Origin of the sequence: Pseudomonas serbiensis (assembly GCF_030580745.1) — a bacterium.
GTDB classification, from domain to species: Bacteria; Pseudomonadota; Gammaproteobacteria; order Pseudomonadales; family Pseudomonadaceae; genus Aquipseudomonas; species Aquipseudomonas serbiensis.
Genome location: NZ_JAUQOO010000003.1, coordinates 229112 through 285427, shown reverse-complemented (window position 1 = coordinate 285427; position 56316 = coordinate 229112). Strand labels below are relative to the sequence as shown.

The window sequence follows — 56316 nt, the reverse complement described above, 5'->3', positions numbered from 1 at the left end:
CGGCAAGAACCTGATCGACGGTACTGCCAGCACCATGACCTTCCAGGTCGGCTCCAACACTGGCGCTTCGAACCAGATCACTCTGACTCTGAGCTCCAGCTTTGATGCGAGCACCCTGGGTGTTGGTTCGACTATCAGCATCGCCGGTTCCGACAGCGCTGATGCAGAGTTGAAATTCTCTGCTGCAATGGACGCTATCGACTCCGCTCTGTCGACCATCAACGCCACTCGTGCTGACCTCGGTGCTGCACAAAACCGTCTGACCAGCACCATCTCCAACCTGCAGAACATCAACGAAAACGCCAGTGCTGCACTGGGTCGTGTACAAGATACCGACTTCGCTGCTGAAACTGCACAGCTGACCAAGCAACAGACCCTGCAACAGGCTTCCACCTCTGTTCTGGCTCAGGCTAACCAGCTGCCTTCCGCTGTACTGAAACTGCTTCAGTAATATCGGAATGAGTTTGGCGGGGGAGTGCTTAACAGTGCTCTCTCGCTTTTTTACTTTCGGAGGTGATGGTCATGGATATGAGTGTAAAGCTGAACGTGTCTTATCCACCCGCTCAACCGGCAAGTCCTGTTGTAGCAACGGATAAGCCAGTTGATAAGCCTTCCGTCGAGCGAGTGGCTCCGACGTCCGAAAGTAAGGGTTCCGACTTGCAAAAGGACGACTCACAGGATGAGGAGAAGGTGAAAGCTGCGGCGGAAGACATTCAGAAGTTCTTTCAGTCGTTCAAGCGTAACCTCGAATTTTCGATTGACGAAGATTCTGGAAAAGTCATTGTCAAAGTGATTGCGAGTGACTCCGGTGAGGTGGTTCGACAGATTCCCAATGCGGAAATCCTGAAACTGGCCGATAGCTTGAACAACGCGCATAGCTTGTTGTTTCACGTCAAGGCCTGACTACTGGCACGAAACTTGTTGCAGGTTTTCCGATTCCTTGGAAAGGGTCAAAAGATCGGCGACATTCTTGAGGGGTAAGCATCATGGCTACAATTACAGCAAGTACAGGCATCAACTCTGGTCTGAATATCAAAGATATCGTTGATGGTCTGGTTGGGGTCGAGAAGGCTGCCAAGCAAAACCAGATCACCAGGCAGACAAGTGTCAATACTGCGGCTTCTGGTGGTGTCGATCAGCTGACTGCTGCATTGAGTGCCTTCCAGACGGCGATGACCGCTCTCAAGAGCACCACAACACCTGCCTTTCAGGGTTTTGCCGCCACTTCGGCCAATGAGTCTGTGGTCAAGGCAACTGCGGGTAATACGGCTGTCAGTGGTACTTATTCTCTTAACGTGAGCCAGTTGGCGACCAGCTCCAAGGTTGCGACGGCTGCACTCAATTCGTCTCAAATCAGTGCTATTCCGAGTGGTACCCTGAAAATCACTCAAAATGGCACTCCTTACGAAGTCAAGATTACTTCGACTTCTACGCTGCAGCAGGTGCGTGACACGATCAACTCCACGCTCCAGGGTAAGGGTATTACGGCGAACATCATTACCGACAGCAACGGCTCTCGGTTGGTGTATAGCTCGACGACTACCGGCAAGGGCAGTGATATTTCAGTGGATGGTGGTACAGACCTCAGCATGCTGAGTGTTGATGGCACCAAGTTGATGAGCACCACCAGTACCTCGAACGACGCCAATGGCAATCCTATTCCAGGCGCCGGCGCGATTTCGGCCTTGGCCATGGATGCCGAGTTCACTATCGACGGGCTGAAGATTACCAGTGCGACCAATACGGTCAGCAACGCTGTATCCGGTCTGACGTTCGAGCTGGTGGCCAAGAGCGTCGACGCCAACACGAACACTGCGATCACGGTCGCGACCAACACTGAGGGTTTGAAAACCTCGCTGCAGACTTTTGTCGACTCCTACAACACCTTGGCCAAGCTTGTAACGACGCTGACCAAAGGCACTGTATCTGCCGATGGGAAAAGCTTCACTGCAGCTGCCATGACGGGTGATTCGACGCCTCGTGCCTTGCTCGCGGTTGTTCGTAACCAGATTGCTACGGCGACCTCCAGCAGTGGTCTTGGGTCTCTGGCTCAGTTGGGTATCACGACTCAGCAAAACGACGGTACGCTGTTTTTGAATACCACTGAATTTACTGCTGCTCTGAATGAAAAGAAGTTTGGCGGTGATATTCAGCAGTTATTCACCGGTAGTGGTGGCTTGATCGAGCGTATGGAAAAAGCCCTCGAACCCTACACGAGGTCGGGAGGGGTTCTTGCTTCCAAGAAAACCATGCTGACTCAGGTTCAGACTCGACTCACTGCTGAGCAAGAGGCTCTTGATCGTCGTATTGATACGCTGACTGATACGCTGACCAAAAAGTACAACGCGATGGACTTGGCGGTAGGTAAGCTCAAGGCAACGGCCAGTAGTATCACCTCGATTTTCGAGGCGATGAATGCACAGAAAAACGCTTCGTAAATTAAAGATGATGCCAAGAACCCGACCCCGTGTCGGGTTTTTGCTTTTGGGCTAAAGTTTTTTGACCGTACGTCGATAGCTTGGGTATACGTAATATGGATCTGCTACGAGGCCCCCTATGAACCCGATGTTAGCACTGCGTCAGTATCAGAAGATTGGCTCCCAGGCACAGACCTCTGAAGCCAGCCCTCACCGTCTGGTTCAGATGTTGATGGAGGGTGGCCTTGACCGCATCGCCCAGGCCAAGGGCGCCATGGCGCGTAAGGATATCCCCAATAAATGTGTTTTCATCGGCAAGGCCATTGGCATTGTGGGTGGGTTGCGTGAAGGTCTGGATCTTGAAAGTGACCCGACGCTGGTCCGCCAGGACAGCCTTTATCACTACATGATGAAGCGTCTGGCTGAAGCCAATGCCAAGAACGATGAAAAAATGCTCGATGAAGTCGCTGGTCTGCTGATTACCGTCAAGGAAGGCTGGGATGCAATCGGCGCTGTACAACAATAAGTTCGCTGTCTTCTGGAGAAAAACACCATGAGTGCTGCGCTCAAGCGTATCGAAGAAACCCGTGAAGCGTTGGTCGGGGCCTTGGCCGAGCGTGACTGGGAAGCAATCGTCAAGCTTGATCTGGCGTGCCGTGAATGTGTTGAAGCAGTTGTCAGCGAAGCGCCTGCCGATGAGCCGGGTTTGCGTAGCAATCTCGAAGAGCTGCTGGGTGTATATCGACAATTGATTGACGTTGCTACAGATGAGCGTCAGGCAATCGCCGATGAAATGACACAAATCCGCAATGCCAAAAATGCCGCGAAGGTATACCATCTGTTTGGCTAGCTTTTAATTGTCGGTTTGATTGTTCGACAATAGTTTCGCCATAAATTTGACTGTGTATGTTTTTTTGACTTAACTAGTGATGTTCACTATTTTCTGGCGTCTTATCGGATATTACGGCTGAGATGCCAAGCTGCCCCCGATCTCGGGCATTGAGTTGACTAGGGAAGTTGCTATTGCATGTGGCGTGAAATCAAGATTCTGCTAATCGATGACGATAGCCAGCGCCGCCGGGATCTGGCGGTTATCCTGAATTTTCTGGGCGAAGAAAATTTATCCTGTTCCAGCCAGGACTGGCAGCAGGTTGTCGGTTCATTGGCCTCCACTCGCGAAGTTCTCTGCGTCCTCGTGGGGAGTGTGAGCGCTCCAGGTAGCCTGCAAGGACTCCTTAAGACAGTCGCTGCATGGGATGAGTTCCTTCCCGTTCTGTTGATGGGCGAAAATTCTGCTGTCGACCTTCCCGAAGACCTGCGTCGGCGTGTGCTTTCCACCCTCGAAATGCCTCCCAGCTACAGCAAGCTGCTGGATGCTCTGCATCGTGCCCAGGTTTATCGTGAAATGTACGATCAGGCCCGCGAGCGTGGTCGGCATCGCGAGCCCAATCTGTTCCGCAGCCTGGTAGGTACCAGCCGTGCCATTCAGCACGTGCGGCAGATGATGCAGCAGGTTGCCGATACTGATGCCAGCGTGCTGATTCTGGGTGAGTCGGGTACGGGCAAGGAAGTGGTCGCTCGCAACCTGCACTATCACTCCAAGCGTCGCGACGCGCCTTTTGTTCCGGTGAACTGCGGGGCGATTCCGGCCGAGTTGCTGGAAAGCGAATTGTTCGGTCATGAGAAGGGCGCATTTACCGGGGCGATCACCAGTCGTGCCGGGCGCTTTGAACTGGCTAATGGCGGTACTCTGTTCCTCGATGAGATCGGTGACATGCCGTTGCCGATGCAGGTCAAGCTGCTGCGTGTCCTGCAGGAGCGCACTTTCGAGCGGGTCGGCAGCAACAAGACTCAAAGTATCGATGTGCGAATCATTGCTGCGACTCACAAGAATCTCGAAAACATGATCGAGATCGGCAGTTTCCGTGAAGACCTCTATTACCGTCTGAACGTTTTCCCGATCGAGATGGCACCGCTGCGTGAGCGCGTCGAAGACATTCCGTTGCTGATGAACGAGCTTATCTCGCGCATGGAGCACGAAAAGCGCGGTTCGATCCGTTTCAATTCGGCCGCCATCATGTCGCTGTGTCGCCATGCCTGGCCGGGTAACGTTCGCGAGCTGGCCAACCTTGTGGAGCGCATGGCGATCATGCATCCATATGGTGTTATCGGTGTTGCGGAACTGCCGAAGAAATTCCGCTATGTCGACGATGAAGACGAGCAGATGGTCGACAGCCTGCGCAGTGATCTGGAAGAGCGTGTGGCTATCAATGGCCATACGCCGAACTTCGCTTCCGGCGCTGTGCTCCCACCGGAAGGTCTGGACCTCAAGGACTACCTGGGTGGTCTGGAGCAAGGTCTGATTCAGCAGGCGCTGGATGATGCAAACGGCATCGTGGCCCGTGCTGCAGAACGTTTGCGGATTCGTCGTACAACGCTTGTGGAAAAGATGCGCAAATATGGCATGAGTCGCCGGGAAGGTGATGATCAGGCGGATGATTGACGCTTCTTCCGGGTGCCAAAAATCAAACCTCTGAATTTTCAGGGGTTTTTTTTAGGCACGAGGATTGCTAAGTCACTCTCAACATACCGTTTAATGACGGTTCGCCATGCGAGAGATGATTTATGTCCAAGGCCGCCCAAATGTCTTCTGACTTGCCCAGCCAAGCTCAACCTTCCCTGGAATTGGAAAGTCGCCAGGGGCTTGAGCAGGCGTTCTCGTTGTTTAACCAGATGTCAGCACAACTGTCTGATTCCTACGGCCTGCTGGAAACTCGCGTCGCGGAGTTGAAAGGAGAGCTGGCCGAGGCTGGTGTTCAGCGTATGCAGGAGTTGGCAGAGAAAGAGCGCCTGGCCAACCGTTTGCAGAATCTTCTGGACCTGCTGCCCGGTGGCGTGATCGTCATAGACGGCATGGGGGTTGTGCGCGAGGCTAATCCGGCGGCCATCGAAATGTTGGGTCAGCCTTTGCTGGGCATGTTGTGGCGTCACGTTATCAGTCGCTGCTTTGCCCCTCGTGAAGATGACGGGCACGAAATCTCTCTGCGGGACGGGCGTCGTCTGTCCATTGCCACTCGCTCGCTGGATGCAGAGCCAGGGCAACTGGTATTGCTCAACGATCTGACTGAAACCCGTCATCTTCAGGAGCAACTGGCGCGCCATGAGCGTTTGTCTTCTCTGGGGCGAATGGTCGCTTCTCTGGCGCATCAGATCCGCACACCTCTGTCGGCAGCCATGATCTATGCCAGTCATTTGACCGAGCAGGAGTTGCCGGTCGAAACCCAGCAGCGTTTTGCTTCGCGGCTCAAGGAGCGCTTGCATGAGCTTGAGCATCAAGTGCGCGACATGCTGGTCTTTGCGCGTGGCGAACTGCCGTTGACCGATCGCCTGACGCCGGGCGAGTTGTTCCAGGCTTTGCAGTCTGCGGCGCAGACTCATGTCCAGGATGTGGCGGTGCGCTGGCAGTGCGATTCGATTGATGGTGAGTTGCTGTGCAATCGCGACACGCTGGTGGGTGCGTTGCTCAATCTGGTGGAAAACGCAGTGCAGGCCAGTGTGGGCAGGACCCGCCTGAAAATTCATGCCTACAGCCGTGGCAATACCTTGCGCCTGTGCTTCAGTGATAACGGCGGCGGCATGGACAAGTCAGCGCTATCGCGTATTGGTGAGCCGTTTTTCACTACCAAGACGACCGGCACCGGCCTTGGTCTTGCGGTGGTCACGGCGGTAACACGGGCTCACCAGGGTGGTGTGCAGTACCGTTCCACTGTCAATCGCGGGACTTGTGCAATCGTCAGTTTGCCGTTGATTCCGGTCTGCGCCTCAGTGAGTAATAGCTGATGTCGATCAAGGTGCTGTTGGTCGAAGACGACCGTTCATTGCGCGAGGCGCTGGGTGAGACTCTTGAGTTGGCCGGATACGGCTACCGTGCGGTGGGTTCGGCTGAAGATGCCTTGCTCGCGGTGGATCAGGAGCCGTTCAGTCTGGTCATCAGTGATGTGAACATGCCGGGCATGGATGGGCATCAATTGCTGGCGCTGTTGCGCACTCGCCATCCGCAATTGCCTGTTCTGCTGATGACCGCTCATGGGGCTGTCGAGCGTGCCGTCGATGCCATGCGTCAGGGGGCGGCGGATTATCTGGTCAAGCCGTTCGAGCCGCGAGCCTTGCTGGCGTTGGTTGCCAGGCATGCGCTTGGGCGCCTGGGGCCTGTTGAAAGCGATGGGCCAATTGCTGTGGAGCCCGCCAGTATTCAGCTTCTTAATCTGGCAAGCCGGGTGGCGAAAAGCGATTCCACCGTGCTGATTTCAGGCGAGTCCGGGACCGGCAAAGAAGTATTGGCGCGATTCATTCATCAAAATTCTCCGCGTGCCGATAAGCCTTTTATCGCGATCAACTGCGCGGCGATTCCGGACAACATGCTGGAAGCGACGCTGTTCGGTCATGAGAAGGGCTCGTTTACCGGCGCCATTGCGGCGCAGGCAGGCAAGTTCGAGCAGGCTGATGGCGGTACGATCCTGCTTGATGAGATTTCTGAGATGCCCATGGGCTTGCAAGCCAAACTGTTGCGAGTGCTTCAGGAGCGGGAAGTAGAGCGTGTGGGTGCCCGTAAACCGATCAGTCTGGATATTCGGGTGCTGGCGACCACCAACCGTGATCTGGCGGGTGAAGTGTCGGCAGGGCGGTTTCGTGAGGATCTGTTTTATCGGTTATCGGTATTTCCATTGGCATGGCAGGCGCTGCGTCAAAGGACTGCCGATATTCTGCCGTTGGCTGAGCGTCTGTTGGCCAAGCACGTCAATAAAATGAAGCATGCGCCTGTGCGGTTGTCTGCCCAGGCGCAGGCGTGTCTGGTGGGATATTCGTGGCCGGGCAACGTGCGGGAACTGGATAATGCCGTGCAGCGGGCCTTGATCCTGCAGCAGGGCGGCGTGATCGAGGCCGAGGATTTCTGTCTGGCGGGACCTGTCACGGGGGCCGTGCAGTCTGTAGCTTCGCTGCCGTCGGCGCCTGTGGCTGCGGTCGACGCTGTGCAGGCAGGCGCGAGTGCCGAGTCGGCTGGTGCGCTGGGGGATGATCTCAGGCGTCGTGAGTTTCAAGTGATTATTGACACGCTGCGTACTGAGCGTGGGCGTCGAAAGGAGGCGGCCGAGCGATTGGGGATCAGCCCAAGGACTTTGCGCTACAAGCTGGCGCAGATGCGTGATGCGGGCATGGATGTCGAGGGTTATCTGTTCGCGACTTGAGTGGTTCAGGCGGGTCGGGGAGGGTGATCCTTTCTTTTGGCTTTGTCGTATGAATGATGTAATTCAATGGCATATTGACGTCATTGGTGCAAGGGAAGGGGTTCACCCAGAAGGTCTGGGTCGCGGGTGAGAGCAGGGCGAAACGAGATGTCGTTATCTATTTGGCACTCTTGTTGCTATGTCTTAACTATCCGCTGAATCAGTGTCAAAAAATTGCGGGCCTTACGAGAGAAAATGTCCATGAGCCAAGGTGTTGAATTTAATCGCTTGATGTTGGATATGCGGGCCATGCAGATGGATGCCATGGCGGCCTCCAAACCAGTGACCGCTACGCCGGAAGTCGGCACCAGCAGCTTTGCCGATATGCTTGGCCAGGCCGTCAACAAGGTTTCCGAAACCCAGCAGGCTGCAGGTCAGTTGGCTAACGCATTTGAAATCGGCAAGAGTGGTGTCGATTTGACTGACGTCATGATTTCCTCACAAAAAGCCAGCGTCTCGTTTCAGGCTTTGACCCAGGTTCGTAACAAGCTGGTTCAAGCCTATCAAGACATCATGCAGATGCCGGTTTAAAGGACGTACTGAGTCATGGCCGAAGCAACAGCCGAAACCGTTCCGGCAAGAGCGGGCTCTCCAGACAAGAAGCCATTGTTTGGTCTGTCTTTTCTGGAAAATCTTTCTGAAATGACCATGCTGCGTCAGATTGGCCTCATGGTCGGTCTGGCTGCCAGCGTGGCCATTGGCTTTGCCGTGGTGCTCTGGTCCCAGCAACCCGATTACCGGCCGCTTTACGGCAGCCTGGCGGGGATGGACAGCAAGCAGATCATGGAAACCCTGACTGCCGCGAACATCTCCTATACCGTCGAGCCCAACTCCGGTGCCTTGCTGGTGAAGGCCGATGACGTGCAGCGTGCGCGTATCCAGCTGGCTCAGGCAGGTGTGGTACAGAACGACTCCAACATCGGTTTCGAGATTCTGGACAAGGACCAGGGCCTGGGTACCAGCCAGTTCATGGAAGCCACACGCTACCGTCGTGGCCTGGAAGGTGAGCTGGCTCGCACCATTTCGTCCTTGAACAACGTCAAGGCTGCGCGTGTGCATCTGGCGATTCCAAAGAGTTCGGTCTTTGTACGCGACGATCGCAAGCCAAGTGCTTCGGTTCTGGTCGAGTTGTACGCCGGGCGCACTCTGGAGCCAAGTCAGGTCGTGGCTATCGTGAACCTGGTTGCGACCAGTGTTCCCGAACTGAGCAAATCGCAGATCACGGTTGTTGATCAGAAGGGCCACCTGCTTTCCGATCAGGCCGAAAACTCCGAGCTGACCATGGCTGGCAAGCAGTTCGACTACAGCCGTCGTATGGAAGGCATGCTGACCCAGCGCGTGCAGAATATCCTGCAACCTATTCTGGGCAGTGACCGCTACAAGGCCGAAGTCTCGGCAGTGGTGGATTTCAGCGCCGTCGAATCGACAGCCGAAAGCTTCAATCCTGACCAGCCTGCTCTGCGCAGCGAGCAGTCGGTCAATGAGCAGCGCTCCAGCAGTTCCGGCCCGCAAGGTGTGCCGGGTGCCTTGAGCAACCAGCCTCCAGGCCCTGCGACCGCACCTCAGACTGCCGGTGGCGGTGCTGCCGGTGCCGCAGCGGCTATCGCGCCCGGCCAGCCGCTGCTCGATGCCAATGGCCAGCAGATCATGGACCCGGCCACTGGTCAGCCAGCTCTGGCTCCGTACCCGGCCGACAAGCGTGTGCAGTCGACCAAGAACTTCGAGCTGGATCGCTCTATCAGCCACACCAAGCAACAGCAGGGTCGTCTGACTCGTCTGTCGGTGGCGGTGGTCGTCGATGACATGGTCAAGACCAACCCGGCCAATGGCGAAGTGACCCGTGCGCCATGGAGTGCTACTGATCTGGCCCGCTTCACGCGCCTGGTTCAGGATGCCGTCGGTTTCGATGCCAGCCGTGGTGACAGTGTCAGTGTGATCAACGTGCCGTTCTCTACTGAGCGCGGTGAAGTGATTCCGGAAATTCCGTTCTACTCGCAGCCATGGTTCTGGGACATTCTCAAGCAGGCCGTGGGTGTGATCTTCATCCTGATTCTGGTTTTCGGTGTTCTGCGTCCAGTGCTGAACAACATCACCAGCGGCAAGGGCAAGGAGCTGGGCGGGTTCGGCGACTCGGAGCTGGGTGGCTTCGGTGGTATGGGCGGCGGTGGCATGGATGGCGAACTGTCCAATGACCGCGTCAGCCTGGGTGGTCCGCAAAGTATCCTGCTGCCTAGCCCGACCGAGGGTTATGACGCACAGTTGAATGCAATCAAGAGTTTGGTGGCCGAAGACCCGGGTCGTGTGGCCCAGGTTGTGAAAGAGTGGATTAACACTGATGAATGATCGAGCCGTCGTAGCCAAACTGAGCAGGGTGGAGAAGGCAGCCGTGCTGCTGCTTTCTCTGGGTGAAACCGATGCGGCCCAGGTGCTTCGGCACATGGGACCAAAGGAAGTCCAGAAAGTGGGTGTGGCCATGGCTCAGATGCGCAACGTGCATCGCGAGCAGGTCGAAGAGGTCATGAGCGAGTTCGTCGATATCGTCGGCGACCAGACCAGCCTTGGCGTTGGTTCCGATGGCTATATCCGCAAGATGCTCACCCAGGCCCTGGGCGAAGACAAGGCCAACGGCCTGATCGACCGTATTCTGCTGGGTGGCAACACCAGCGGCCTGGACAGCCTCAAGTGGATGGAGCCGCGTGCGGTCGCCGATGTGATCCGTTTCGAGCACCCGCAGATCCAGGCGATTGTGGTGGCGTATCTGGATGCCGACCAGGCGGGTGAAGTGCTTGGGCATTTCGACCATAAGGTGCGTCTGGACATCATCCTGCGCGTTTCATCGCTCAATACCGTACAACCGGCAGCTCTCAAGGAGCTCAACCAGATTCTCGAGAAGCAGTTCTCCGGCAACGCAAACACTTCGCGTACTACCCTGGGTGGTATCAAGCGCGCTGCCGACATCATGAACTTCCTCGACAGCTCTATCGAAGGCGCGCTCATGGATTCGATCCGCGAGGTCGATGAAGACCTGTCGGTGCAGATCGAAGACCTCATGTTCGTGTTCAACAACCTGTCCGACGTGGACGACCGTGGTATCCAGGCGCTGCTGCGCGAAGTGTCTTCGGACGTACTGGTGCTTGCGCTCAAGGGGTCGGACGAGGCGATCAAGGAAAAGATCTTCAAGAACATGTCCAAGCGTGCTGCCGAACTGTTGCGCGACGACCTGGAAGCCAAGGGTCCGGTGCGTGTCAGCGACGTGGAAACCGCACAGAAAGAAATCCTCACCATTGCACGTCGTATGGCCGAGGCCGGCGAGATCGTGCTCGGTGGCAAAGGTGGCGAGGAAATGATCTAAGGATTGCCCTGACTCATGTCCAGCTCCAGTAAAGAATCGGTTAGCGATCTTATTCGCGCCAAGGATGTCGTTGGTTTCGACATGTGGTCATTGCCCAGCTTTGACCCACATAAAGAACCTGAGCCGGAACCCGAGCCGGAGCCAGTGGAGGAAGAACCTGCCGAAATGGAAGAAGTTCCATTGGAGGAGGTTCAGCCGCTGACCCTGGAAGAGCTGGAAAGCATTCGCCAGGAAGCCTGGAACGAAGGGTTCGCCACGGGCGAAAAAGAAGGCTTTCACAGCACACAACTCAAGGTTCGTCAGGAAGCGGAAGTGGCGCTGGCGGCCAAGATCGCCAGCCTTGAGCAGTTGATGCTCAATCTGCTGGAGCCGGTTGCCGAGCAGGACACGCAGATCGAAAAGGCGGTTATCCACCTTGTCGAGCACATTGCCCGGCAGGTGATTCAGCGCGAGTTGCAGACTGACTCGCAGCAGATCGCCCATGTCTTGCGTGACTCCTTGAAACTGCTGCCGATGGGCGCGCAGAACCTGCGCATCTTTATCAATCCGCAAGACTTCGGGCTCGTCAAGGCGTTGCGTGAGCGCCATGAGGAAAGCTGGAAAATCCTTGAGGACGATAGCCTGTTGCCCGGCGGCTGCCGGATCGAAACCGAACATAGTCGTATCGATGCCAGTGTCGAGACGCGCATTTCCCTGGCCATCTCCAAAATGTACGACCAATTGCATGAGCAGGTCGCACACCCCGGCGCAGCCGATCTGAATATCGAACTGACCGGCACTCCTGCCAGTGCAGTCGATATCGAGAAAAACGATGCGCCTTGATCGCACCAGCTTCGGCAAGCGCCTGGGCTCGTATGCCGACTCCATCACCTTGCCTGCCCAGCCGGTGGTGGAAGGGCGCCTGCTGCGCATGGTCGGCCTGACCCTCGAAGCCGAAGGGTTGCGTGCAGCCATGGGCAGTCGCTGTGTGGTGATCAACGATGACAGCCATCATCCGGTCGAAGTCGATGCCGAGGTGATGGGCTTTTCGGGTAACAAGGTATTCCTGATGCCTGTGGGCAGTGTGGCGGGTATCGCGCCGGGTGCGCGGGTTGTACCGCTTGCCGATACCGGACGCCTGCCGATGGGCATGAGCATGCTGGGTCGTGTACTCGATGGTGCCGGTCGACCGCTGGACGGACGTCCGCCCATCAAGGCCGAAGACTGGGTACCCATGGACGGCCCGGCCATCAACCCGCTCAAGCGTGACCCCATCAGCCAGCCGCTGGATGTGGGGATTCGCTGTATCAACGGATTATTGACGGTCGGTCGCGGCCAGCGTCTCGGCCTGTTTGCCGGTACTGGCGTGGGCAAGAGTGTGCTCCTGGGCATGATGACGCGCTTTACCGAGGCGGACATTATTATCGTCGGCCTGATCGGTGAGCGGGGTCGTGAGGTCAAGGAGTTCATCGAGCATATCCTCGGAGAAGAGGGGCTCAAACGCTCTGTCGTCGTGGCTTCGCCTGCTGACGATGCACCACTCATGCGTCTGCGCGCTGCCATGTATTGCACGCGCATTGCCGAGTATTTCCGTGACCGGGGCAAGAATGTTCTGCTGCTGATGGACTCTCTGACCCGTTTTGCCCAGGCCCAGCGGGAAATCGCCCTGGCCATCGGTGAGCCGCCTGCAACCAAGGGTTATCCGCCTTCGGTATTTGCCCGTTTGCCCAAGCTGGTCGAGCGTGCCGGTAATGCCGAGGCCGGTGGCGGTTCCATCACCGCGTTCTATACGGTGCTGTCCGAAGGTGACGATCAACAGGACCCGATTGCCGACTCCGCGCGGGGTGTGCTTGACGGTCATATCGTGTTGTCCCGGCGTCTGGCCGAGGAGGGGCATTACCCGGCCATCGATATTGAAGCTTCCATCAGCCGGGTCATGCCGGCGGTTGTCAGCCCTGATCACATGGGGCGTGCGCAGTTCTTCAAACAGCTGTGGTCCCGTTATCAGCAGAGTCGCGATTTGATCAGCGTGGGTGCCTATGTGGCAGGTGGCGACCGGGAAACCGACACGGCCATTGCCCTGCAACCCGCCCTTGCGCGTTACCTGCGCCAGGGTTTGCGCGACAACGAAAGCATGCAGGCCAGCAGCGATGCACTGGCGGCCGTGTTCGCTCCGGCTCCTGGCGGCTGATAGATCATGGCCCAGAGTCGTGCGGCGCGTCTGGCGCCCGTGGTCGAGATGGCAGAGGCCGCCGAGCGTACGGCGGCCCAGCGTCTGGGGCACTTTCAGGGGCAGGTCAACCTGGCCTACAGCAAGCTTGAAGAGCTGGAGCGGTTCCGCCTGAGTTATCAGGAACAATGGATCAACCAGGGCAGTAACGGTGTGTCCGGCCAATGGCTGACCAACTACCAGCGCTTTCTCAATCAGTTGGAGACTGCCGTCGGCCAGCAGAACAAGAGCCTGGAGTGGCACAAGGTCAACCTCGAAAAGGCTCGTGGTGCCTGGCAGGAGTGTTATGCGCGAGTCGAGGGGCTGCGCAAGCTGGTGCAGCGCTATATCGACGAAGCGCGTCAACTTGAAGACAAGCGCGAGCAGAAGCTGCTCGATGAGTTGTCCCAGCGCCTGCCGCGCCATGAGCAGTATTGATATGTCGATTCTCTCGGCTACGCTTGCGAGAGGTGTGATGGCGTACTTCAGGAATCCTTATGGCGAAGATCACTTCCGGGCTTTCTCAAGACGGTCAGCAACTGACCGTATTCATTGAGGGGCGTTTCGATTTTTCCACTCATCAAGATTTTCGCGGTGCTTATGAAGGGCATGCTGGCAGCCTGAGTTACGTGGTGGATCTGGGGGGAACTCACTATCTGGACAGTTCGGCACTGGGCATGCTGTTGCTGCTGCGTGATCACGCCGGCGGTGATGATGCCGTGGTGCGGCTGGCCAATTGCACACCCGATATCGTCAAGATTCTCACCATTTCCAATTTCTCGAAGCTGTTCCAGCTGAGTTGACGCCCTTGTCCTCGGCATTCAGGGGGGTGTGCATACTGATCGCCGATGACAGCGCCAGTGATCGTCTGCTGCTGTCGACCATCATCGGGCGGCTGGGCCATAGAGTCCTGAGTGCGGCCAATGGCATCGAAGCATTGGCGATATTCGAGACCGAGCGGCCGCAGTTGATCCTGATGGACGCGATGATGCCGGTCATGGATGGTTTCGAGGCGGCGCGGCGTATCAAGAGCCTGTCCGGCGAGTCGCTGGTCCCGATCATCTTTCTGACGTCTCTCACTGAAGGCGAAGCCTTGGCGCGCTGCCTGGATGCCGGTGGTGATGACTTCATTTCCAAGCCCTATAACCCGCTGGTTCTGGCTGCCAAGATCAATGCCATGAACCGGCTGAGGCTGTTGCAGGAAACCGTCCTGCATCAGCGCGACCTGATCGCCAGGCATCATGACTACCTGCTCAACGAACAGCGCGTCGCCAAGGCCGTATTCGATCAGGTAGCGCATTCGGGGTGTCTGGGGGCGGACAATATCCGCTATCTGCAATCGCCTTACGCGCTGTTCAATGGCGACCTGATGCTTGCTGCCTACACGCCGGCCGGGAATATGCATGTATTGCTCGGTGATTTCACCGGCCATGGCCTGCCTGCGGCAGTGGGAGCGATGCCCTTGGCCGAAGTGTTTTACGGCATGACCGCCAAGGGCTACGGCGTGTCTGAAATGCTTCGGGAAATGAATGCCAAGCTCAAGCGCATCCTGCCGGTGGACATGTTCTGCTGTGCAGCGCTGCTCTCGGTCGATCTCAAGCAGCAACAAGTCGAGATATGGAATGGCGGGTTGCCGGATGCTTATCTGTTGCGAGTGACCGATGGCAGTCACTTGCCGATGGTGTCGCGGCATTTGCCGCTTGGGATACTGAGTGCCAGTTCTTTCGATGACCGGACGGAGGTTTATCCGCTGTCGACGGGGGATCGCATTTTTCTGCTGTCCGATGGCGTGCTGGATACCAGCAACAATCGCGAAGAGTTGTTTGGTGTGCAGCGCCTGCGTGAAGTCCTGACGGCAAACCGTCAGCCGCCCTTGTTGATTGAGGAGATTCTTCAGGCGCTGAACGATTTTGGCGGACGTGCCCGTGATGACGTCAGCATGCTGGAAATCAGTATCATCGATGAGGCGCAGGACACACCGGCGGTATCGAATTATTTCGAGAGTGCGGCGTCGCGCCCTCTGGACTGGTCGGTCAGCTTCGAGTTTCGGGCTTCGACTCTGCGCCGATTCAATCCTTTGCCCTATCTGATGCAGTTATTGCTTGAGGTGCCAGCGCTTCAGGCGCAGAGTGCTGCGCTGCATAGCGTTCTCACCGAGCTGTACAGCAATGCGCTGGAGCATGGTGTGTTGGGGCTGGATTCGGCACTCAAGCAGGATGCCACCGGATTTGCCCGCTATTATAAAGAGCGGACGGAGCGTCTGGAGGCGTTGCAGTCGGGCTTCATTCGCGTGCATCTGCAGGTCGAGCCTGTAGAGCAGGGTGGTCGGCTGACTGTTCGTGTCGAAGACAGTGGCCAGGGGTTCGATGTGCAGGAGGTGCTTGCCATGCCGCCTTCGCTGGATGGGCTGCATGGTCGTGGTCTGAAGTTGATTCGTGAGTTGAGCCAGCAGGCGCAATGGTCTAAGGACGGCCGGGTTGCTTGCGTGGAATTTTTCTGGAGAGCAATGGCATAATCGCCTGCAGAGTCTTGATCAAGGAGTGAGCAAGTGTCGATTCATCTGGATTACAGCGTGTTAAGCGTTTTGCAGGAAGTCATGGAAGACGAATATCCAACGTTGCTCGATGTTTTCCTCAAGGATTCCGAGCAGCGCGTGACTCAATTGCGTCGGGCTGTCGATACCGAGATGCTGGACCTGCAGGAGTTGAGCCTGACGGCTCATAGCTTCAAGGGCAGCAGCAGCAATATGGGCGCCTTGCTCTTGTCGGATCTGTGTCGCCAGCTTGAAGAGCGTGCTCGTCAGCAGCAGCGCGCAGGCCTCGAAGAGCTGATTGGCAGGATCGACAGCGAGTACCTGACCATCCGCCGGTTATTCGACGCCGAGCGCCAATTGTTCATCGGACAAACCTGATTTCCCCTGTCTCCGCTTTCTGGCAAAACTGGCCCGTATCTTGCTGTCATTCGGGTAACCAGCTGCTTATGTGCGGAGATCGAAATGCCCCTTGCCCCTAACGTGCTTCTTCAGGCCAATGTGACTGCGGCGTCAAAGTCCAGTGCGGCCAATAATGCGATCAAGTCTGCTGACAGCGGCAAGGGCGATGCTTCCAGCTTTTCCAATGTCTACGCCAAGCAGGCCAAGGACAAGGTCGCTGATCGCAACGATACTGCGGTCAAGCCTGCGCGTGACAAGTCCGTTCCTGAAAAGGACAAGACGGTCGCTGGCAAGGACAAGACCGACACTGACACGGCAACTGCCGCTGATGACTCGACCGTTGCCGAAAGCGGCAAGGGCTTGCCTGCCGACTCGGCCAGTGCCAGCACCGATGACAAGTCTCATGCCGAGGGTGAAGCGGTCGCCGAGGTGGTGACGCCTGTGGTCACCGATCCCGCGCTTGATCCGGCATTGCAGCTCGCTGCTGCCCAGACGCCTGTTACTTCGGCGGCAAAGGCTGACGTCGATGCGGTCCAGGCATTGCCGGTCGTGGCGGCGTTGTCCGTGGCGGCGCCTGTTGCTGAAGATGATTCGTTCGACCCTGAGGCCGATCCGCTGGACGGCTTGCATGCGGTGCAGCTTGCGCTGGAAAACGCCAACTCCAAGGCGCAGGCGGCGCAACAGGCTCATGCGTCGGGTCGGACAAACAATGCCGATAATGACCCGAGTCAAAATGTTGCCAATAACCTGGCGGCCTTGAGCGAGCAGTTGCCGTCGGACGAGAGCAGCACCGAAAGCAGCGACAAGTCGTTCAGCAACCTGATCAGCGACGGCCTGAAAGACACCAAGAGCGTCACTGGCGATACGCGGGTCGATAACTTCGCCGAGCGTCTGGCGGCCTTGAGTCAGGCTGCGCAGCCTGCCAGGACTGCGGCTTCGCCTGCGCCTCTGATCAACCAGCCTCTGGCCATGAACCAGAGCGGCTGGAGCGAAGGGATCGTTGATCGCGTGATGTACCTGTCGAGCCAGAACCTGAAGTCGGCTGAAATCAAGCTGGAACCTGCCGAGCTTGGTCGTCTGGACATTCGCGTCAATATGGCGCCGGAGCAACAGACCCAGGTGACCTTCATGAGCGCCCATATGGGTGTGCGCGAAGCGCTGGAAAGCCAGATGTCACGCTTGCGTGAGTCGTTTGTGCAGCAGGGGCTTGGTCAGGTGGATGTCAACGTATCCGACCAGTCTCAGCAGCAAGCCCAGCAGCAGGCGCAGGAACAGGCCAGTCGCGCACAGCGCGGTGGCCGTAGCGGTGGTTCGGGTTCCGGTGACGGGCAGGACGATACCGCTGTTGCCGATGCCGCCACTCCGGTCAGCCAGCCAGCGGCTCGCGTGATCGGCTCCAGCGAGATCGATTTCTACGCTTGATTGATCTTTTCTCAAATGAATTCGCTCCTGCGCCCGCAGGAGCGAATTCATTCGCGATAAACCTCCGCATATGTAACGAATTCATTCACGCTCACGCCTTCCTCTTCGCAACTCTGGCATAACACTTGCTCTGCCTCTCTCACGCATCAGCGAACCCCTTGAATAGTGACGGATTATTGGCATGGCGAAGAGCGAAGAAGTTAAAGACCCCGCTTCCAAAGGCAAACTCAAGCTCATCATCGTCGCAGTCGTGGCTTTATTGCTTGCTGTAGGCCTCTCGGTAGGCGCGACCTGGTTCATCATGCACAAGTCTGCGAGCGCGCCTGATCCGGCGGCGGTAGCGGCGGCAGCCAACGTCAAGCCAGTGGCAGTCTTTGAAGCCCTGACTCCGGCGTTCGTGGTCAACTTCAATTCCAATGGTCGTCAGCGTTACATGCAGGTCAGCATCACCATGCTGGCGCGCAATGCTGCGGACATGGAGGCCTTGAAGGTTCATATGCCGGTCATTCGCAACAATCTGGTGATGTTGTTCGCTGCGATTCCTTTCGAGTCGCTGGCCACGCCAATCGGCCAGGAAATGCTGCGTCAGAAAGCGACTGCCAGCATTCAGGAAGTGGCACAGAAAGAGCTCGGCAAGACCGTGATCGAACAGTTGCTCTTCACTAACTTCGTATTGCAGTAGGACTCTGACATGGCCGTTCAAGACCTGCTGTCCCAGGACGAAATCGATGCGCTGCTGCATGGCGTTGACGATGGGATGGTCCAGACCGAAAGTAACAATGAGCCTGGCAGCATCAAGAGTTACGACCTGACCAGCCAGGACCGGATCGTGCGGGGTCGGATGCCGACCCTGGAAATGATCAACGAACGTTTTGCCCGTTACACCCGCATCAGCATGTTCAACCTGTTGCGTCGCTCGGCTGATGTGGCGGTGGGCGGTGTCCAGGTCATGAAGTTCGGTGAGTATGTTCACTCGCTGTACGTGCCGACCAGTCTCAACCTGGCCAAGATCAAGCCGCTGCGTGGTACGGCCCTGTTCATCCTCGATGCCAAGCTGGTGTTCAAGCTGGTGTTCAAGCTGGTGGACAACTTCTTTGGTGGTGACGGTCGTCACGCCAAGATCGAAGGGCGCGAATTCACGCCGACCGAACTGCGCGTGGTGCGTATCGTTCTGGATCAGGCGTTCATCGACCTCAAGGAAGCCTGGCAGGCGATCATGGAGGTGAACTTCGAGTACATCAACTCGGAAGTGAACCCGGCCATGGCCAACATTGTCGGCCCGAGCGAGGCGGTAGTGATTTCCACTTTCCACATCGAACTCGATGGTGGTGGCGGTGATTTGCACGTGACCATGCCGTATTCGATGATCGAGCCGATCCGCGAAATGCTCGACGCCGGTTTCCAGTCGGACCTCGACGATCAGGACGAGCGCTGGATCAAGGCGCTCAAGGAAGACGTTCTCGACGTCAATGTTCCGCTGAGCACGACCATCGTTCAGCGTCAGCTGTTGCTGCGCGACATCCTGCACATGCAGCCTGGCGATGTGATTCCGGTCGAGTTGCCCGAAACGCTGGTCATGCGTGCCAATGGCGTGCCTTCTTTCAAGGTCAAGCTCGGCTCGCACAAGGGCAACCTTGCCCTGCAAGTAATCGAACCCATAGAGCGGCGTTGATCTGTCAGGTCGATGCCGGAATTGTTGCGTAACTGAATAAATGCCCGCTGAGGACAACCGATGGCTGATGAAAACGAAATGACGTCTGCTGAAGATCAGGCGTTGGCCGATGAATGGGCCGCGGCACTGGGTGAAGCCGGTGAGGGAGGGCAGGCTGATATCGACGCATTGTTGGCGGCCGATGAAGGCAATTCTTCGTCGCGCATGGCGATGGAAGAGTTCGGCAGCGTACCCAAGAGCAATGCGCCCGTCACTCTGGACGGTCCTAACCTGGATGTGATTCTGGATATTCCGGTGTCGATTTCCATGGAAGTGGGCAGCACGGATATCAACATCCGTAACCTGTTGCAGCTCAACCAGGGTTCGGTGATCGAGTTGGATCGTCTGGCTGGCGAGCCGCTGGACGTGTTGGTCAACGGCACCTTGATTGCTCATGGCGAGGTGGTGGTGGTCAACGAGAAGTTCGGCATTCGTCTGACGGATGTCATTAGTCCGAGTGAACGCATCAAGAAGTTGCGCTAAGTGAGGCGCTTGCTGGGTGTTCTGCTGACGCTGCCTTCGCTGGCGTGGGCGGCCGAGCCTGTGGCTCAGGCTGCTGCCGCCCCGCAGGTCGCCAACACGGTTTCTGGCGGAATGGGCGGGCAAGTGTTGCAACTGCTGCTCGGTCTGCTGGTAGTGGTCGGCCTGATTTTCGTTCTGGCCTGGGTCATGCGTCGTGTCCAGAGCGTTGGGCCAAACAGTGGTCAGGTGATCGAACTGCTTGGCTCCCGGGCGCTCGGGACACGTGATCGCCTGTTGCTGGTTCAGGTGGGTAACGAGCAGATTCTGCTGGGTGTCACGCCGGGGCATATCACGCCTTTGCATGTGCTCAAGGAGCCGGTGCAGGTTCCGGTTCGCGAGCAGGCAACCCCTGAGTTCGCCCAGCGGCTTCTGGAGTTGATGGGCAAGGATAAGGACAAGAAGTGATGGGTGCCTTGCGTTTCCTGATATTGCTGCTGTTGACGATGGCAGCACCTGTCGCGTTCGCTGCCGATCCGTTGTCGATACCGGCGATCACACTGTCCAACAATCCTGCCGGTCAGCAGGAGTATTCGGTCAGCCTGCAAATACTGCTGATCATGACGGCGCTGAGTTTCATCCCGGCGTTCGTCATGCTGATGACCAGCTTTACGCGGATCATCATCGTCTTCTCTATCCTGCGTCAGGCCCTTGGCTTGCAGCAGACACCGTCCAACCAGATTCTGACCGGCATGGCGCTGTTTCTGACCATGTTCATCATGGCGCCGGTGTTCGATCGGGTGAATCAGGATGCCTTGCAGCCTTATCTGGCAGAAACGCTCAGTGCGCAGGACGCAGTGGCCAAGGCGCAGGTGCCGATCAAGGACTTCATGCTGGCCCAGACCCGCACCAGCGATCTGGACCTGTTCATGCGCCTGTCCAAGCGTACCGATATTCAGACGCCTGACGCTGCACCCTTGACCATTCTGGTCCCGGCCTTCGTTATTTCCGAACTCAAGACGGCCTTCCAGATCGGCTTCATGATCTTTATCCCGTTCCTGATCATCGACCTGGTCGTCGCCAGTGTGCTGATGGCCATGGGTATGATGATGCTGTCGCCGCTGATCATTTCCTTGCCGTTCAAGATCATGCTGTTCGTGCTGGTGGATGGCTGGGCGTTGATCGTCGGTACGCTGGCGGGAAGTTTTGGTGGTGTATGAGTCGTTTTGACGAGGAGGCTGCCCAATGACGCCAGAAGTAGCGGTCGATCTGTTTCGTGAAGCGTTGTGGCTGACCACTGTGCTGGTTGCGATTCTGGTGGTGCCGAGCCTGATCTGCGGCCTTCTGGTTGCTATGTTCCAGGCGGCCACCCAGATCAACGAACAGACCTTGAGCTTTCTCCCGCGCTTGATCGTGATGCTTGTGACCCTGATTGTCGTGGGGCCGTGGCTGTTGAAAATCTTCATGGAATACATCCTGTCGTTGTACGGCAGTATTCCGACCTTGATCGGCTAATACCGCATGCAACCTTTGCTTGCGCTGACCGATACCCAGATCAGTACCTGGGTCGCCAGCTTCATGCTGCCTCTGTTCCGCATCGTCGCGGTCCTGATGACCATGCCGATCATTGGCACGACGCTGGTGCCGCGTCGCGTGCGACTGTATTTCGCGGTGGCGGTCACGGTGGTGGTCGCTCCCGTGCTGCCGGCCATGCCTCCCGTCGAAGCCCTTGATCTCAGCGCGCTGTTATTGATTGGTGAGCAGGTTCTCATCGGTGCAGGCATAGGGCTTTCGCTTCAGTTGTTCTTCCATATATTCGTCGTGGCAGGGCAGATCATCGCCACCCAGATGGGTATGGGCTTTGCCTCGATGGTCGACCCCACCAACGGTGTGTCGTCGGCGGTCATTGGCCAGTTCTTCACCATGCTGGTCACGCTGTTGTTTCTGGCCATGAACGGGCATCTCGTAGTCCTTGAGATCCTGGTCGAGAGTTTCACCACCATGCCGGTGGGCAGCGGTTTGCTGGTCAGCAATTTCTGGGAGCTGGCCACGGGGCTCGGCTGGGTGATGAGTTCAGGGCTGAGGCTGGTGTTGCCGGCCATTACGGCATTGCTGATCATCAACATCGCGTTTGGTGTCATGACTCGTGCGGCACCGCAGCTCAATATCTTCTCCATCGGTTTTCCCCTGACTCTGGTGCTTGGCATGGTCATCCTGTGGATGACCATGGCTGACATTCTCAATCAGTATCAGCCCATCGCCGTTCAGGCTTTGCAGGCCTTGCGTGACATGGTGAGGGCTCGCTGAAATGGCTGAGAACGAGAATGGTCAGGACAAGACAGAAGACCCCACGGAGAAAAAGGTCCGGGACTCCCGGGCCGAAGGGCAGATTGCCCGCTCCAAGGAGCTGACCACCCTCGTCGTGATGCTGATGGGGGCGGGCGGGCTGCTGATGTTCGGCAGTGATATTGCGCAAATGATGGTGGAGTTGATGCGCAACAACTTCACGATCAGCCGCGAAACCCTGATGGACACCACCTACATGGGCAAGCTGCTGCTCAGCTCCGGTGAGCATGCGCTGATTGTGGTGTTGCCGTTTCTGATTGCCATGCTGGTGGCGGCATTGGTAGGGCCGATCATGCTGGGTGGCTGGTTGTTTGCGACCAAGTCGCTGGCCCCCAAATTCAGTCGCATGAACCCGGCTTCCGGGCTCAAGCGCATGTTTTCGCCTCATGCATTGGTGGAGTTGCTCAAGTCTTTCGCCAAATTTTTGATCATTCTGGCGGTGGCGCTGGTGGTGCTCAGCAAGGAGCGTAACGATCTGGTCTCCATTGCCCATGAGCCGTTGGAACAGGCCATCATCCACAGCCTGCTGGTGGTGGGGTGGAGCAGCTTCTGGATGGCGTGCGGATTGTTTTTCATTGCGGCGGCCGATGTGCCCTTCCAGTTGTATGAGGCGCACAAGAAGCTGTTGATGACCAAGCAGGAAGTGCGTGACGAGCACAAGAACAGCGAAGGTAGCCCTGAGGTCAAGCAGCGCATTCGCCAGTTGCAGCGCGAGATGTCCCATCGCCGGATGATGGCGGCGATTCCCGAAGCCGATGTCATCATCACCAACCCGACTCACTTTGCCGTGGCGCTCAAGTACGATCCCGAGAAGGGCGGGGCGCCGATGCTGCTGGCTAAGGGTGCCGATCTTGTCGCCATGAAGATTCGCGAAATCGGTGCCCACAACCAGATTCTGATACTGGAGTCGGCCGCCCTGGCTCGCTCTATCTACTACAGCACCGAGCTTGAGCAGGAGATCCCGGCCGGGCTTTACCTGGCCGTGGCCCAGGTGTTGGCCTATGTCTATCAGATCCGCCAGTACCACTCTGGCCGAGGCAAACGCCCCGATCCGCTGGGTGTTCTGCCTATTCCGCCGGATCTGCAACGCGACGCCTGATCGCGAAAGTTCACACCTGCGTAGGCGCAAATTCATTCGCGAATGACATCTGCAGATTGATTCTCTGTAGGAGCGAATTTATTCGCGAAAGCCCCATATCTCCAAGCAGGGCAACAAGTTGTCATCAGCTTGCAGCTTTGTGCTGGCTACTCGCTGCTAAAGTTGGACGGCTTTTTGCAATAGGTCGATTCAGGTCGCCTTGGGCGTCAAAGTTTTGATTTAGTGCGCAGGTAAAGAACAGTGGATCGCTCTCAGATAATCAGTAGCGCACGTAGCAACCTTGCCGGCTTTGGTCGTGGGCAACTGGGCGTCCCGCTGTTGTTGCTGGTCATGATGGCAATGATGATGTTGCCCATACCGCCTTTCCTGCTGGACGTGTTCTTCACGTTCAACATTGCATTGTCCATCGTCGTTCTGCTGGTCTGCGTCTACGCCTTGCGACCACTGGATTTCTCGGTTTTCCCGACCATTCTGCTGGTCGCCACATTGCTGCGTCTGGCACTGAACGTGGCGTCCACCCGTGTGGTCATGCTCCATGGTCAGGATGGTCATGCTGCTGCGGGCAAGGTGATCCAGGCCTTCGGTGAAGTGGTCATCGGTGGTAACTACGTGGTTGGTATCGTGGTGTTCGCGATCCTGATGATCATCAACTTCGTGGTAATCACCAAGGGTGCCGGGCGTATCTCCGAAGTCAGTGCGCGGTTCACCCTCGATGCGATGCCGGGCAAGCAGATGGCAATCGACGCCGACCTCAACGCCGGTCTGATCGATCAGCCAGAAGCCAAGCGCCGTCGTGCCGAAGTGGCCCAGGAAGCCGAGTTCTACGGCTCCATGGACGGTGCCAGCAAATTCGTGCGCGGTGATGCGATTGCGGGTCTGCTGATTCTGTTCATCAACCTTATCGGCGGCATGCTGGTGGGTATCTTCCAGCACAACATGACTTTTGCCGATGCGGGGCGTGTGTACACGCTGTTGACCATCGGTGACGGTTTGGTGGCGCAATTGCCATCACTGCTGTTGTCCACTGCTGCGGCGATCATGGTGACCCGTGCTTCCGGTTCGGAAGAAATGGGCAAGATGATCAATCGCCAGATGTTCACCTCTCACAAGGCCCTGGCCGTATCGGCAGCGATCATGATTGTCATGGGTCTGGTGCCGGGCATGCCGCACTTCTCCTTCATCAGCCTGGGTCTGGTGGCGGGCGGTGCAGCCTACTGGCTGTGGAAGAAGCAGAACATGGCAAAGGTCGAGGCCTTGGCTGAGGTTCAGCGCCAGCAGGAACTGCTGCCGTCGCCAACCCGCGTTCAGGACTCCAAGGAGCTTGGCTGGGATGATGTGACCCCTATCGACATCATCGGTCTGGAAGTCGGGTATCGCCTGATTCCGCTGGTGGATCGCAACCAGGGTGGTCAACTGCTGGCGCGTATCAAGGGTGTGCGCAAGAAGCTCTCTCAGGAACTGGGCTTCCTGATGCCGACCGTACACATTCGCGACAACCTGGATCTGGCGCCCAGCGCCTATCGTTTGACGCTCATGGGCGTAATTCTGGCCGAAGCCGAGATTTATCCTGATCGCGAACTGGCGATCAACCCGGGTCAGGTGTTTGGCACGCTCAACGGCATTACTGCCAGAGATCCGGCATTCGGTCTTGAGGCGGTCTGGATCGAAATCAGCCAGCGCAGCCAGGCTCAGTCACTGGGTTATACGGTGGTGGATGCCAGTACTGTGGTGGCAACGCACCTCAACCAGATTCTCTACAAGCACTCCCACGAGCTGATCGGGCACGAAGAAGTGCAGCAATTGATGCAATTGCTGGCCAAAAGCTCACCCAAACTCGCTGAAGAGCTGGTGCCTGGCGTTCTTTCGCTGTCGGCGTTGCTCAATGTGTTGCAGGCGCTGCTGGCTGAACACGTACCTGTGCGTGATATCCGCAGCATTGCCGAAGCCATCGCGAACAACGCTGGCAAGAGTCAAGATACCGCCGCTTTGGTGGCGGCCGTGCGGGTCGGTTTGAGCCGCGCAATCGTGCAAAGCATTGTAGGGATTGAGCCGGAGCTGCCTGTGATCACACTGGAGCCAAGGTTGGAACAAATATTGCTCAATAGTTTGCAGAAGGCTGGTCAGGGTCAGGAAGAAGGCGTTCTTCTTGAACCGAGCATGGCTGAAAAGCTTCAGCGTTCGTTGATTGAGGCCGCCCAGCGTCAGGAGATGCAAGGGTCGCCGGTAATTCTGTTGGTAGCGGGCCCCATCCGGGCCATGCTGTCACGATTTGGACGATTGGCTGTACCGAACATGCATGTTCTGGCGTATCAGGAAATTCCTGACAATAAGCAAGTCACCATCGTAGCGACTGTCGGGCCTAACGGCTGAGGTAGTGAGTCATGCAAGTTAAGCGTTTTTTCGCCGCCGATATGCGTCAAGCCATGAAGTTGGTTCGCGATGAGCTGGGCGCCGAGGCAGCCATCATTGGCAATCGCCGCATCGCCGGTGGTGTCGAGCTGACTGCCGCTCTGGACTACAAGCTGTCCGCGTTGGCGCCTCGTGTGCCGAACATGGAGCTTGAGGACGAACTGCGCAAGACTCAGTCGCGCATCGTTTCCGCTCAGGCCGAACTGGACAACCGCGGTGACAGTGATGCTTCGATCAATCGCCAGCTGTTCTCCGGCATGCCGCTCAACGCTCTCGATAAACATATCGAACCGACGCTCGAAGAGCCGCCGCGCCCGTTTGCCCAGGCACCAGCACCCGCTGTAGAGCCGGCAGTCGGTCAACGCGCCTACGACTCCATGCGTCACGAATTGAATGGTCTGCGCGAGCTGCTGGAAGTCCAGCTCGGCTCCCTGGCCTGGAATCAACTGCAAGGCAGCCGTCCGCAGCAGGCCAGCCTGTGGCGTCGTCTGCAGCGCGTCGGTCTGTCCGGCCCGCTGTCGCGTGACCTGCTGGCGATGATCCCGGAAATCGACGAACCACGTCAGGCCTGGCGCATGTTGCTGGCTCACCTGGCGCGAATGATTGCCGTGCCTGACGTCGAACCGCTCGAAGAAGGTGGCGTGATCGCCATGGTCGGCCCTGCCGGCATGGGCAAGACCACGACCCTCGCCAAGCTGGCGGCTCGTTATGTTCTCAAGTACGGCCCGCAGAATATCGCGCTGGTCAGCATGGACAGTTTCCGTATCGGTGCCCAGGAGCAGCTCAAGACTCTGGGGCGCATCCTCAATGTTCCGGTTACCCACGTCGATCCGGGCCAGTCATTGGCCCAGGCGCTGGAGCCGCTGCTGCGCAAGCGCGTGGTGCTGATCGATACCGCCGGCCTGCAGGCCAGTGATCCGGCCTTGCGCATGCAGCTGGAAAGCCTCGCCGGACGTGGCATACGTGCCCGCAACTACCTGGTGCTGGCGACAACCAGCCAGAAGCAGGTACTGACTGCGGCCTATCACAGTTACAAGCGTTGTGGTTTGGCAGGTTGCATCCTGACCAAGCTTGATGAAACCGCAAGCCTCGGAGAAGTGTTGAGCCTTGCGATTGGCCATGAATTACCTGTGGCTTATTTGACGGATGGACCACGTATTCCTGATGACTTGCACCTGCCGCGTCGCCACCAGTTGGTGAGCCGCGCAGTCAGCGTGCAAATGCAGGATGAGCCGAGCGAGGAAGCGATGGCCGATATGTTTGCCGACCTCTATCACACCCCTGGCAAGAGAGTGGGGTAACTGATGGATATTACTGGAATGTCCCTGCATCAATGGTCTGCCAGGCATTGTTCGTTCGCGAACGTGCAGCCCGTAATGTGGTTTCGGTCTACGCAAGACAAGGTAAAGAAATAACATGGGCAGCATGCATCCCGTACAGGTTATCGCAGTGACCGGTGGCAAAGGTGGCGTCGGTAAGACTAACGTGTCAGTGAACCTTTCACTGGCCCTGGCCGAACTCGGCCGGCGCGTCATGCTGCTCGATGCCGACCTTGGTCTGGCCAATGTCGATGTTCTGCTGGGCCTGACGCCCAAGCGCACGCTGGCTGACGTCATCGAGGGCCGTTGCGACCTGCGCGATGTCCTGTTGCAGGGGCCGGGCGGTGTGCGCATCGTGCCTGCGGCGTCCGGCACCCAGAGCATGGTCCATCTTTCAGCAGCCCAGCATGCCGGCCTTATCCAGGCGTTCAGCGAGATTGGCGACAACCTCGATGTGCTGGTGATCGACACCGCTGCCGGTATCGGCGAGTCGGTTGTCAGCTTCGTGCGCGCAGCGCAGGAAGTATTGCTGGTGGTCTGCGATGAGCCTACCTCGATTACCGACGCCTACGCGCTTATCAAGCTGCTTAACCGCGACTACGGCATGAACCGTTTTCGTGTTCTGGCCAATATGGCCCAGAGCCCACAGGAAGGGCGCAATCTGTTCGCCAAACTGACGAAAGTGACTGATCGCTTCCTTGATGTGGCTCTGCAATATGTCGGTGCCGTTCCTTACGACGAGTGTGTTCGCAAGGCGGTTCAGAAGCAGCGCGCTGTTTACGAGGCGTTTCCACGCTCCAAATGCGCACTGGCTTTCAAGGCCATTGCCCAGAAGGTTGATACCTGGCCGTTGCCGGCCAACCCGCGTGGTCATCTGGAGTTCTTCGTCGAACGACTTGTTCACCAGACCAGTGCGGGGCCTGTTCAATGACAGCGAGCGGCTTTCAAATGTACAGCAAGGCTTCCAGGAATTCGCAGTACGAACTCATCGAGCGTTACGCGCCGTTGGTCAAGCGTATTGCCTACCACTTGCTGGCGCGTCTGCCTGCCAGTGTGCAGGTTGAAGATCTGATCCAGGCCGGCATGATCGGCTTGCTGGAAGTTTCTACCAAGTACGACTCCACCAAGGGTGCGAGTTTCGAGACTTATGCCGGGATTCGTATCCGCGGTGCCATGCTCGATGAAGTGCGCAAGGGTGACTGGGCGCCACGTTCGGTGCATCGCAATACGCGCATGGTGAGTGACGCAATTCGCGCAATTGAAGCAAAAACCGGTCGTGACGCTAAAGATCATGAGGTTGCTGCCGAACTCCAGTTAAGTCTCGATGATTATTATGGGATTTTGAATGATACCTTAGGCAGCCGTCTCTTCAGCTTCGACGACCTTTTGCAGGACGGCGACCATGAAGGGTTGCATGAGGACGGCGCAAGCGGCTCGCTCGAACCGTCGCGTGACCTGGAAGATGAGCGTTTCCAGGCAGCGCTGGCAGATGCAATCGCCAACTTGCCGGAGCGTGAGCGGCTGGTATTGGCGCTGTACTATAACGAAGAGCTGAACCTCAAGGAAATCGGTGAGGTGCTTGGGGTCAGCGAGTCGCGGGTCAGCCAGTTACACAGCCAGTGCGCAGCTCGTTTGCGAGGGCGTTTGGGGGAGTGGCGAGCGCGTTGATGGGCGATTTGTGACTTGCAAGAGTCTCAGGTTGTCGCAAGCCGGCTGTGCAGAGCGTTACGTGGTATCAGGATAGACAAGGCAGGAGCCTGTTCGGACAGAGCCTATGGCCTGCTGGTTCAGGTTTCTGTTTTGTTGTTTTGCCAAGCCCGTCGTCGTTTTCGTACAGCCGGGGGTGTGCTGTGCCAGTATTGAGTGAACAGCGTGTTCAGGTGCTGAATGCGTTAAAGACTGCTTGGAGGTCGAATTGGACAAGAACATGAAAATCCTCATCGTTGATGACTTCTCAACGATGCGGCGGATCATAAAAAATCTGTTGCGTGACCTGGGGTTCACCAACACATCCGAAGCGGACGACGGCATCACTGCCTTGCCGATGCTTCAAAGCGGTTCCTTTGACTTTCTGGTGACTGACTGGAACATGCCTGGCATGACCGGTATCGATCTGTTGCGTCAGGTGCGTCAGGATGAGCGTCTCAAAAGTCTCCCGGTACTGATGGTGACCGCTGAAGCCAAGCGTGAGCAGATCATTGAGGCTGCCCAGGCTGGTGTGAACGGTTACGTCGTGAAACCGTTCACGGCCCAAGTGCTGCAAGAGAAGATCGAAAAGATCTTTGAACGCGTCAACAGCTGATGCATGCCGCGAGGGCGCTATGGACAACAACGATTCACTGGGTGACTTCGAGTCAACCCTGAAGAAACACGCGCAGGAACTGGTTGCCAGCCTTGAAAAAGGCCGCTTCGGTGATGCCGTGCAATTGATCCATGAGCTCAACCAGGCTCGTGACCGTGGCCTGTATCAGGAAGTCGGCAAGCTGACTCGCGAACTGCATAGTGCGATCGTCAATTTTCATATTGACCCGAACATGCCGCAAGCCGAAGAAGTGTCGCAGATCACTGATGCCGCCGATCGTCTGTCGTATGTTGTACGACTGACCGAGAATGCGGCCAACCGCACGATGGACCTGGTAGAGCAGAGCACGCCGCTGATGAACGGGCTGAGCGAAGATGCCAAGTCGCTGAGCGCGGACTGGGGGCGTTTCATGCGTCGGGAAATCGGTGCTGAAGAGTTTCGTGATCTGGCCAAGCGTGTCGACGGTTTCCTGTCCCGTACCGAATCCGAAGCTCATACCGTTGCCAGCCATCTCAATGACATTCTGCTGGCCCAGGATTATCAGGATCTTACCGGTCAGGTGATCAAGCGCGTTACGCAGCTGGTCACTGAAGTCGAAAGCAATCTGCTCAAACTGGTCCTCATGGCCAGTCATGTCGACCGCTTTGCGGGCATCGAACATGACGAAAAAGCGATCCTTGCTGAAAAAGATCCTAAAAAACATATCACGCAGGGTGAAGGTCCGCAGATTCATGCCGATAAACGTGAAGACGTCGTATCCGGACAGGATGATGTAGACGATCTGCTATCGAGCCTTGGCTTCTAGGTCTGTTGACGGTTAATTTTAGGGAGCACCCCAATGAGCTTCGGCGCCGATGAAGAGATCCTTCAGGATTTTCTGGTAGAGGCCGGCGAAATTCTGGAGCAGTTGTCTGAACAGTTGGTCGAGCTGGAAAGCCGACCAGATGATGCGGATCTGCTCAATGCAATTTTTCGCGGTTTTCACACTGTAAAAGGGGGCGCCGGCTTCCTCCAGCTCCATGAGCTGGTGGAGTGCTGCCACATCGCCGAAAACGTGTTCGACATCCTTCGCAAGGGTGAGCGCCGCGTTGACGCCGAATTGATGGACGTGGTCCTTGAAGCTCTGGATACAGTCAACAGCATGTTCGGTCAGGTGCGCGAGCGGACCGATCTTACGCCTGCGACTCCAGAACTGCTGGCTGCGCTGTCGCGTCTTGCAGAGCCACAGTCGGCTCAGCAGGCCGAGGCGGCTCCACCTCCACCACCTCCTGTGGTCGAGGCGGCTCCCGTCGAGCCAGCTGCAAGCGATGACATCACCGACGCCGAGTTCGAGCACCTGCTCGACACCATGAGCGCGGCCAAGGCTGATGCAGCGCCTGCTGCAACTGCGGCAGCGCCTGCGGCCAGCGATGAAATCACCGATCAGGAATTCGAGTCGCTGCTCGATCAGTTGCATGGCAAGGGCCAGTTTGCGCCTGATGCCGTGGCTGCGCCTGCACCCGCTCCAGTAGCGGCTGCCCCGGCCAGTGGCGCTGCACCTGCCAGCGATGAAATTACCGACGACGAATTTGAAGCCTTGCTCGATCAGTTGCATGGCAAGGGTTCGTTCGATGGCGGTGTCGCTGCGGCTCCGGTTGCAGCAGCGGCTGCACCTGCCAAGGCACCAGCAGCTCCTGCTGCGGCGGCCAGCGATGAAATCACGGATAGCGAGTTCGAGAACCTGCTCGATGAGCTGCATGGCAAGGGCAAGTTCGAGCCTCAGGCTGTTGCCGGTAATGCGGCAGCAACTGCGCCTCCACCGCCTCCGCCACCTGCTGCAGCCAAGCCGGCTCCAGCTCCGGCCCCGGCACCAGCCGCCAAACCAGCAGCACCTGCTGCTGCGGCACCGGCTCGTGCTCCTGCTGCTGGCGGCGCTGCTGAAAAGCCTGTTGCGTCCGAAGCGGAAACCACCGTGCGGGTCGATACTGCGCGCCTGGACGAGATCATGAACATGGTCGGCGAACTGGTGCTGGTGCGTAACCGTCTGGTTCGCCTGGGTCTCAACAGTGGCGACGAAGCCATGTCCAAGGCTGTGTCGAACCTGGATGTGGTGACGGCCGACCTGCAGACTGCGGTGATGAAAACCCGCATGCAGCCGATCAAGAAAGTCTTCGGTCGCTTCCCGCGACTGGTTCGCGACCTGGCGCGTCAGCTCAAGAAAGAGATCAACCTGGAGCTGGTTGGTGAAGAAACCGACCTGGACAAGAACCTCGTAGAGGCGCTTGCCGACCCGTTGGTCCACTTGGTGCGCAACGCGGTCGACCACGGTATCGAAACTCCCGAAGAGCGCGAAGCCTCAGGCAAGTCCCGTGGCGGTCGTGTGATTCTTTCGGCCGAACAGGAAGGTGACCATATCCTGTTGTCGATCTCCGACGACGGCAAGGGGATGGACCCTAACGTTCTGCGCGGCATCGCTGTGAAGCGTGGCGTGATGGACAAGGATGCTGCCGACCGCCTGAGCGACACCGATTGCTACAACCTGATCTTTGCTCCAGGTTTTTCGACCAAATCCGAGATTTCCGATATCTCCGGACGCGGTGTGGGCATGGACGTGGTGAAAACCAAGATTGCCCAGCTCAACGGTACGATCAACATCTACTCCACCAAGGGCCAGGGCTCCAAGATTGTCATCAAGGTGCCTTTGACCCTGGCAATCATGCCGACCCTGATGGTGATGCTGGGCAACCAGGCCTTTGCCTTCCCGTTGGTCAACGTCAACGAAATCTTCCACCTGGACCTGTCGACTACCAACGTCGTCGATGGTCAGGAAGTCGTGATCGTGCGTGACAAGGCCTTGCCACTGTTCTACCTCAAGCGCTGGCTGATCAGCTCTGCCGCTTACGAAGAACAGCATGAAGGCCATGTGGTGATCCTTTCGGTTGGCACCCAGCGTATCGGCTTCGTGGTCGATCAACTGGTCGGTCAGGAAGAAGTGGTTATCAAACCGCTGGGCAAGATGTTGCAAGGCACGCCGGGTATGTCGGGCGCCACCATTACCGGTGACGGTCGCATCGCCTTGATTCTGGATGTACCGAGCATGCTCAAGCGTTACGCCGCACGGCGTATTTGATTCTGGGGTAGCGGGCAGCACATGCTGCCTGCTGCGCCTATTGGAGTGTTTATGGCAGTCAAGGTCCTGGTGGTGGATGATTCCGGTTTCTTCCGCCGCCGCGTATCGGAAATTCTCTCTTCGGACCCCAACATCCAGGTCGTCGGTACGGCGACAAATGGCAAGGAAGCAATCGAACAGGCTCTGGCACTAAAGCCGGACGTGATCACCATGGACTACGAAATGCCGATGATGGATGGCATTACGTCGGTTCGACACATCATGCAGCGCATCCCGACCCCGGTCCTGATGTTCTCTTCACTGACCCATGAAGGTGCCCGCGTTACGCTGGATGCCCTGGACGCCGGTGCGGTGGACTTCCTGCCCAAGAATTTCGAAGACATTTCGCGTAACCCGACGAAGGTCAAGCAACTGCTGTGCGAGAAGATCAACAGCATCGCGCGCAGCAATCGTCGTTTCAGTGGTGTAAGTGCGCCAGCGGCACCTGCTGCGGCAGCGCCGGCTCCGGCTGCTGCGCCAGGTCGTGCTTCTGCGCCCGCACCCGCCGCTCGCACCGTGCCATCGCGCACTGCCGCGGCTCCGGCTGCCCATGCGCCAGCTCATCACGCGCCTGCGCCGCATGCTCATTCGGGCGCGCCCAAGCGCAAAGCCTACAAGCTGGTGGCAATCGGTACCTCGACCGGTGGCCCGGTTGCGTTGCAGCGAGTCCTGACTCAATTGCCTGCCAATTTCCCGGCACCACTGGTCTTGATTCAGCATATGCCGGCAGCGTTTACCAAGGCTTTTGCCGAGCGTCTGGACAAGCTGTGCAACATCAGCGTCAAGGAAGCCGAGGATGGCGACATCCTGCGTCCGGGTCTGGCGTTACTGGCGCCCGGTGGCAAGCAGATGATGGTGGATGGCCGCGGCACGGTGAAAATCCTGCCGGGTGACGAACGCCTCAATTACAAACCCTGCGTGGACATCACGTTCGGTTCGGCTGCCAAGTCCTATGGTGACAAGGTGCTGGCCGTAGTGTTGACCGGCATGGGGGCCGATGGCCGTGAAGGTGCCCGCCTGCTCAAGCAGGGCGGCAGCAGCATCTGGGCGCAGGATGAGGCGAGCTGCGTGATCTACGGCATGCCAATGGCGATTGTCAAAGCCGATCTGGCAGATGCGATCTACAGCCTGGACGATATCGGCAGGCATCTGGTCGAGGCCTGTATCTGATGGATGTATTGAGTCTTATCGGTCTTATCCTGGCGTTCGTTGCGATCATCGGCGGTAACTTTCTCGAAGGTGGACACCTGAGTGCCCTGATCAACGGTCCGGCAGCCTTGATCGTGCTGGGCGGTACTCTGGGTGCTTCGCTGTTGCAGTCGCCGATGAGCTCTTTCAAGCGCGCCATGCAGATCGTGGGCTGGATTCTGTTCCCGCCACGCATCGATCTGGCGGGCGGCATCGACCGGGTCATTGCCTGGAGCCTGACTGCTCGCAAGGAAGGTCTGCTGGGGCTGGAGTCGGTTGCCGACACCGAACCCGACAACTATGCCCGCAAAGGCCTGCAATTGCTGGTGGACGGTGCAGAGCCTGAAGCGATTCGCAGCATTCTGGAAGTGGACTTCATTACCCAGGAAACTCGCGATATCCATGCTGCCAAGGTATTTGAAAGCATGGGCGGCTATGCGCCGACTGTGGGGATCATCGGTGCGGTCATGGGCCTGATCCATGTGATGGGCAACCTGGCTGATCCAAGCCAGTTGGGCAGCGGTATCGCCGTGGCTTTCGTTGCAACCATCTATGGCGTCGCGATTGCCAACCTGATCCTCTTGCCGGTGGCCAACAAGCTCAAGAACATTGCCCATCGTCAGGCCCGTTACCGGGAAATGCTGCTCGAAGGTCTGCTTTCCATTGCCGAGGGCGAGAACCCGCGCTCCATCGAACTCAAGCTGCAAGGCTTCATGGAGTAATGCCTCATGGCTCGACGTCGTCCGCCCGAAGAGCACGAGAATCATGAGCGTTGGCTGGTTTCCTATGCCGACTTCATTACCCTGCTGTTTGCCTTTTTCGTGGTGATGTACTCGATTTCGTCGATCAACGAAGGCAAGTACAAGATTCTGTCCCAGGCGCTGGTCGGTGTGTTCAACGACGCCGAGCGCACCATGAAACCCATTCCAATCGGCGAGCAGCGTCCGCAGAGCGTCACGCCTGCCGAGCCGTTGATCAAGGACAGCGAGCAGACCGATGCCGGTATCGGCCAGAAGTCCGATGACCCGCTACAGACCATCGCCAACGATGTGCGCGATGCCTTTGGCGATCTGATCAAGTCCGACCAGATGACCGTGCGCGGCAACGAGCTGTGGATCGAGATCGAACTCAATTCGAGCCTGTTGTTTGGCAGTGGTGATGCAATGCCCAGCGACAAGGCTTTCACCATCATTGAAAAGGTGGCCGGGATCGTCAAACGCTTCGACAACCCGATCCACGTAGAAGGTTTCACTGACGACCAGCCCATCAGCACGGCTCAGTACCCGACCAACTGGGAGCTGTCTTCGGCCCGTTCCGCGAGTATCGTGCGCATGCTGGCCATGGATGGAGTCAATCCTGCCAAGCTGGCTTCGGTGGGGTATGGCGAGTTCCAGCCGATTGCCACCAACAGCACAGCATCGGGGCGTGCAAAGAACCGTCGCGTGGTGCTGGTCATCTCGCGTAATCTCGATGTACGGCGTAGTCTGACCAGTACCGGAACGGCCAATGCACAACCTGATGCGGCATTGAGGCGTGCTGGCACACAAACTGCACCTGTGCCAGCAAAGCCGCCGGTACGAGCGAACTCCGTCAATTCTCCGTCACCCGCCCTCTAGCAGTCGTTATCGATATGGTCGTCGTTGTGCGGAAGGAAAAACATCAATGAGAGTCTGGGCAGTAGCCAATCAAAAAGGTGGAGTCGGCAAGACCACTACGACCATTGCCCTGGCCGGATTACTGGCTGATGCGGGCAAGCGCGTGGTCGTGGTCGATCTGGACCCCCACGGCTCCATGACCAGTTACTTCGGGCACAACCCCGACGAGCTGGAGCACAGCGTCTTCGATCTGTTCCTGCACAAGGGCTCTGTTCCTGAAGGTTTGCCCGGTCAGTTGCTGTTGCCGACCAGCGATGAACGTATTTCCCTGTTGCCTTCCAGCACGGCTTTGGCCACGCTGGAGCGCCAGTCGCCCGGCCAGAGCGGCCTGGGGCTGGTCATCGCCAAGAGCCTTGCGCAATTGTGGCAGGATTTTGACTATGCCTTGATCGACAGCCCGCCGTTGCTGGGCGTGTTGATGGTCAATGCCCTGGCTGCCAGCCAGCAGCTTGCCATACCCGTCCAGACCGAGTTCCTGGCTGTCAAAGGCCTGGAGCGTATGGTCAACACCCTGGCGATGATCAATCGTTCACGCAAGACACCGTTGCCGTACACCATCGTGCCGACCCTGTTCGACCGACGGACCCAGGCATCCATGGGCACGCTCAAGCTGCTGCGCGACAGTTTCCCCGACCATGTCTGGAAAGCTTACGTGCCCGTCGATACCCGTTTGCGCGATGCCAGCAGGGCGGGTGTCACACCTTCGCAGAACGACGGCAAGAGCCGCGGTGTCATGGCTTACCGCGCACTGCTCAAACACATGCTCTCCGAGCAGCTTACGGCTCAGGTGGCTTGACGTGCGCCCTTATTCTTTCTGTGCAGCCCGCTCAAGTCAGGCCTCAATGCGGCCGATAACCTTAGCAGGTGGCACTCGCTCCATTTTTTGTTGGGCCCCGGTATGAACCGCCCTTTAGAAGTTGCTACACGACCAAAACTGGCATTGCAGTCGTATCTGGATGCCTTGCTTCAGGATGCCACTGAAGAACTGGAAGAACCGTCGAATACCATTGACGAGTTCCAGGCTGCAGTGCTCGAAGAGCAGGCACTGGATGCGCGCAGACAACAACAGGTCAAGCCCGTTGCTGTCGCTGTTGCGGCACCTGCTCCGGTGGCTGTCCCCGTGGCTGTGGCTGCGCCGGTTGTCGCGCCGGTCGTGACGCCTGTTGTGGTGCCAGCGCCGGTGGTGGTTGCCGAGGCTGTGGTTGCCGAAGTGGCAGTGCCTGTTGCCGTGCCGACGGTGGAAGTGGTCGAACCTGTCGTGCAGTTGAGTACTGCTGTCGGGCAGCGCACACCGACTCCGCCGCCAACCCGTGAGGGTCGTCCGGCCTGGGCTGAAGAGCCTTTCGAGTGCCTGTTGTTTGATGTAGCGGGTTTGACGTTGGCCGTACCGCTGATATGCCTGGGGTCGATCTATCCTCTGGCGGGCCAGGAATTGACACCGTTGTTCGGTCAGCCGGACTGGTTTCTCGGGATCCTGCCCAGTCAGGCAGGCAACCTGAAAGTATTGGATACAGCGCGCTGGATCATGCCTGATCGCTACCGCGACGATTTTCGCCAGGGATTGCAGTATGTGATCTCGGTTCAAGGCTACGAGTGGGGGCTGGCGGTGCATCAGGTCAGCCGTTCACTGCGCCTCGATCCGGCCGAGATCAAGTGGCGAGGCCATCGTGGTCAGCGTCCATGGCTGGCCGGGACAGTGATCGAGCATATGTGCGCGTTGGTAGATGTTGCAGAGTTGGCCGAGTTGATAGCCAGTGGCGCGGTCAAGCAGTTGAACAAATCGAAATAATCATGGGTTGGCGCCAGAGGCGTTGCCCGCAGAGTACACACGTGAGGGGTTAGGGGTATGAATAAGACGTCTGCACAAGGTTCCGAAGATCCTATCCTGCAGTGGGTGACTTTCCGTCTGGACAACGAGTCGTACGGCATCAATGTGATGCAGGTCCAGGAAGTGCTGCGTTACACCGAAATCGCTCCTGTGCCGGGTGCGCCAAGCTATGTGTTGGGCATCATCAACCTGCGCGGTAACGTTGTGACTGTGATCGACACCCGTCAGCGCTTCGGCCTGGCTCCGGTGGAAGTCAGCGACAACACCCGTATCGTGATCATCGAAGCCGACAAGCAAGTCGTCGGTATTCTGGTCGACAGCGTGGCTGAAGTGGTTTACCTGCGTCAGTCTGAAGTCGAAACAGCGCCGAACGTGGGCAACGACGAAACGGCCAAGTTCATTCAGGGCGTCTGCAACAAGAACGGCGAACTGCTGATTCTGGTTGAGCTGGACAAGATGATGTCCGAGGAAGAGTGGTCCGAGCTGGAGAACATCTGATTGATTCTTGAGGCAGCAGTTGTCTTCCTGGGCATTCTCTGGGTTGTGACCCTGGGAATGTTCCTGGCCCATACCAAGCGTCAGCGGCTTCTTGATGCTGAACGTGATGCGGCCAGTGCCTTGCGGGACCAGCGGCTCCGGGAGTTGGCCAAGCGTGTGGACACCTTCCAGAACGGCACGGTGCGCATGGGGGAAGACCTGCATGAATTGCGTGCGATGGTTGCACCTCTGCCTGACAAGCTCACGGCCCTTGAACAGCGCGATCCCTCCACGCTGTCCTTCGCCCAGGCTGCACGCCTGGTCGGCATGGGTGCAAGTGTCGATGAGCTGACTCAATCCTGCGGCCTGACCCAGGCCGAAGCGCAATTGATGAGCAAGCTGCATCGCAACACTGCGGATCAGTAACCAGTCTGTAAGCCCTCGTCGCAGGCAAGCTCCCTCTCACATGGTCATTGCGCCTGATGTGGGAGTGGCCTTGGCCGCGACGACCTGCTTGAAGGCAACACATTTTCAGCGCACTTCAGAATGCTGTCGCGGCCAAGCCCCCTCCCACGGATTGTGTCCAGCCTATCCTTGAGGTTGTTTACCGAGGCGTGATATCCCGCTCGATGGGTGGGGCATCCGGGTCCTGGCCTGCGGGGAACTTGCCTTTGAGGTGCCAGGCAAACGCGATGATTTCGGCGATGGTCAGGTACAACTGCTCGGGAATGCTGTCACCCAGCTCCATGCGCGCCAGCAATTTGACCAGCTCGGCATTTTCGTAGATCGGGACTTCATGCTCCCGGGCAATCGCCAGAATCGCTTCCGCCAGTTGATCGTCGCCTTTGGCGCTCAGTGTCGGGGCCTTTTGGCCGTCGTAGGTCAGGGCGATGGCCTGACGAGGCATGTGGTCAGGTAGGCTCATCAGGCGTTCTCGTCGATCCAGCGTTGTTCAAGAGTGGTGCGCGGGCCTTGGGGTGGGGCTCCGTGGCTGCAAGCCAGTTCGCCTACTGCCAGACCACAGGCGATCAGCCGTTCACGCAGATAACCCAGTTCCTGGCCGATCAAGGCTGCACTGTTGGGGCGCTCGGCCCAGAGATGGCTGGACAGCGTGCCACTGATCAACTGCGCACTGACCTGCAAAGGCCCCAACGGCTCCAGATCGAACGCCAGCTCTATGCGCCAGAGCTTTTCCCGAGGCCCTTTGACTTCGTTGCTGTCCTGGTCCTCGGCGGTTTCCTGTTCCGGTGCGTCCTCACGCTGCATCTTGACCTGCAAAGGCACGATGTCATGGGCGTTGCGCATCGGCACTTCCATCTGCCAGGTGGTGACCTGCGTGCCGTCGGCATTGGTACGGGTCTGCTCCAGGCCGCCCAGTTGATGGCTTTGCAGGCGCGACACTGCCGCCGCTGCAAGTTTGAGGAGTATTTCCAGATCCTCTTCCTTGTCACCACCGCTTACATCGCGCGAGGGCAGGGGGAAGCTGGTCGGTTGCGGGCGCGGTGCTACCAGGCCCAGCGTGCCCAGGGCGTTGCGGATCGTGCTGGGGATGACTCGCGTCAGCATGTTGGAGGCAGCCGCCGCATTGTAAGAGGCGTTACCCGGCAGTTCGGGCAATATCTGGGCGATCAGGCGCATCAGGTTGGCCTTCATGTCCGGTGCCTGCATCGGGTTCAGGCCCGCCAGCAACTTGGCCTCCATGAACATGCCGCTGGCATTGAGTGCCTGGGCTACATTCCCCGATGTTCTCATCTGCTCGATATCGGGAATGCCGGCCAGCAACTGGTTGATACTGGCCTGCAATGGCGCGGGAATCGCTGTATTGCCGCGCGGCAGGTTTTGCAGAGCCGCAATCAGGTTTTCCAGCGAGCCCTGACGATTCTGTTGAGTGGCCAGTTGCTGCGCGACCGCCAGTTGATCGAGACGGCCGGGCAGGGGGACGAAGTTCAAGGACTGGTTGCCCTGCACCTGGGCGCTGAGCAGGCTGCCGACGGTCAATGGCTGCGGGCTCTCGATGGTCAGGCTGGCACCCGCCTGAGCGGTATTGAGCAGCATCACGATCGAGCGATAGACCTGCGGGTTGCCTGCGCCTGCCAAGGCTTGCCCCGCCAACTGGCTGACGACCTGGCTGGTCATGACCTTGCCTTGCAGCAGAGTCCCCACAGGTAACTGTTTAAGATCTATGCTGGTTTGCGAGTTTTTCAACGCATTGTTGATCTGCTGCAAGGTCAGCGTCAGTTCATTGGGCGAAGCTTGGGCTACTTGCAGGGTGGTGCCCGGTGTGAAGGGCAGGTTGCTGTTGACCGGCAGGTTGGTCTGACTGCCATTGCTGAGCATCAGCCTGAGCAGTAACTGGAATTGCTGGTTGACCTGTTTGAGGGTCAGCACCTCGGCTTCGGCGGTTTCACCTTCGGGCACGAGGTTTTCTGCCGCATTGAGCAACGTCAGGACCTGCGCCTGGGTAATTCCCGCCTTCAACAGAGCTGTAGCAGGTGTAGCGGCAGGAACGCTGGTGATATCGCCCGTCATTGAATCTCGACCTTGGAAGTTGCCCTCTTGGTATCAGGACACACATGTATAATGCCGGCCACGCATGGCCCGGAAATAAAGTTGCACCAATGTAACGGCCGTTTCAATGCCGACTTGAACCACCCTTTCTCTGTTTGCGCCCTGTACGTTATGCCTCACGACGTCAACGCAATGCTGGAAGCCATCGATGACCCTCGCGACCCCCCTTCTGGAAGCTGACAGTCTGTCTTGTGAACGTGACTGGCGCATGCTGTTCGAGCATTTCGAGCTGCGCCTCGATACGGGCGATATGGTACAGATCAGCGGCCCCAATGGCAGTGGCAAGACCAGCCTGCTGCGGTTGTTGTCCGGGCTGATGCAGCCCACGAGCGGGGAGGTTCGTCTCAATGGCCTGCCACTTGAGGGCCAGCGCGCCGAGCTTGCGCGTAACCTGCTGTGGATCGGCCATGCCGCCGGGATCAAGGACCTGCTGACACCGGTGGAAAACCTCAGCTGGCTCTGTGCCTTGCATCAGCCGGTGCAGGTCTGCGATATCTGGCAGGCACTCGACGCCGTCGGTTTGCGGGGTTTCGAGGATGTGCCGTGCCACACCCTGTCGGCCGGGCAGCAGCGGCGCGTCGCGCTGGCGCGTCTGTATCTGGCGGCGCCACCGATATGGATTCTCGACGAGCCTTTCACCGCCCTGGACAAACAGGGTGTCGCGCAACTGGAAAACCATCTGGCCCAACACTGTGAACAAGGCGGAATGATCGTCATGACCACCCATCACACACTGACCTGCATTCCGGCGGGTTATCGGGATATTGATCTGGGACAGTGGTCGGTATGAGCAATGTCTTTACCCTTCTGCTCGCCCGTGAGGCGCGTCTGCTTGTGCGTCGCCCGGCGGAGCTGCTCAACCCACTGGTTTTTTTCGCTATCGTGATTGCATTGTTCCCACTGGCGGTCGGCCCGCAGACTCAATTGTTGCAAACCTTGTCGCCAGGGCTGCTCTGGGTCGCTGCGCTTTTATCGGTCCTGCTCTCGCTGGACGGCCTGTTCCGCAGTGATTTCGAGGACGGATCACTGGAGCAATGGGTCCTTTCGCCACACCCTCTGGCGCTTCTTGTTCTGGCCAAAGTGCTGGCACACTGGGTTTTTTCCGGGCTGGCACTGGTATTGTTGGCGCCGTTGCTGGCGCTCATGCTCGGCCTGCCCACCCAATGCTTGCCGGTTCTGCTGTTTTCCCTGCTACTGGGAACGCCAGTGCTGAGTTTGCTGGGGGCAGTCGGAGCCGCACTGACAGTCGGTTTGAAGCGGGGTGGCCTGTTGCTCGCCTTGTTGATCCTGCCGCTGTATATCCCGGTACTGATCCTGGGCAGTGGCGCATTGCAAGCCGCACTGCAAGGCATGCCGGCAACCGGTTATCTACTCTGGCTTGGCAGCCTGACCGCTTTGGCTGTAACCCTGACACCCTTTGCAATAGCCGCCGGCCTGAAGATCAGCGTCGGCGAATAATTGAGGTTCTGAGGCTGGCAAATGCCGGCCATCAGTAAAAACCCGGGATACACCGTGATGAAAAGCAGCGTGATGAAAAACAGCATCAGTTGGGCCTGGTTCCACAAGCTCGGTTCGCCGAAGTGGTTTTATGGCATCAGTGGGCGCATGTTGCCCTGGCTCAGCATTGCCGCCGTGCTGCTGATCGGCACCGGCACGGTCTGGGGCCTGGCCTTTGCGCCGCCTGACTACCAGCAGGGCAACAGCTTTCGCATCATCTACATCCACGTTCCCTCTGCCATGCTGGCCCAGTCCTGTTACGTGATGCTGGCAGTCTGTGGCGTGGTCGGTCTGGTCTGGAAGATGAAGCTGGCCGATGTCGCATTGCAGAGCGCGGCGCCCATCGGCGCCTGGATGACGGCCGTGGCGCTGGTTACCGGAGCCATCTGGGGCAAGCCGACCTGGGGTTCATGGTGGGTGTGGGATGCACGCCTGACGTCCATGCTGATTCTGCTGTTCCTGTACTTCGGGCTGATCGCCCTGGGCAACGCCATCACCAACCGCGACAGTGCCGCCAAAGCCTGTGCGGTGCTGGCCATCGTCGGGGTCGTGAACATTCCGATCATCAAGTACTCGGTGGAGTGGTGGAACACCCTGCATCAGGGCGCGACCTTCACGCTGACGGAAAAACCGGCAATGCCCGCTGAAATGTGGCTGCCGCTGCTGTTCACGACATTGGGCTTCTACTGCTTCTTCGGTGCGGTCCTGCTGGTGCGCATGCGCCTTGAAGTGCTCAAGCGCGAGTCGCGTACCAGCTGGGTGAAAGCCGAAATCCTGATCAGCCTCGGCCATGACCCCGCTGACCCGGCATCTTCAAAACGTGGAGGCGCACAGTGAGTTTCGAGTCATTCAGTGATTTTCTGGCCATGGGTCGCCATGGCCTGTTCGTCTGGTCGGCTTACGGTATCTGCCTGTTCGTGCTGATTCTCAATGTGGCGCTGCCGTTGCTGGCGCGTCGGCGTTACCTGCAACAAGAGGCGCGTCGTCTGCGCTGGGAGAGCAAGAAGTGAATCCGCTGCGCAAGAAGCGTCTGTTGATCATCCTCGCAATACTGGCCGGGGTCGGCATTGCCCTGGCCCTGGCGCTCAGTGCCCTGAAGGAAAACATCAACCTGTTTTACACCCCGACCCAGATCGCCAACGGCGAAGCACCGCTGGACACACGCATCCGGGCGGGCGGTATGGTCGAGAAGGGGTCGTTGCAACGCTCGTCCGACTCTCTGGATGTCCGGTTTGTGGTCACCGACTTCAGCAAATCCGTAACCATCACCTATCGCGGCATCCTGCCGGATCTGTTCCGTGAAGGGCAGGGCATTGTCGCGCTGGGCAAACTCAATGCCGAGGGCGTGGTCGTGGCTGATGAAGTGCTGGCCAAGCATGACGAGAAGTACATGCCGCCCGAAGTGACCAAGGCGTTGCAGGAAAGCGGTCAGTCCGCTCCGGCTCCATCCCCCACACCATCGAAGCAGGGTTGAGCCATGATTCCTGAACTCGGCCATCTGGCCATGATTCTGGCGCTGTGCCTGTCTATCGTGCAGGCCATCGTGCCGCTGCTGGGTGCCTGGCGAGGCGACCGCCTCTGGATGGGGTTGGCGCGTCCCGCCGCCTGGGGGCAATTCAGCTTTCTGGTCTTCGCGTTCGGTTGCCTGACCCATGCTTTCATGGTCGATGACTTCTCGGTGGCTTACGTCGCACAGAATTCCAACAGCGCCTTGCCCTGGTATTACAAGTTCAGCGCCGTCTGGGGCGCCCATGAAGGTTCCTTGCTGCTCTGGGCCTTGATCCTCAGCGGCTGGACCTTTGCCGTATCGGTCTTCTCCCGGCAATTGCCGCAGATCATGCTGGCTCGGGTGCTGGCAGTGATGGGCATGATCAGCGTCGGCTTTCTGTCGTTCCTGATCCTGACCTCCAACCCGTTCTCGCGCATCCTGCCGCAGGTTCCGGCCAATGGCCGTGATCTCAACCCGCTGTTGCAGGACATTGGCCTGATCGTGCATCCGCCGATGCTGTACATGGGCTATGTCGGTTTCTCGGTGGCCTTTGCCTTTGCCATCGCTGCCTTGCTGGGCGGGCGTCTGGACGCGGCGTGGGCGCGCTGGTCGCGGCCCTGGACCATCGTCGCCTGGGCGTTTCTGGGGATCGGCATCACCCTGGGTTCCTGGTGGGCCTATTACGAGCTGGGCTGGGGCGGCTGGTGGTTCTGGGACCCGGTAGAGAATGCGTCCTTCATGCCCTGGCTGGTGGGCACGGCGCTGATCCACTCGCTGGCGGTCACGGAAAAGCGCGGTGTCTTCAAAAGCTGGACGGTATTGCTGGCCATTGCGGCGTTTTCCCTGAGTCTGCTGGGTACGTTCCTGGTGCGTTCCGGCGTGCTGACCTCCGTGCATGCCTTCGCCTCCGACCCGGAGCGTGGCGTGTTCATCCTGATATTCCTGCTGATGGTAGTGGGCGGCTCGCTGACACTGTTTGCCGTCCGCGCCCCGGTGGTGAAAAGCCATGTGGGTTTTGGCCTGTGGTCCCGCGAGACGCTGTTGCTGGGCAATAACCTGGTGCTGGTGGTCGCGGCTTCCATGATTCTGCTCGGCACGCTCTATCCGCTGGTACTCGATGCCGTGAGCGGCGCCAAGATGTCGGTCGGCCCGCCGTATTTCAATGCGTTGTTCGTGCCGCTGATGGGGTTGTTGATGGTGGTGATGGCGGTCGGTGTATTGGTGCGCTGGAAAGACACGCCACTGAAATGGCTGATGGGCATGCTGGCGCCAGTGCTGATCGGCAGTGCGGTATTGGCGGTTATCGCCGGTTTCGTACTGGGGGATTTCCACTGGGCGGTGATGGCCACCTTCATGCTGGCGGCCTGGGTGCTGCTGGCGGGTGTTCGGGACCTTCTGGACAAGACCCGCCACAAAGGCCTGCTCAAGGGCGCTCGCGGTCTGAGCCGCAGCTATTGGGGCATGCAGCTGGCGCACATCGGGATTGCGGTCTGTGCCTTGGGCGTTGTGCTGTCGAGCCAGAACAGCGCCGAGCGCGATCTGCGCCTGGCCCCCGGCGAGTCCACCGAACTGGGCGGCTATCAGTTCGTGTTCGAGGGAGCCAGGCACTACGAAGGGCCGAACTTCACCTCCGATCGCGGCACTGTCCGGGTCTTGCAGGACGGCAAAGTGATTTCGGTGCTGCATCCGGAAAAACGCCTCTACACCGTGCAGCAATCGATGATGACCGAGGCCGGTATCGACGCGGGTGTGACACGCGATCTGTATGTCGCCCTTGGCGAGCCCTTGGGCAACGGCGCCTGGGCGGTTCGGGTCCACGTCAAACCGTTCGTGCGCTGGATCTGGTTCGGCGGTCTGCTGACCGGCCTGGGTGGAGTGCTTGCAGCGATGGACAGGCGTTACCGGGTCAAGGTCAAGAATAAAGTGAGTGAAGCGCTGGGCATGGAGGGAGCGGCGGTATGAAGCGTTGGATCATGGTGCTGCCACTGGCAATCTTTCTGGTTGTCGCAGTGTTTCTCTATCGCGGTCTTTACCTGGACCCCGCCGAGCTGCCTTCGGCGCTGATCGACAAGCCATTCCCCGAGTTCTCCCTGCCGCAGGTCGAGAGCGACAAGGTATTGACCCGCGCCGATCTGCTGGGCAAACCGGCACTGGTGAATGTGTGGGGAACCTGGTGTGTCGCCTGTCGTGTCGAGCATCCGGTGCTCAACAAGCTGATGCAGCAAGGCGTTGTGATCTATGGCATCAATTACAAGGATGTGAACGCCGATGCGATCAAGTGGCTCAAGGATTTCCACGATCCCTACCAGCTCAATATCCGCGACGAAGCAGGCTCGCTGGGCGTGAACCTGGGTGTCTATGGCGCGCCTGAAACCTTCCTGATCGACAGCAAGGGCATCATCCGCCACAAGTACGTCGGCGTGATCGACGAGACAGTCTGGCGGGAAAAACTGGCCGGCCTGTATCAGGCGCTGGTCGATGAGGGCAGGCCATGAAGCGCTGGTTGACTGCTGCTCTCCTGAGCCTTGGTCTGGCCGGTTTCGCCCAGGCGGCCATCGATGCCTATCAGTTTCGCGACGAAGCCGAGCGTGCCCGTTACAGCGAGCTGACCAAGGAGCTGCGTTGCCCCAAATGCCAGAACCAGGACCTCGCCGACTCCAACGCACCGATTGCTGCTGACCTGCGCAAGGAAATCTACCGCATGCTCGGTGAAGGCCAGAGCAATCAGCAGATCGTCGAGTTCATGGTCAATCGTTACGGCGAATTCGTGCGCTACAACCCGCAACTGAGTTCGCGCACCTGGCTGCTCTGGTTCGGCCCGGCTGCGTTGCTGCTTCTCGGGCTGGTCGTGATTGGCGTGATTGTTGGTCGCCGCCGCGGTGAACGCCGCGAAGAGGCCGATGTTCTTTCCGAGGAGGAGCGTCAGCGCCTCGCCCATCTGTTGGATAAAAACCGAGAATGATCGATTTCTGGATGGCAGCCGGCTTGCTGCTACTGGTGGCTCTGAGTTTCTTGTTGATCCCGATCCTGCGCGGTCGTCATGTGCAACAGGAAGAGGATCGCACCGCCCTCAACGTCGCGTTGTATCAAGAGCGTGTGGCCGAGTTGCAAGGCCAGCAGGAGGAGGGCGTGTTGTCTGCCGCGCAGATGCAGAGCGGTCGTGCGGAAGCGGCGCGGGAACTGCTGGCCGATACCGAAGACACCGGGCCTGTGCGCACCTCGCGTCTGGGCAAGTCCCTGCCTTTGCTGGCGGCGGTATTGGTGCCGGCTCTGGGCTTGGGCCTGTACCTGCATTACGGGGCCAGCGACAAGGTCGAACTGGCCCGCGAGTTCTCCCAGCCGCCGACTTCCCTGGCGGACATGACCCGGCGTCTTGAACGCACGGTCGAGGCTCAGCCGGATTCGGCCGAAGGCTTTTACTTTCTGGCCCGCAGCTACATGGCCCAGGAACGTCCGGGCGATGCCGCAAAAATGCTTGAGCGGGCCGTGGCCCTGGCCGGGCGTCAGCCGGAACTGCTGGGGCAATGGGCGCAGGCCTTGTACTTCGCCAGCGACAAGCGATTCACACCTCAGGTCCAGGCTTTGACCGACGAAGCCCTCACAGCCGATCCGCGAGAGGCCACCAGCCTTGGGCTCTTGGGTATCGCCGCCTTTGAAAGCGAGCGCTATCAGGTCGCGGTGGATTACTGGACCCGTCTGCTGGGCGTATTGCCCCCACAGGACCCGTCCCGCTCAGCACTGGAAGGCGGCATTGCCCGTGCCCGCGAAAACCTGGGGGTAAAGGCGGCTCCGGCCGTTGCCGATGCTGCGCGTATCAAAGTGCGTGTCGACCTGGCACCAGCGCTCAAGGCCAGTGTCCAGCCGGGCGACAGCGTATTCATCTTTGCCCGTGCCGTGAACGGCCCGCCGGCACCTCTGGCGGTCAAGCGCATCACCGTGGCCGACCTGCCGGCGCAGGTCGAGCTGGGTGATTCCGACGCAATGATGCCGCAACTGAAACTGTCGAACTTTGCGCAAGTCCAACTGGTTGCACGGGTGTCCCGTGCAGGGCAGCCAACCACCGGTGAGTGGATCGGCCGCAGCCAGCCACTGGCCAGTAGCATCACGGCACAGCAGGCGTTAACTATCGACAGTCCAGACAAATAGAGAATCGCTTATGTACCGCACCGCACGCATTACCTTATTGGGTCTGGCTCTTGGTTTGAGTGCTTGTGCGGTTCAGCCACCCGAACCCCATGGCCAGGAACCCATCCAGTCCTTGCCGGGCAGCCAGCAACCCGGCAGCCCACGCCCGACCACCCCCAAAACCCCGCCCAAGGCCCCGGCACCTGCGCCGAAAACCTCCGCCAGCTTCGCCCCGCCACCGGGCGGCAACAGCCACTGGGATGCGCGCATGGGCGTGTACGTGATGGACGACCAGCCCAATACCTTCTACCGCCAGCGCACCTACTACCAATGGAACAACGGCTGGAGCTGGTCCACTCGCCCTGATGGCCCATGGCAGGCGACAGATGCCAGTGGGGTTCCGGCGGGGTTGGGGAGGCAGTTTGGTAATTGATTGACTGATCGGCGGGTAGGTGAAATGCCGATCAGTAAAGGTCACATAGATCACTTTGTGAGAGGCAGCTTGTTGGCGAAGAGGTCTGTGAAACCGGCAGATATTCTGCGTCTGTACGCTCAAGTCGCCAGCAAGCTGCCTCCCACACGTTTTGTTTGTGCCTGTGAAGTGGGAGCTTATTTTTTAAAAATGAATTCTTGAGAAATTCCTGACCCACCAATACAGCGACGCCAGGCCAAAGCCCAACCAAAAAGACAATAAAAATGAGTAGATGATTTGTAGAGCTCTTGATTCGTAAATGCACAGGTTCAAGCATTTCTCCTCAGCGGGAAGGGCCACACTGAACAGCAGTAATGGCGGCAATAGATACAACGCGACAATCAAAGGCTTGAGATGCCTTTTTGGAAAGTTACGCTCTCCTATAAATGTCAGTTTGTATTTTTCCCAGCCCGCAACCAGAACGGCGTAGTAAATCGATACATAGGCAAAAAAGGAAAACAGAACTCTTGTACTTTCAGGGAATGAGGATCTGCTGGCCCAAACATCTATTGATGGGAAAATAACAACTGGTAGCCATGTAAACAGCCTTAAGGCACCGCCTGAAGATGTAGACTCCTCAGGGCCTAAATAAACCAGAAGAGTCGCTATAACCAGCGGTAGCCAAAAGCTCCAACGTCGCACAAACCCGTCTTCGGCGACAGCTTGTATAGTTTTTGGGTCAGAGGGTATGTACATAAATCATCCTGATTACCCTTTATCCATAGGGGATTTCGCTGCAAGCATAGTCAACGGAACATCGACTTGCCTGCGGTGACTTAGAGCAACGGTCTATAGATTAGTCTGTAGGAGCGGATTTATCCGCGAGACGTCATTTGAAGTCGATACATTTTCTTCGGATGTATGGGCCTCTCGCGAATGAATTCGCTCCTACCGCGGTTGTGTCAGCGTGGCTCAACCCGCTCCAGCGAGCGGTCGAGTTCGGTTCGGGCCATGCCGATCAAATGTACGACGGAAAAGGCCAGGTCGCGTTTCGGGCCGTTGAGGCTGTCGCCGGATTCGTAGGCGGTAGCGGCTGCGCAACGCAGCAGATCGGAGACATGTAGTAGGGATTCTTCGAGTGTATTGCCTGGTGGATCGGGGGTTACTTTTTTCATGATGATTTCTTTCCTGGTTAGGCCACCTTTCACTCGCTGCTAAACGATTGAGGGTGGCGGCTTTGTCGCGGGTTAGCAGACCGGGGAAAAATCACCAAAAACCGGCGCACCCGAAGGTGCCCCACGCAAAGCCGCCATAAGCGGTACTTTTGCATGGTGATTTATGTCCTGAGGGCTGCTAAACCCGATCACTGATATGCAGTGACCGACACAGCCTAGAGAGCCAAAAACACCCATGCAAGGGGGTAGGATTTTCTAGGAAAGTTCATGCGCATGAAAGGGATAAGACTGTAAGAAACGTCCTATATTTTCGGCATTTCATAAGCTTGCGGTGGGCGATGGGGTAGGAGCGGATTTATCCGCGAAGACATTTTTCGCGAATGAATTCGCTATAGAAGGATGTTCAAACCGATCATGAAGCCTGGCAGGAGTACACCGTACTCACTGCCAGACTGTTCAGTTAGATGGAGATTCTGCCACTCGCTGTCCAGTTCGCGATAGGCGTGGTGCCTACGTTTTCGATCCGGTAGCGGTAGGTGCCTGGAGTGGGGGCGTAAAAGCTCAGCGATGCGCCACCATAGCTAGTGGTGCTGGAAATGACGGTCCAGGTGGCACCGTTCTGTTTCTCGAAAATGTGCTTGATATTGTTGGTGACAAATCGTGACGACAAGTCCTGCAACCTGAAGGTCTGTGTTGCCGCACATGAAGTGGTGTAGGGACCATAGACAACGGTCTCACCCTGAGGGTAAACATCGGAACCGCTGCGGTTGATGTTGAGGTTGATACAGGCGGCATAGGCATTGGTCGTGGCCAATACGGCAGTCGCAAAGAGGGCCAGGAAAGTCTTCTTGAGCATGTGTAAATCCTTTTGGTGTTGGCAATGATTTAAGGTTTTAAGCTTTCAATCAGGCGTAGCAGTATTCCTTTTTTAAAAAGGTATTATTTTTGTTGAATGTGTAAAGGGCTTTAATAAACGATAGAGTTACAGCGTGCCCGGAATGGTGAACAAGGTGACTCGGCCACTCATTGTCCAGTTTGCGATTCTTGAGGTGCCGACGTTTTCTATCCGATAACGGTAAGTGCCGTTAGTGCTGATGAAAAAGCTTTTGGTAACGGACGCTGCGCCGGTGCTGGTGCTGCTGGAAACGACGGTCCAGGTGGAACCGTTCTGTTTCTCGAAAATATGCTTGATCGAGTTATTGCTGTTTGTCGCCGACAAATCCTGGAAGGTGAAGCTCTGTGGCCCGGCACATGAAATGCTGTAAGGGCCATAGACAATGGCATCGCCTTGGGCGAGGACATTGGCTCCACTGCCGTTGACGTTGAGGTTGGCACAAGCCGCATAGGCATTGCCCGTGGTCAGTACGGCAGTTGCAAAGAGAGCCAGGCAGGTCTTCTTGAACATGTGGAAAAATCCTTTTGGTGTTGGCAATGATTTTAAAGTTTTAAACTTTCAATCAGGCGTAGCAGTGTCCCTTTTTTGAAAAAAGGTATTGTTTTTATTCTGTCTTTAATAGGCGCGCGTCGAAAGATTGACACGCAGTTATGCGGTCATGTTCAGGCGCATGCATTTAAGTAAGTGGAGGTCTAAGTGTGAATACACTTGGGTATTGAACACCTTCCCTGTGTCGACATGATCATATCCATATTCAAGTACTGAGCGTGCTTGTGTGGCATGTTTATAGCGATTATGTCTGGGGTGTGCAAGCGTTTTGTTACGAATGAAAAGGCCTCACCAGCGCGATAACGCCGGTGAGGCCTGTATTTACTTACTTGCCGGAATAAATCTGATCGAATACGCCACCGTCAACAAAGTGGGTCTTCTGCACGGTGCGCCAGTCACCGAAGGTTTTCTCTACGGACAGGAAGTCGACTTTCGGGAAGCGATCCTTGTACTTGGCCAACACGGTTGCGTCGCGTGGGCGCAGGTAGTTGTTGGCGGCGATTTCCTGGGCTTCAGGGGACCACAGGTATTTCAGGTAGCCTTCGGCCAGTGCGCGGGACTCTTTCTTGTCCACGACCTTGTCGACCACGCTTACAGGCGGCTCGGCTTCGGCGGAAACGCTTGGGTAGACGACTTCAAACTGGTCGCGACCGAACTCGCGGGCGATCATTTCCGCTTCGTTCTCGAAGGTCACCAGTACGTCGCCGATCTGGTTGGTCATGAAGGTGGTGGTTGCGCCACGACCGCCGGTGTCCAGTACCGGCACGTGCTTGAACAACTGGCCGACGAACTTGCGGGCAGCCGCTTCATCGCCGCCGTTCTTCAGGGTGTAACCCCAGGCCGACAGGTAGGTGTAGCGGCCGTTGCCCGAGGTTTTCGGGTTCGGCACGATGACTTCGACGCCATCCTTGATCAGGTCCGGCCAGTCTTTCAGCGCTTTCGGGTTGCCTTTGCGCACGATGAACACAGTGGCGGAAGTGAAGGGCGCGCTGTTGTTCGGCAGGCGTGTTACCCAGTTCTTCGGCACCAGCTCGCCATTATCGGCCAGGGCATTGATGTCGGTGGCCATGTTCATGGTGATGACGTCAGCCGGCAGGCCATCGATCACGGAACGCGCCTGCTTGCTCGACCCACCGAAGGACATCTGTACCGTGACGTCTTCCTTGTGCTCGGCTTTCCAGTGCTTCTGGAAGGCGCTGTTGTAGTCCTTGTAGAAGTCACGCATCACGTCGTAGGAGACGTTGAGCAGAGTCGGGGCGGCCTGTGCGGCACTGGCAAAAGCCAGGCCTGCGGCCAGTAGCGAGGCGGCGAAGATTTTTTTCACTGCGGATTCCTTGAGTTGACAGTCATTGTTATAGGCTGATGGCGTAATGCCGCGACTATAGCCGCTGAGCATTGGCCTCATAAAGATTAAAAACGTATTTGCTTATGCCTGCTCTTGCGCCTTGGGAAACAGCGCATTGCCGCACCGCGAACAGAACGCGGCGCCATGCTCATGGTGCTTTTTCACGCAGACCGGGCAGTCGTGTTTCAACTGTTCACCGCGCATGGCATTGGCCAGTTCGGCGGTGAATATACCGGTGGGTACGGCAATGATCGAGTAACCGATGATCATCACCACCGACGACACCATTTGCCCCAGCGGCGTCTTGGGCACGATATCGCCGAAGCCCACGGTGGTCAGGGTCACGATAGCCCAGTAAATGCCTTTGGGGATGCTGGTGAACCCATGTTGCGGGCCTTCGATCACGTACATCAGGGTGCCGAACACGGTGACCAGAGTCGAGACGCTGACCAGAAACACGATGATCTTCTGCTTGCTGCCACGCAGGGCTTCCACCAGATAGTGGGCCTGCTTCAGATAAGGACTCAGCTTGAGTACCCGGAAGATACGCAGCATGCGGATGATCCGCACGATCAGCAGGTATTGGGCATCGCTGTAGTAGATCGCCAATACACCCGGCACGATGGCCAGCAGGTCCACCAGGCCATAGAAGCTGAAAGCGTATTTCAGCGGCCTTGGCGAACAGTAGAGGCGCAGGATGTACTCGATGGCGAAAACCAGCGTAAAGCCCCACTCGATATAGGTGAGCAGGGCGGCGTAGTCGCGGTGGATGTCCTGAATGCTGTCGACCATGGTCACCAGCAGGCTGAGCAGAATGACAACCAGCAGAATCTTGTCAAAACGCCGCCCGGCGGGTGTGTCGGTCTGGAAAATGATGCTGTGCAGCCGCTCGCGGCGGCTGAGGGTGGTGTTCATGAGGGCTCTCGCAATGAATATGGAGAAAGCTTAATGCCCTGCGTCACGAAGAATCCATTTTCTTTTGGCGCTTGCGTAACACGGTACGCAAGCGCCAGCCTTTTTTGATCAGCTTCTGTCAGCTTCTGCGAGCCCTTTCAGTACTTTTGCGTGATGTACTTTATCCAGAACCTGTTCGGCATATTGCTCTGCGTTACCCAGCGTCTTGACGGTGGCGACCTGGCCTGTGGCAGCAAGCAGTCCGACGGCAGCCAGGTTTTGCTCGGGAAGCAGTCCGGCAGGTCTGCCTGCTGACAACTCTGCATCCATTTTGCGAAGAATGGCCAGGGTGCCCGCCAGATTTCCGGAAACGGGAACAGGGTTGGCCAGAGTTGCAGCGTTCTCGGTTGCGCCCGGTGTCGCCCTGGTTTCTTTCACTGGAGCCTTCGGGTTAGCCAGTGCGCTTGGTGTATCGCGTGGAGTGGCCAGTGAGAGCAGGTGCAAAGGGTTATTGGCATTGGCGTCTCGCTGCGTCATGGGGTTCAGGCCCCAGAGTCTTTCAAGCAGCGCAGGAACCGAAGCATGGTCGTAAAGCGTTGAGTCCACCGTGCCTTTGGGAATCAGCGGAGATGCCACGATGGCTGGCACTCGAACGCCTGCTGTCGTGAAGTCGAAACCATGGGTGTTGTTGGCTGCGGGAAATTTATCACCCGGCGCAGTTATTGTTCCTGGCGCGACCGAGTCATAGAGACCGCCATGTTCGTCGTAAGTGACGATCAACAGACTGGTGTTCCAGTAAGGCGAGTTGCGGATAGCGGCATAGACGGCCTGCAGCAAGTGCTCTCCACCATAGACGTCATCCATCGGGTGCTGTGATGAGCCGCCTGCATAATCAGTACTGGCACTCCCGTAATGAGGCTCTATGAACGTGTAGGAAAACGGGTAGGGTTGTTGCAGGTCGTCCGCAAAGTGCTGAAGGGATTCAATATCAAACACTGACAGGCCTTTAAGGGCGGCCACCTGTGGGACCGCACCCAGTGGTGTTCCTCGTTCAGGCTGATCGCTGTACAGGCTTAGATAGGTTTTTGGCTGAACCTGAGCGTCGTTGTAGATCCTGTATTGAATGTTGGCATCTTTGAGCCGTTGGAAAATGGACCCGTTGGGGTATACAAAACCATCGGTTGTTTCCCAGGTGAGCATCTGATCCTGTTTCGGGCTGTCGTCGAAGCCGGCCGAAGAAGCGCCATGAACGAAGAAGCGGTTCGGCCACGTCGGTCCCGGAATGGAAGAGTGCCAGTGATCACATATAGCGAATTCGGTCGCCAGGTTATAGATGACAGGCAGTTGAGTCCGCGTGTCGAAGCACGACATGACATCGATAATGTCTTCTGACGATGGCGCTTTTTTCGGGTATTCCGTTGTTGATGTTGCGTAGCTTGAAGCGAACCCGGAATTGTTGATAGTGGGATAAGGTTGACCTTTGACAAAAGGGGTGCCCCCGGTCAGTTGTTCCAAGACATCAGTGAACTCGTGCCCCGGATCGCTTGGCATGCTGACGGGCGCGCTGGCCTGAACTTTATAGACGTCTTCCTTGTAAGTGTTCGAGTCATTGATTGTGGCTGCCGTTATGCCTGGAATCCCGGACATGGCGAATATATTGTCGAACGAATGGTTTTCCAGCATGACGACAAATACGTGGGTGATGGGGGCAGCGGCAGCGGGTGCGAGCTTTTTCATACCATCACTGCATCCACCTGACTTCAATGCAATATTGAACTTCGCGGTGCTCACAGACAGGGTAATGGTTTGCCCTGCATCCTTGCTTTGCAGTTGGCATTCCTTCTTGTAATTGTTTGCCGCTGTGCCTGTATTGGCGTAGTAGCCTGGCGATTCACCATCCCTGACGTTGACCATGACGGACCAGTAATCCAGAACATCAATGACATCCAGCCCTGTTTCAAAAGTAACTTCCAGTGGGCCGACAGTTTGTCCCGGCTGTGCAGCCCATTGCCCAGACTGTCTTTGGTCGTTTGAGTCTGTGTGAAACAGGACAATATCAGCGTTCCCGCCGGTGTCATTGGTAATGAAAATGGTCGCGTTGTGTTTTGTGCCCATGCTGGTACTTCCCTTACATACAAGAGTTGGCTGTTATTATCAGGCTTGTTACAAAGGCTTGAATTGGCGGATAACTAGAGTTTTCCGGCTTTGACCTGTGTGATCTGTTTCGCAATGGAAGCCAGGGCGTTGTCACAGAAGTCGTTGAGAAAGACGACAAGTCCCGATGCGCTCAGATTGCTGGCGACGTTCTCGACCAGCCACGGATAGGTATGGAAGTCGAATCCCGGCTTGGTTGACATCAACGGAGAAGAGGCATCGCTCAGGGTCACAATGGCGGGACCGGTTGCCCCGTCCACGCCACTGGCTGTTCCTTGAAGTTGCAGTACGGTGTAGTCGTTTTTGGCTTGAACGGAGGCGTTCATGCCATTGAGTGCAGTCAGAATGTTGTTGACGTCTGTTGTGGTGTAACTGCCGTTGTAGGAGTCGTACTTTGTGGCGTCATTGCCAGATTTGGTCTGCGGTAGCAGGATCAGGCGTTTCGATTGCGAGAGCAGCGTTGCATAACTTGAGGCAAGATCACCTTTGTAGCCGGGCACGATCTTGCCCTGTGTCTTGGTGTTGGCCAGTGCAGTATTGAGCACCCCGTCGAGTACATCGGGTGCTGGTTTCATTGTGTCTTGCGCGAACCCCTGGAAGTTCGGGCTGATGACGACAATTTCCGTCGGGTGCTGAGCCAGCCAGTTCAGTATGTCTTGCAGGAAGCTCTGATACGAATAGCCTGGAATCAGGTTGTGCTGGTGATAGATACCGTCCGTAATGTTCTGATAGCAATATCCCGGACGGAAGTCGAAGTATCGGGTCCCCAGGTTGAGTTGTGCGGTGATGTTGTCTTTCTGGGTAAACGCCAGGTTGATGATTGCGCGCAAGGCATTGGGTTTGCTCAGAGAAGCGAGGAAAGCAATGGGGCCGATGGGAGGAGGAAGCATGCTTGCGATGGTGGATACGAACTCTGCGTCATCCAACAGTTTTGTGATCAGTGTCGGGTCAAACATGCCGGCGTCATGGGCACCCGGCAATACAAAGGTGGAAAACGGCTTTTCTTTCAGTGCCGCTCCCATGCTGTTTGCGAGATCTCCCATCCAGCCTGACATGTCGCCTGTGGCGTATACATAAGACTGGTCCTGGTTGGTAAGACCGCCGCTTCCGCTTCCGCTGTCGTAAAAACCATAGGAAATCGCCCAGCCCTGCCCGAACAGGGAGGGGGTCTGCAGCATGTTGCCCATGGTGGTATCGCCAAGGTTTCCGGTAAAGGGTGCAATATCTGCATACCTGTTCGCTATCGGTTTCTGGTTCTTTGAAATTTGCCATTTATAGTGTCCGGTGTGCGAGAGAATACCGATATCGCTTTCCGAGATCTGAAGGTTGCCATGTTGCATCGTGTTCGGCGTATCAAGTTGATAGGAGGCCGTTTTATCACCCAAATCGGTGGGTTGCTGGAAGAGGGTAGTAAAGTCGTTGGTTTCCACGTAAGCGTAATAATCGACACCTTTGCCTGGCCAGCCCATGATGTTTACCTCAGGTTGATGAAGTCAGTAAGAATTCTGTTGCCTGTGTGCAATAAGTACATATACACAGGCACAACAAAGTGAAGACCGGAATAACATCCAGTCGCTTTTCTATCAGTGTGGTATTGGGTGTGAAGGACATGCCTGATGACGCTGCAAGGCAGTGTTCTCGACAAACTACAAGGGGCGTAGAACCGAATGGTTATC

Annotated in this window: 60 protein-coding genes (1 of these 60 running past the window's edge); 50 read left to right on the top strand and 10 right to left on the bottom strand. The window is 57.5% G+C overall.

The genetic code is table 11. The annotated features are described in order from the left end of the window. From Q6A51_RS06225 to Q6A51_RS06030, 40 genes are all read left to right on the top strand, one after another. Window positions 1-451, top strand: the 3' portion of a protein-coding gene (locus Q6A51_RS06225) for a flagellin domain-containing protein (protein ID WP_201018430.1). 398 nt of this gene lie to the left of the window's left edge; only the last 451 of its 849 coding nucleotides appear in the window; the start codon falls outside the window, past its left edge; it ends in the stop codon at window positions 449-451. 71 nt (window positions 452-522) lie between these two features. Continuing rightward, window positions 523-903: a flagellar protein FlaG gene (locus tag Q6A51_RS06220; RefSeq protein ID WP_201004720.1), complete on the top strand. Its 381-nt coding sequence runs from the start codon at window positions 523-525 to the stop codon at window positions 901-903. 80 nt (window positions 904-983) lie between these two features. Further along, the gene (gene fliD / locus Q6A51_RS06215) at window positions 984-2438 is read left to right on the top strand and encodes a flagellar filament capping protein FliD (RefSeq protein ID WP_304574390.1); all 1455 of its coding nucleotides are present in this window, start codon (window positions 984-986) and stop codon (window positions 2436-2438) included. A gap of 118 nt (window positions 2439-2556) precedes the next feature. Further along, complete coding sequence (gene fliS, locus Q6A51_RS06210; RefSeq protein WP_117181170.1) at window positions 2557-2943, top strand: flagellar export chaperone FliS; 387 nt, start codon at window positions 2557-2559, stop codon at window positions 2941-2943. Window positions 2944-2970: 27 nt separating this feature from the next. Further along, the gene (gene fliT / locus Q6A51_RS06205; RefSeq protein WP_201004719.1) at window positions 2971-3267 is read left to right on the top strand and encodes a flagellar protein FliT; all 297 of its coding nucleotides are present in this window, start codon (window positions 2971-2973) and stop codon (window positions 3265-3267) included. Between the two features lie 177 nt (window positions 3268-3444). Beyond that, a complete protein-coding gene (gene fleQ, locus Q6A51_RS06200; protein ID WP_201004718.1) occupies window positions 3445-4920 on the top strand; it encodes a transcriptional regulator FleQ in 1476 nt (491 codons plus the stop codon). Window positions 4921-5042: 122 nt separating this feature from the next. Next, window positions 5043-6257, top strand: a complete 1215-nt coding sequence (locus Q6A51_RS06195; RefSeq protein ID WP_201004715.1) for a sensor histidine kinase — start codon at window positions 5043-5045, stop codon at window positions 6255-6257. Beyond that, window positions 6257-7663 carry a sigma-54-dependent transcriptional regulator gene (locus Q6A51_RS06190; protein ID WP_304574357.1) on the top strand — a complete coding sequence of 469 codons (1407 nt, stop codon included), beginning with the start codon at window positions 6257-6259 and terminating at the stop codon, window positions 7661-7663. The genes Q6A51_RS06195 and Q6A51_RS06190 overlap by 1 nt, the downstream gene beginning before the upstream one ends. Before the next feature lie 240 nt (window positions 7664-7903). Further along, window positions 7904-8233: a flagellar hook-basal body complex protein FliE gene (fliE, locus tag Q6A51_RS06185; protein ID WP_025260897.1), complete on the top strand. Its 330-nt coding sequence runs from the start codon at window positions 7904-7906 to the stop codon at window positions 8231-8233. 15 nt (window positions 8234-8248) lie between these two features. Next, window positions 8249-10045: a flagellar basal-body MS-ring/collar protein FliF gene (gene fliF / locus Q6A51_RS06180; protein WP_201004713.1), complete on the top strand. Its 1797-nt coding sequence runs from the start codon at window positions 8249-8251 to the stop codon at window positions 10043-10045. Further along, window positions 10038-11054: a flagellar motor switch protein FliG gene (gene fliG, locus Q6A51_RS06175; RefSeq protein ID WP_117181174.1), complete on the top strand. Its 1017-nt coding sequence runs from the start codon at window positions 10038-10040 to the stop codon at window positions 11052-11054. Before fliF ends, fliG begins: the two co-directional genes overlap by 8 nt. Window positions 11055-11069: 15 nt before the next feature. After that, a complete protein-coding gene (gene fliH / locus Q6A51_RS06170) occupies window positions 11070-11876 on the top strand; it encodes a flagellar assembly protein FliH (protein WP_201004712.1) in 807 nt (268 codons plus the stop codon). Continuing rightward, complete coding sequence (gene fliI, locus Q6A51_RS06165) at window positions 11866-13224, top strand: flagellar protein export ATPase FliI (RefSeq protein WP_201004710.1); 1359 nt, start codon at window positions 11866-11868, stop codon at window positions 13222-13224. The genes fliH and fliI overlap by 11 nt, the downstream gene beginning before the upstream one ends. A gap of 6 nt (window positions 13225-13230) precedes the next feature. Beyond that, window positions 13231-13680: a flagellar export protein FliJ gene (fliJ, locus tag Q6A51_RS06160; protein ID WP_201018433.1), complete on the top strand. Its 450-nt coding sequence runs from the start codon at window positions 13231-13233 to the stop codon at window positions 13678-13680. Between the two features lie 59 nt (window positions 13681-13739). Continuing rightward, window positions 13740-14045: an STAS domain-containing protein gene (locus Q6A51_RS06155; protein WP_201018434.1), complete on the top strand. Its 306-nt coding sequence runs from the start codon at window positions 13740-13742 to the stop codon at window positions 14043-14045. Window positions 14046-14050: 5 nt separating this feature from the next. After that, entirely contained in the window at window positions 14051-15757 is a 1707-nt protein-coding gene (locus Q6A51_RS06150) for an ATP-binding SpoIIE family protein phosphatase (RefSeq protein WP_304574356.1), read from the top strand. A 33-nt stretch (window positions 15758-15790) separates the two neighbouring features. Further along, a complete protein-coding gene (locus Q6A51_RS06145) occupies window positions 15791-16153 on the top strand; it encodes an Hpt domain-containing protein (protein ID WP_304574355.1) in 363 nt (120 codons plus the stop codon). 84 nt (window positions 16154-16237) lie between these two features. Continuing rightward, window positions 16238-17596, top strand: a complete 1359-nt coding sequence (locus Q6A51_RS06140; protein WP_304574354.1) for a flagellar hook-length control protein FliK — start codon at window positions 16238-16240, stop codon at window positions 17594-17596. Window positions 17597-17777: 181 nt separating this feature from the next. Beyond that, entirely contained in the window at window positions 17778-18278 is a 501-nt protein-coding gene (fliL, locus tag Q6A51_RS06135) for a flagellar basal body-associated protein FliL (protein ID WP_201004704.1), read from the top strand. A 9-nt stretch (window positions 18279-18287) separates the two neighbouring features. Continuing rightward, entirely contained in the window at window positions 18288-19268 is a 981-nt protein-coding gene (gene fliM / locus Q6A51_RS06130) for a flagellar motor switch protein FliM (RefSeq protein ID WP_304574353.1), read from the top strand. Window positions 19269-19328: 60 nt separating this feature from the next. Next, a complete protein-coding gene (gene fliN, locus Q6A51_RS06125) occupies window positions 19329-19790 on the top strand; it encodes a flagellar motor switch protein FliN (RefSeq protein WP_117181181.1) in 462 nt (153 codons plus the stop codon). Further along, the gene (gene fliO, locus Q6A51_RS06120) at window positions 19791-20234 is read left to right on the top strand and encodes a flagellar biosynthetic protein FliO (RefSeq protein ID WP_201018438.1); all 444 of its coding nucleotides are present in this window, start codon (window positions 19791-19793) and stop codon (window positions 20232-20234) included. Next, on the top strand, window positions 20234-20986 hold the full coding sequence (gene fliP / locus Q6A51_RS06115; protein ID WP_201018439.1) for a flagellar type III secretion system pore protein FliP: 753 nt from the start codon (window positions 20234-20236) through the stop codon (window positions 20984-20986). Before fliO ends, fliP begins: the two co-directional genes overlap by 1 nt. A gap of 25 nt (window positions 20987-21011) precedes the next feature. Continuing rightward, a complete protein-coding gene (fliQ, locus tag Q6A51_RS06110; protein WP_122316631.1) occupies window positions 21012-21281 on the top strand; it encodes a flagellar biosynthesis protein FliQ in 270 nt (89 codons plus the stop codon). 6 nt (window positions 21282-21287) lie between these two features. After that, window positions 21288-22073: a flagellar biosynthetic protein FliR gene (gene fliR / locus Q6A51_RS06105; RefSeq protein WP_304574352.1), complete on the top strand. Its 786-nt coding sequence runs from the start codon at window positions 21288-21290 to the stop codon at window positions 22071-22073. A gap of 1 nt (window position 22074) precedes the next feature. After that, the gene (gene flhB, locus Q6A51_RS06100) at window positions 22075-23211 is read left to right on the top strand and encodes a flagellar biosynthesis protein FlhB (protein WP_201018442.1); all 1137 of its coding nucleotides are present in this window, start codon (window positions 22075-22077) and stop codon (window positions 23209-23211) included. A 240-nt stretch (window positions 23212-23451) separates the two neighbouring features. Next, window positions 23452-25581, top strand: coding sequence for a flagellar biosynthesis protein FlhA (gene flhA, locus Q6A51_RS06095; protein ID WP_201004696.1), 2130 nt, complete (start codon window positions 23452-23454; stop codon window positions 25579-25581). Between the two features lie 11 nt (window positions 25582-25592). After that, window positions 25593-26921, top strand: coding sequence for a flagellar biosynthesis protein FlhF (gene flhF, locus Q6A51_RS06090; protein WP_201004695.1), 1329 nt, complete (start codon window positions 25593-25595; stop codon window positions 26919-26921). A gap of 115 nt (window positions 26922-27036) precedes the next feature. Next, window positions 27037-27870 carry a flagellar synthesis regulator FleN gene (fleN, locus tag Q6A51_RS06085; RefSeq protein WP_201004694.1) on the top strand — a complete coding sequence of 278 codons (834 nt, stop codon included), beginning with the start codon at window positions 27037-27039 and terminating at the stop codon, window positions 27868-27870. Beyond that, on the top strand, window positions 27867-28607 hold the full coding sequence (gene fliA, locus Q6A51_RS06080) for an RNA polymerase sigma factor FliA (RefSeq protein ID WP_304574351.1): 741 nt from the start codon (window positions 27867-27869) through the stop codon (window positions 28605-28607). The genes fleN and fliA overlap by 4 nt, the downstream gene beginning before the upstream one ends. A gap of 259 nt (window positions 28608-28866) precedes the next feature. Further along, window positions 28867-29241 (top strand): chemotaxis response regulator CheY, encoded by a 375-nt coding sequence (locus Q6A51_RS06075; RefSeq protein ID WP_183134005.1) that lies wholly within the window; start codon window positions 28867-28869, stop codon window positions 29239-29241. Between the two features lie 19 nt (window positions 29242-29260). Beyond that, a complete protein-coding gene (locus tag Q6A51_RS06070; protein ID WP_201004693.1) occupies window positions 29261-30046 on the top strand; it encodes a protein phosphatase CheZ in 786 nt (261 codons plus the stop codon). Window positions 30047-30079: 33 nt separating this feature from the next. Then, the gene (locus tag Q6A51_RS06065) at window positions 30080-32350 is read left to right on the top strand and encodes a chemotaxis protein CheA (protein WP_304574350.1); all 2271 of its coding nucleotides are present in this window, start codon (window positions 30080-30082) and stop codon (window positions 32348-32350) included. A 51-nt stretch (window positions 32351-32401) separates the two neighbouring features. Then, the gene (locus Q6A51_RS06060; protein WP_304574349.1) at window positions 32402-33559 is read left to right on the top strand and encodes a protein-glutamate methylesterase/protein-glutamine glutaminase; all 1158 of its coding nucleotides are present in this window, start codon (window positions 32402-32404) and stop codon (window positions 33557-33559) included. Beyond that, entirely contained in the window at window positions 33559-34299 is a 741-nt protein-coding gene (locus Q6A51_RS06055) for a flagellar motor protein (RefSeq protein ID WP_304574348.1), read from the top strand. Before Q6A51_RS06060 ends, Q6A51_RS06055 begins: the two co-directional genes overlap by 1 nt. 6 nt (window positions 34300-34305) lie before the next feature. Then, complete coding sequence (gene motD, locus Q6A51_RS06050; protein WP_304574347.1) at window positions 34306-35193, top strand: flagellar motor protein MotD; 888 nt, start codon at window positions 34306-34308, stop codon at window positions 35191-35193. A 46-nt stretch (window positions 35194-35239) separates the two neighbouring features. Continuing rightward, window positions 35240-36028: a ParA family protein gene (locus tag Q6A51_RS06045; RefSeq protein WP_201004687.1), complete on the top strand. Its 789-nt coding sequence runs from the start codon at window positions 35240-35242 to the stop codon at window positions 36026-36028. A gap of 102 nt (window positions 36029-36130) precedes the next feature. After that, window positions 36131-37021, top strand: coding sequence for a CheW domain-containing protein (locus tag Q6A51_RS06040; protein ID WP_304574346.1), 891 nt, complete (start codon window positions 36131-36133; stop codon window positions 37019-37021). 57 nt (window positions 37022-37078) lie between these two features. Further along, window positions 37079-37558: a chemotaxis protein CheW gene (locus Q6A51_RS06035; protein ID WP_025260867.1), complete on the top strand. Its 480-nt coding sequence runs from the start codon at window positions 37079-37081 to the stop codon at window positions 37556-37558. Further along, window positions 37559-37963, top strand: coding sequence for a DUF2802 domain-containing protein (locus tag Q6A51_RS06030; RefSeq protein ID WP_201004683.1), 405 nt, complete (start codon window positions 37559-37561; stop codon window positions 37961-37963). A gap of 178 nt (window positions 37964-38141) precedes the next feature. On the opposite strand, the gene Q6A51_RS06025 is transcribed toward Q6A51_RS06030, so the two are convergent. Then, a complete protein-coding gene (locus Q6A51_RS06025) occupies window positions 38142-38462 on the bottom strand; it encodes an EscU/YscU/HrcU family type III secretion system export apparatus switch protein (protein ID WP_201018447.1) in 321 nt (106 codons plus the stop codon). Beyond that, window positions 38462-40066 carry a flagellar hook-length control protein FliK gene (gene fliK, locus Q6A51_RS06020; RefSeq protein WP_095066868.1) on the bottom strand — a complete coding sequence of 535 codons (1605 nt, stop codon included), beginning with the start codon at window positions 40064-40066 and terminating at the stop codon, window positions 38462-38464. Before fliK ends, Q6A51_RS06025 begins: the two co-directional genes overlap by 1 nt. A 187-nt stretch (window positions 40067-40253) precedes the next feature. On the opposite strand from fliK, the gene ccmA reads away from it, so the two are divergent. The 10 genes from ccmA (at window position 40254) to Q6A51_RS05970 (ending at window position 47649) form a co-directional block, all read left to right on the top strand. Further along, entirely contained in the window at window positions 40254-40895 is a 642-nt protein-coding gene (gene ccmA / locus Q6A51_RS06015) for a cytochrome c biogenesis heme-transporting ATPase CcmA (RefSeq protein WP_304574345.1), read from the top strand. Further along, window positions 40892-41563: a heme exporter protein CcmB gene (ccmB, locus tag Q6A51_RS06010; protein WP_025260862.1), complete on the top strand. Its 672-nt coding sequence runs from the start codon at window positions 40892-40894 to the stop codon at window positions 41561-41563. The genes ccmA and ccmB overlap by 4 nt, the downstream gene beginning before the upstream one ends. A gap of 72 nt (window positions 41564-41635) precedes the next feature. Beyond that, window positions 41636-42439 (top strand): heme ABC transporter permease, encoded by an 804-nt coding sequence (locus tag Q6A51_RS06005; RefSeq protein WP_236250202.1) that lies wholly within the window; start codon window positions 41636-41638, stop codon window positions 42437-42439. Next, window positions 42436-42612: a heme exporter protein CcmD gene (ccmD, locus tag Q6A51_RS06000; protein ID WP_122316650.1), complete on the top strand. Its 177-nt coding sequence runs from the start codon at window positions 42436-42438 to the stop codon at window positions 42610-42612. Before Q6A51_RS06005 ends, ccmD begins: the two co-directional genes overlap by 4 nt. Beyond that, window positions 42609-43076 (top strand): cytochrome c maturation protein CcmE, encoded by a 468-nt coding sequence (gene ccmE / locus Q6A51_RS05995; protein WP_201004675.1) that lies wholly within the window; start codon window positions 42609-42611, stop codon window positions 43074-43076. Before ccmD ends, ccmE begins: the two co-directional genes overlap by 4 nt. 3 nt (window positions 43077-43079) lie before the next feature. Further along, window positions 43080-45053, top strand: a complete 1974-nt coding sequence (locus Q6A51_RS05990; RefSeq protein WP_304574344.1) for a heme lyase CcmF/NrfE family subunit — start codon at window positions 43080-43082, stop codon at window positions 45051-45053. After that, window positions 45050-45586, top strand: a complete 537-nt coding sequence (locus Q6A51_RS05985) for a DsbE family thiol:disulfide interchange protein (RefSeq protein WP_304574343.1) — start codon at window positions 45050-45052, stop codon at window positions 45584-45586. The genes Q6A51_RS05990 and Q6A51_RS05985 overlap by 4 nt, the downstream gene beginning before the upstream one ends. Beyond that, entirely contained in the window at window positions 45583-46053 is a 471-nt protein-coding gene (locus tag Q6A51_RS05980) for a cytochrome c-type biogenesis protein (RefSeq protein ID WP_304574342.1), read from the top strand. The genes Q6A51_RS05985 and Q6A51_RS05980 overlap by 4 nt, the downstream gene beginning before the upstream one ends. After that, window positions 46050-47237, top strand: a complete 1188-nt coding sequence (gene ccmI, locus Q6A51_RS05975; protein ID WP_304574341.1) for a c-type cytochrome biogenesis protein CcmI — start codon at window positions 46050-46052, stop codon at window positions 47235-47237. Before Q6A51_RS05980 ends, ccmI begins: the two co-directional genes overlap by 4 nt. 10 nt (window positions 47238-47247) lie before the next feature. Next, window positions 47248-47649, top strand: coding sequence for a hypothetical protein (locus Q6A51_RS05970; RefSeq protein ID WP_025260854.1), 402 nt, complete (start codon window positions 47248-47250; stop codon window positions 47647-47649). 183 nt (window positions 47650-47832) lie between these two features. Here Q6A51_RS05970 and Q6A51_RS05965 read toward each other — a convergent pair whose 3' ends face one another. From Q6A51_RS05965 to Q6A51_RS05930, 8 genes are all read right to left on the bottom strand, one after another. Further along, window positions 47833-48384, bottom strand: a complete 552-nt coding sequence (locus Q6A51_RS05965; RefSeq protein WP_201018455.1) for a hypothetical protein — start codon at window positions 48382-48384, stop codon at window positions 47833-47835. 206 nt (window positions 48385-48590) lie between these two features. Then, complete coding sequence (locus Q6A51_RS05960; RefSeq protein ID WP_025260852.1) at window positions 48591-48803, bottom strand: DUF6124 family protein; 213 nt, start codon at window positions 48801-48803, stop codon at window positions 48591-48593. A gap of 460 nt (window positions 48804-49263) precedes the next feature. Beyond that, window positions 49264-49659: a hypothetical protein gene (locus Q6A51_RS05955; RefSeq protein ID WP_025260851.1), complete on the bottom strand. Its 396-nt coding sequence runs from the start codon at window positions 49657-49659 to the stop codon at window positions 49264-49266. A gap of 126 nt (window positions 49660-49785) precedes the next feature. Further along, window positions 49786-50208 (bottom strand): hypothetical protein, encoded by a 423-nt coding sequence (locus Q6A51_RS05950; protein WP_304574340.1) that lies wholly within the window; start codon window positions 50206-50208, stop codon window positions 49786-49788. 364 nt (window positions 50209-50572) lie between these two features. After that, complete coding sequence (locus Q6A51_RS05945; RefSeq protein ID WP_025260849.1) at window positions 50573-51571, bottom strand: sulfate ABC transporter substrate-binding protein; 999 nt, start codon at window positions 51569-51571, stop codon at window positions 50573-50575. A gap of 102 nt (window positions 51572-51673) precedes the next feature. Then, a complete protein-coding gene (locus tag Q6A51_RS05940; RefSeq protein WP_025260848.1) occupies window positions 51674-52507 on the bottom strand; it encodes an ion transporter in 834 nt (277 codons plus the stop codon). Window positions 52508-52615: 108 nt separating this feature from the next. Further along, window positions 52616-54601 (bottom strand): alkaline phosphatase family protein, encoded by a 1986-nt coding sequence (locus Q6A51_RS05935; protein ID WP_304574339.1) that lies wholly within the window; start codon window positions 54599-54601, stop codon window positions 52616-52618. A gap of 74 nt (window positions 54602-54675) precedes the next feature. After that, window positions 54676-56109, bottom strand: a complete 1434-nt coding sequence (locus Q6A51_RS05930) for a PI-PLC domain-containing protein (protein ID WP_304574338.1) — start codon at window positions 56107-56109, stop codon at window positions 54676-54678. Window positions 56110-56316 lie beyond the last annotated feature (207 nt).

What these genes read in the sequence shown, in the direction of transcription:
- Q6A51_RS06220 (WP_201004720.1), top strand. Translation starts at nt 523, where the DNA reads ATGGATATGAGTGTAAAGCTGAACGTGTCTTATCCACCCGCTCAACCG.
- fliS (WP_117181170.1), top strand. Translation starts at nt 2,557, where the DNA reads ATGAACCCGATGTTAGCACTGCGTCAGTATCAGAAGATTGGCTCCCAG.
- fliT (WP_201004719.1), top strand. Translation starts at nt 2,971, where the DNA reads ATGAGTGCTGCGCTCAAGCGTATCGAAGAAACCCGTGAAGCGTTGGTC.
- fleQ (WP_201004718.1), top strand. Translation starts at nt 3,445, where the DNA reads ATGTGGCGTGAAATCAAGATTCTGCTAATCGATGACGATAGCCAGCGC.
- Q6A51_RS06195 (WP_201004715.1), top strand. Translation starts at nt 5,043, where the DNA reads ATGTCCAAGGCCGCCCAAATGTCTTCTGACTTGCCCAGCCAAGCTCAA.
- Q6A51_RS06190 (WP_304574357.1), top strand. Translation starts at nt 6,257, where the DNA reads ATGTCGATCAAGGTGCTGTTGGTCGAAGACGACCGTTCATTGCGCGAG.
- fliE (WP_025260897.1), top strand. Translation starts at nt 7,904, where the DNA reads ATGAGCCAAGGTGTTGAATTTAATCGCTTGATGTTGGATATGCGGGCC.
- fliF (WP_201004713.1), top strand. Translation starts at nt 8,249, where the DNA reads ATGGCCGAAGCAACAGCCGAAACCGTTCCGGCAAGAGCGGGCTCTCCA.
- fliG (WP_117181174.1), top strand. Translation starts at nt 10,038, where the DNA reads ATGAATGATCGAGCCGTCGTAGCCAAACTGAGCAGGGTGGAGAAGGCA.
- fliH (WP_201004712.1), top strand. Translation starts at nt 11,070, where the DNA reads ATGTCCAGCTCCAGTAAAGAATCGGTTAGCGATCTTATTCGCGCCAAG.
- fliI (WP_201004710.1), top strand. Translation starts at nt 11,866, where the DNA reads ATGCGCCTTGATCGCACCAGCTTCGGCAAGCGCCTGGGCTCGTATGCC.
- fliJ (WP_201018433.1), top strand. Translation starts at nt 13,231, where the DNA reads ATGGCCCAGAGTCGTGCGGCGCGTCTGGCGCCCGTGGTCGAGATGGCA.
- Q6A51_RS06155 (WP_201018434.1), top strand. Translation starts at nt 13,740, where the DNA reads ATGGCGAAGATCACTTCCGGGCTTTCTCAAGACGGTCAGCAACTGACC.
- Q6A51_RS06140 (WP_304574354.1), top strand. Translation starts at nt 16,238, where the DNA reads ATGCCCCTTGCCCCTAACGTGCTTCTTCAGGCCAATGTGACTGCGGCG.
- fliL (WP_201004704.1), top strand. Translation starts at nt 17,778, where the DNA reads ATGGCGAAGAGCGAAGAAGTTAAAGACCCCGCTTCCAAAGGCAAACTC.
- fliM (WP_304574353.1), top strand. Translation starts at nt 18,288, where the DNA reads ATGGCCGTTCAAGACCTGCTGTCCCAGGACGAAATCGATGCGCTGCTG.
- fliN (WP_117181181.1), top strand. Translation starts at nt 19,329, where the DNA reads ATGGCTGATGAAAACGAAATGACGTCTGCTGAAGATCAGGCGTTGGCC.
- fliP (WP_201018439.1), top strand. Translation starts at nt 20,234, where the DNA reads ATGGGTGCCTTGCGTTTCCTGATATTGCTGCTGTTGACGATGGCAGCA.
- fliQ (WP_122316631.1), top strand. Translation starts at nt 21,012, where the DNA reads ATGACGCCAGAAGTAGCGGTCGATCTGTTTCGTGAAGCGTTGTGGCTG.
- fliR (WP_304574352.1), top strand. Translation starts at nt 21,288, where the DNA reads ATGCAACCTTTGCTTGCGCTGACCGATACCCAGATCAGTACCTGGGTC.
- flhB (WP_201018442.1), top strand. Translation starts at nt 22,075, where the DNA reads ATGGCTGAGAACGAGAATGGTCAGGACAAGACAGAAGACCCCACGGAG.
- flhF (WP_201004695.1), top strand. Translation starts at nt 25,593, where the DNA reads ATGCAAGTTAAGCGTTTTTTCGCCGCCGATATGCGTCAAGCCATGAAG.
- fleN (WP_201004694.1), top strand. Translation starts at nt 27,037, where the DNA reads ATGGGCAGCATGCATCCCGTACAGGTTATCGCAGTGACCGGTGGCAAA.
- fliA (WP_304574351.1), top strand. Translation starts at nt 27,867, where the DNA reads ATGACAGCGAGCGGCTTTCAAATGTACAGCAAGGCTTCCAGGAATTCG.
- Q6A51_RS06075 (WP_183134005.1), top strand. Translation starts at nt 28,867, where the DNA reads ATGAAAATCCTCATCGTTGATGACTTCTCAACGATGCGGCGGATCATA.
- Q6A51_RS06070 (WP_201004693.1), top strand. Translation starts at nt 29,261, where the DNA reads ATGGACAACAACGATTCACTGGGTGACTTCGAGTCAACCCTGAAGAAA.
- Q6A51_RS06065 (WP_304574350.1), top strand. Translation starts at nt 30,080, where the DNA reads ATGAGCTTCGGCGCCGATGAAGAGATCCTTCAGGATTTTCTGGTAGAG.
- Q6A51_RS06060 (WP_304574349.1), top strand. Translation starts at nt 32,402, where the DNA reads ATGGCAGTCAAGGTCCTGGTGGTGGATGATTCCGGTTTCTTCCGCCGC.
- Q6A51_RS06055 (WP_304574348.1), top strand. Translation starts at nt 33,559, where the DNA reads ATGGATGTATTGAGTCTTATCGGTCTTATCCTGGCGTTCGTTGCGATC.
- motD (WP_304574347.1), top strand. Translation starts at nt 34,306, where the DNA reads ATGGCTCGACGTCGTCCGCCCGAAGAGCACGAGAATCATGAGCGTTGG.
- Q6A51_RS06045 (WP_201004687.1), top strand. Translation starts at nt 35,240, where the DNA reads ATGAGAGTCTGGGCAGTAGCCAATCAAAAAGGTGGAGTCGGCAAGACC.
- Q6A51_RS06040 (WP_304574346.1), top strand. Translation starts at nt 36,131, where the DNA reads ATGAACCGCCCTTTAGAAGTTGCTACACGACCAAAACTGGCATTGCAG.
- Q6A51_RS06035 (WP_025260867.1), top strand. Translation starts at nt 37,079, where the DNA reads ATGAATAAGACGTCTGCACAAGGTTCCGAAGATCCTATCCTGCAGTGG.
- Q6A51_RS06025 (WP_201018447.1), bottom strand. Translation starts at nt 38,462, where the DNA reads ATGAGCCTACCTGACCACATGCCTCGTCAGGCCATCGCCCTGACCTAC.
- fliK (WP_095066868.1), bottom strand. Translation starts at nt 40,066, where the DNA reads ATGACGGGCGATATCACCAGCGTTCCTGCCGCTACACCTGCTACAGCT.
- ccmA (WP_304574345.1), top strand. Translation starts at nt 40,254, where the DNA reads ATGACCCTCGCGACCCCCCTTCTGGAAGCTGACAGTCTGTCTTGTGAA.
- ccmB (WP_025260862.1), top strand. Translation starts at nt 40,892, where the DNA reads ATGAGCAATGTCTTTACCCTTCTGCTCGCCCGTGAGGCGCGTCTGCTT.
- Q6A51_RS06005 (WP_236250202.1), top strand. Translation starts at nt 41,636, where the DNA reads ATGAAAAACAGCATCAGTTGGGCCTGGTTCCACAAGCTCGGTTCGCCG.
- Q6A51_RS05990 (WP_304574344.1), top strand. Translation starts at nt 43,080, where the DNA reads ATGATTCCTGAACTCGGCCATCTGGCCATGATTCTGGCGCTGTGCCTG.
- Q6A51_RS05985 (WP_304574343.1), top strand. Translation starts at nt 45,050, where the DNA reads ATGAAGCGTTGGATCATGGTGCTGCCACTGGCAATCTTTCTGGTTGTC.
- Q6A51_RS05980 (WP_304574342.1), top strand. Translation starts at nt 45,583, where the DNA reads ATGAAGCGCTGGTTGACTGCTGCTCTCCTGAGCCTTGGTCTGGCCGGT.
- ccmI (WP_304574341.1), top strand. Translation starts at nt 46,050, where the DNA reads ATGATCGATTTCTGGATGGCAGCCGGCTTGCTGCTACTGGTGGCTCTG.
- Q6A51_RS05970 (WP_025260854.1), top strand. Translation starts at nt 47,248, where the DNA reads ATGTACCGCACCGCACGCATTACCTTATTGGGTCTGGCTCTTGGTTTG.
- Q6A51_RS05965 (WP_201018455.1), bottom strand. Translation starts at nt 48,384, where the DNA reads ATGTACATACCCTCTGACCCAAAAACTATACAAGCTGTCGCCGAAGAC.
- Q6A51_RS05960 (WP_025260852.1), bottom strand. Translation starts at nt 48,803, where the DNA reads ATGAAAAAAGTAACCCCCGATCCACCAGGCAATACACTCGAAGAATCC.
- Q6A51_RS05955 (WP_025260851.1), bottom strand. Translation starts at nt 49,659, where the DNA reads ATGCTCAAGAAGACTTTCCTGGCCCTCTTTGCGACTGCCGTATTGGCC.
- Q6A51_RS05950 (WP_304574340.1), bottom strand. Translation starts at nt 50,208, where the DNA reads ATGTTCAAGAAGACCTGCCTGGCTCTCTTTGCAACTGCCGTACTGACC.
- Q6A51_RS05940 (WP_025260848.1), bottom strand. Translation starts at nt 52,507, where the DNA reads ATGAACACCACCCTCAGCCGCCGCGAGCGGCTGCACAGCATCATTTTC.
- Q6A51_RS05935 (WP_304574339.1), bottom strand. Translation starts at nt 54,601, where the DNA reads ATGGGCACAAAACACAACGCGACCATTTTCATTACCAATGACACCGGC.
- Q6A51_RS05930 (WP_304574338.1), bottom strand. Translation starts at nt 56,109, where the DNA reads ATGGGCTGGCCAGGCAAAGGTGTCGATTATTACGCTTACGTGGAAACC.